Source organism: Desulfovibrio sp. Huiquan2017 (genome assembly GCF_017351175.1).
In the GTDB taxonomy this organism is placed as follows: Bacteria; Desulfobacterota; Desulfovibrionia; order Desulfovibrionales; family Desulfovibrionaceae; genus Pseudodesulfovibrio.
The window spans coordinates 1-57671 of the sequence record NZ_JAFMPN010000008.1; the positions used below are offsets into that span (position 1 = coordinate 1).

Annotated in this window: 51 protein-coding genes and 1 tRNA gene (1 of these 52 running past the window's edge); 26 read left to right on the top strand and 26 right to left on the bottom strand. The window is 57.4% G+C overall.

Annotated elements, in window-relative coordinates; translation table 11 throughout:
- The first annotated feature begins 213 nt into the window (after window positions 1-213).
- Window positions 214-972: a dimethylarginine dimethylaminohydrolase family protein gene (locus tag J0909_RS07725; protein ID WP_207261851.1), complete on the top strand. Its 759-nt coding sequence runs from the start codon at window positions 214-216 to the stop codon at window positions 970-972.
- 124 nt (window positions 973-1096) lie between these two features.
- Here the strand turns inward: J0909_RS07725 and J0909_RS07730 are convergent, their stop codons facing one another.
- The 6 genes from J0909_RS07730 to J0909_RS07755 all read right to left on the bottom strand — a co-directional run bounded on the left by J0909_RS07730 (window position 1097) and on the right by J0909_RS07755 (window position 10231).
- Entirely contained in the window at window positions 1097-2485 is a 1389-nt protein-coding gene (locus J0909_RS07730) for an esterase-like activity of phytase family protein (RefSeq protein WP_207261852.1), read from the bottom strand.
- Between the two features lie 159 nt (window positions 2486-2644).
- The gene (locus J0909_RS07735) at window positions 2645-3103 is read right to left on the bottom strand and encodes a hypothetical protein (RefSeq protein ID WP_207261853.1); all 459 of its coding nucleotides are present in this window, start codon (window positions 3101-3103) and stop codon (window positions 2645-2647) included.
- 87 nt (window positions 3104-3190) lie between these two features.
- The gene (locus J0909_RS07740; protein WP_207261854.1) at window positions 3191-5221 is read right to left on the bottom strand and encodes an AsmA family protein; all 2031 of its coding nucleotides are present in this window, start codon (window positions 5219-5221) and stop codon (window positions 3191-3193) included.
- A 9-nt stretch (window positions 5222-5230) separates the two neighbouring features.
- Entirely contained in the window at window positions 5231-5929 is a 699-nt protein-coding gene (locus tag J0909_RS07745; protein ID WP_207261856.1) for a DUF4197 domain-containing protein, read from the bottom strand.
- A gap of 123 nt (window positions 5930-6052) precedes the next feature.
- Window positions 6053-9124 carry an aryl-sulfate sulfotransferase gene (locus J0909_RS07750; protein WP_207261858.1) on the bottom strand — a complete coding sequence of 1024 codons (3072 nt, stop codon included), beginning with the start codon at window positions 9122-9124 and terminating at the stop codon, window positions 6053-6055.
- 78 nt (window positions 9125-9202) lie between these two features.
- Window positions 9203-10231, bottom strand: coding sequence for a DUF1786 domain-containing protein (locus J0909_RS07755; RefSeq protein ID WP_353616745.1), 1029 nt, complete (start codon window positions 10229-10231; stop codon window positions 9203-9205).
- A 112-nt stretch (window positions 10232-10343) separates the two neighbouring features.
- Between J0909_RS07755 and J0909_RS07760 the strand changes: the two genes are divergently transcribed.
- Entirely contained in the window at window positions 10344-11174 is an 831-nt protein-coding gene (locus J0909_RS07760; RefSeq protein WP_207261861.1) for an esterase/lipase family protein, read from the top strand.
- 128 nt (window positions 11175-11302) lie between these two features.
- Here the strand turns inward: J0909_RS07760 and J0909_RS07765 are convergent, their stop codons facing one another.
- A complete protein-coding gene (locus J0909_RS07765; RefSeq protein WP_207261862.1) occupies window positions 11303-12886 on the bottom strand; it encodes a HEAT repeat domain-containing protein in 1584 nt (527 codons plus the stop codon).
- 33 nt (window positions 12887-12919) lie between these two features.
- Complete coding sequence (locus J0909_RS07770; RefSeq protein WP_207261863.1) at window positions 12920-13378, bottom strand: chemotaxis protein CheX; 459 nt, start codon at window positions 13376-13378, stop codon at window positions 12920-12922.
- Between the two features lie 318 nt (window positions 13379-13696).
- Here J0909_RS07770 and J0909_RS07775 point away from each other — a divergent pair, with 318 nt between their 5' ends.
- Together J0909_RS07775 and J0909_RS07780 are read left to right on the top strand one after the other, a co-directional pair.
- On the top strand, window positions 13697-14446 hold the full coding sequence (locus J0909_RS07775; RefSeq protein ID WP_207261864.1) for an N-acyl homoserine lactonase family protein: 750 nt from the start codon (window positions 13697-13699) through the stop codon (window positions 14444-14446).
- A gap of 78 nt (window positions 14447-14524) precedes the next feature.
- The gene (locus J0909_RS07780) at window positions 14525-15436 is read left to right on the top strand and encodes an AEC family transporter (protein ID WP_207261865.1); all 912 of its coding nucleotides are present in this window, start codon (window positions 14525-14527) and stop codon (window positions 15434-15436) included.
- 33 nt (window positions 15437-15469) lie between these two features.
- Here J0909_RS07780 and J0909_RS07785 read toward each other — a convergent pair whose 3' ends face one another.
- From J0909_RS07785 to J0909_RS07805, 5 genes are all read right to left on the bottom strand, one after another.
- Window positions 15470-16492, bottom strand: coding sequence for a type I glyceraldehyde-3-phosphate dehydrogenase (locus J0909_RS07785; protein WP_207261866.1), 1023 nt, complete (start codon window positions 16490-16492; stop codon window positions 15470-15472).
- A 100-nt stretch (window positions 16493-16592) separates the two neighbouring features.
- The gene (locus tag J0909_RS07790) at window positions 16593-17837 is read right to left on the bottom strand and encodes a dicarboxylate/amino acid:cation symporter (protein WP_207261868.1); all 1245 of its coding nucleotides are present in this window, start codon (window positions 17835-17837) and stop codon (window positions 16593-16595) included.
- Window positions 17838-17909: 72 nt separating this feature from the next.
- Complete coding sequence (locus tag J0909_RS07795) at window positions 17910-19115, bottom strand: threonine synthase (RefSeq protein WP_207261870.1); 1206 nt, start codon at window positions 19113-19115, stop codon at window positions 17910-17912.
- 49 nt (window positions 19116-19164) lie between these two features.
- Window positions 19165-19548, bottom strand: coding sequence for a RidA family protein (locus J0909_RS07800; protein ID WP_207261871.1), 384 nt, complete (start codon window positions 19546-19548; stop codon window positions 19165-19167).
- Window positions 19549-19586: 38 nt separating this feature from the next.
- Window positions 19587-20288, bottom strand: a complete 702-nt coding sequence (locus J0909_RS07805; protein ID WP_207261872.1) for a helix-turn-helix transcriptional regulator — start codon at window positions 20286-20288, stop codon at window positions 19587-19589.
- A 439-nt stretch (window positions 20289-20727) separates the two neighbouring features.
- On the opposite strand from J0909_RS07805, the gene J0909_RS07810 reads away from it, so the two are divergent.
- A complete protein-coding gene (locus J0909_RS07810) occupies window positions 20728-21219 on the top strand; it encodes a hypothetical protein (RefSeq protein ID WP_207261873.1) in 492 nt (163 codons plus the stop codon).
- Window positions 21220-21637: 418 nt separating this feature from the next.
- Here J0909_RS07810 and J0909_RS07815 read toward each other — a convergent pair whose 3' ends face one another.
- Together J0909_RS07815 and aldA are read right to left on the bottom strand one after the other, a co-directional pair.
- Entirely contained in the window at window positions 21638-22321 is a 684-nt protein-coding gene (locus tag J0909_RS07815; protein WP_207261874.1) for a DUF554 domain-containing protein, read from the bottom strand.
- A 166-nt stretch (window positions 22322-22487) separates the two neighbouring features.
- Entirely contained in the window at window positions 22488-23924 is a 1437-nt protein-coding gene (aldA, locus tag J0909_RS07820) for an aldehyde dehydrogenase (RefSeq protein ID WP_207261875.1), read from the bottom strand.
- Between the two features lie 315 nt (window positions 23925-24239).
- On the opposite strand from aldA, the gene J0909_RS07825 reads away from it, so the two are divergent.
- The 6 genes from J0909_RS07825 to J0909_RS07845 all read left to right on the top strand — a co-directional run bounded on the left by J0909_RS07825 (window position 24240) and on the right by J0909_RS07845 (window position 31916).
- Window positions 24240-24326 (top strand) — tRNA-Leu (locus J0909_RS07825).
- A 205-nt stretch (window positions 24327-24531) separates the two neighbouring features.
- Entirely contained in the window at window positions 24532-27105 is a 2574-nt protein-coding gene (locus J0909_RS07830) for a DUF927 domain-containing protein (protein ID WP_207261876.1), read from the top strand.
- Between the two features lie 388 nt (window positions 27106-27493).
- The gene (locus J0909_RS07835) at window positions 27494-27712 is read left to right on the top strand and encodes a hypothetical protein (RefSeq protein ID WP_207261877.1); all 219 of its coding nucleotides are present in this window, start codon (window positions 27494-27496) and stop codon (window positions 27710-27712) included.
- A gap of 162 nt (window positions 27713-27874) precedes the next feature.
- Window positions 27875-30265 carry an AICE element replication initiation protein gene (locus J0909_RS07840; protein ID WP_207261878.1) on the top strand — a complete coding sequence of 797 codons (2391 nt, stop codon included), beginning with the start codon at window positions 27875-27877 and terminating at the stop codon, window positions 30263-30265.
- A gap of 274 nt (window positions 30266-30539) precedes the next feature.
- The gene (locus J0909_RS18375) at window positions 30540-30665 is read left to right on the top strand and encodes a hypothetical protein (protein WP_286181886.1); all 126 of its coding nucleotides are present in this window, start codon (window positions 30540-30542) and stop codon (window positions 30663-30665) included.
- Window positions 30666-30686: 21 nt separating this feature from the next.
- Window positions 30687-31916 (top strand): RHS repeat domain-containing protein, encoded by a 1230-nt coding sequence (locus J0909_RS07845; RefSeq protein WP_502757436.1) that lies wholly within the window; start codon window positions 30687-30689, stop codon window positions 31914-31916.
- Between the two features lie 412 nt (window positions 31917-32328).
- Here J0909_RS07845 and J0909_RS07850 read toward each other — a convergent pair whose 3' ends face one another.
- Together J0909_RS07850 and J0909_RS07855 are read right to left on the bottom strand one after the other, a co-directional pair.
- Complete coding sequence (locus J0909_RS07850) at window positions 32329-32844, bottom strand: hypothetical protein (RefSeq protein WP_207261879.1); 516 nt, start codon at window positions 32842-32844, stop codon at window positions 32329-32331.
- A 9-nt stretch (window positions 32845-32853) separates the two neighbouring features.
- Window positions 32854-33198, bottom strand: coding sequence for a hypothetical protein (locus J0909_RS07855; RefSeq protein ID WP_207261881.1), 345 nt, complete (start codon window positions 33196-33198; stop codon window positions 32854-32856).
- 177 nt (window positions 33199-33375) lie between these two features.
- On the opposite strand from J0909_RS07855, the gene J0909_RS07860 reads away from it, so the two are divergent.
- Entirely contained in the window at window positions 33376-33702 is a 327-nt protein-coding gene (locus J0909_RS07860; RefSeq protein ID WP_207261882.1) for a helix-turn-helix domain-containing protein, read from the top strand.
- Window positions 33703-33778: 76 nt separating this feature from the next.
- Here J0909_RS07860 and J0909_RS07865 read toward each other — a convergent pair whose 3' ends face one another.
- The 6 genes from J0909_RS07865 to J0909_RS07890 all read right to left on the bottom strand — a co-directional run bounded on the left by J0909_RS07865 (window position 33779) and on the right by J0909_RS07890 (window position 43657).
- On the bottom strand, window positions 33779-34177 hold the full coding sequence (locus J0909_RS07865; RefSeq protein WP_286181890.1) for a hypothetical protein: 399 nt from the start codon (window positions 34175-34177) through the stop codon (window positions 33779-33781).
- A 90-nt stretch (window positions 34178-34267) separates the two neighbouring features.
- The gene (locus tag J0909_RS07870; RefSeq protein WP_207261884.1) at window positions 34268-37276 is read right to left on the bottom strand and encodes a type III restriction-modification system endonuclease; all 3009 of its coding nucleotides are present in this window, start codon (window positions 37274-37276) and stop codon (window positions 34268-34270) included.
- A 2-nt stretch (window positions 37277-37278) separates the two neighbouring features.
- Window positions 37279-38136 carry a DNA damage-inducible protein D gene (gene dinD, locus J0909_RS07875; protein ID WP_207261885.1) on the bottom strand — a complete coding sequence of 286 codons (858 nt, stop codon included), beginning with the start codon at window positions 38134-38136 and terminating at the stop codon, window positions 37279-37281.
- Window positions 38137-38147: 11 nt separating this feature from the next.
- Complete coding sequence (locus J0909_RS07880; protein ID WP_207261886.1) at window positions 38148-40049, bottom strand: site-specific DNA-methyltransferase; 1902 nt, start codon at window positions 40047-40049, stop codon at window positions 38148-38150.
- 18 nt (window positions 40050-40067) lie between these two features.
- Complete coding sequence (locus tag J0909_RS07885; RefSeq protein ID WP_207261887.1) at window positions 40068-40823, bottom strand: DUF4391 domain-containing protein; 756 nt, start codon at window positions 40821-40823, stop codon at window positions 40068-40070.
- Window positions 40820-43657, bottom strand: a complete 2838-nt coding sequence (locus tag J0909_RS07890; protein WP_353616746.1) for a helicase-related protein — start codon at window positions 43655-43657, stop codon at window positions 40820-40822. The genes J0909_RS07885 and J0909_RS07890 overlap by 4 nt, the downstream gene beginning before the upstream one ends.
- On the opposite strand from J0909_RS07890, the gene J0909_RS18380 reads away from it, so the two are divergent.
- From J0909_RS18380 to J0909_RS07955, 14 genes are all read left to right on the top strand, one after another.
- Complete coding sequence (locus tag J0909_RS18380; RefSeq protein WP_286181891.1) at window positions 43646-43999, top strand: hypothetical protein; 354 nt, start codon at window positions 43646-43648, stop codon at window positions 43997-43999. The two genes, J0909_RS07890 and J0909_RS18380, sit on opposite strands and share 12 nt — an antisense overlap.
- A gap of 140 nt (window positions 44000-44139) precedes the next feature.
- Window positions 44140-45090 carry a restriction endonuclease gene (locus J0909_RS07895; protein WP_353616747.1) on the top strand — a complete coding sequence of 317 codons (951 nt, stop codon included), beginning with the start codon at window positions 44140-44142 and terminating at the stop codon, window positions 45088-45090.
- Between the two features lie 39 nt (window positions 45091-45129).
- Window positions 45130-46035 (top strand): hypothetical protein, encoded by a 906-nt coding sequence (locus tag J0909_RS07900; protein ID WP_207261890.1) that lies wholly within the window; start codon window positions 45130-45132, stop codon window positions 46033-46035.
- Entirely contained in the window at window positions 46032-47036 is a 1005-nt protein-coding gene (locus J0909_RS07905) for a DUF1848 domain-containing protein (RefSeq protein ID WP_207261892.1), read from the top strand. Before J0909_RS07900 ends, J0909_RS07905 begins: the two co-directional genes overlap by 4 nt.
- Window positions 47037-47238: 202 nt before the next feature.
- Window positions 47239-47916 (top strand): ERF family protein, encoded by a 678-nt coding sequence (locus J0909_RS07910; protein WP_286181892.1) that lies wholly within the window; start codon window positions 47239-47241, stop codon window positions 47914-47916.
- On the top strand, window positions 47906-48835 hold the full coding sequence (locus tag J0909_RS07915) for a hypothetical protein (protein ID WP_207261894.1): 930 nt from the start codon (window positions 47906-47908) through the stop codon (window positions 48833-48835). The genes J0909_RS07910 and J0909_RS07915 overlap by 11 nt, the downstream gene beginning before the upstream one ends.
- A 16-nt stretch (window positions 48836-48851) precedes the next feature.
- On the top strand, window positions 48852-49130 hold the full coding sequence (locus tag J0909_RS07920; protein WP_207261896.1) for a hypothetical protein: 279 nt from the start codon (window positions 48852-48854) through the stop codon (window positions 49128-49130).
- 56 nt (window positions 49131-49186) lie between these two features.
- Window positions 49187-49414 carry a ribbon-helix-helix domain-containing protein gene (locus J0909_RS07925; RefSeq protein WP_207261898.1) on the top strand — a complete coding sequence of 76 codons (228 nt, stop codon included), beginning with the start codon at window positions 49187-49189 and terminating at the stop codon, window positions 49412-49414.
- A gap of 3 nt (window positions 49415-49417) precedes the next feature.
- Entirely contained in the window at window positions 49418-49711 is a 294-nt protein-coding gene (locus J0909_RS07930; RefSeq protein ID WP_207261900.1) for a type II toxin-antitoxin system RelE/ParE family toxin, read from the top strand.
- A 90-nt stretch (window positions 49712-49801) separates the two neighbouring features.
- Window positions 49802-50785 carry an AAA family ATPase gene (locus J0909_RS07935; protein WP_207261903.1) on the top strand — a complete coding sequence of 328 codons (984 nt, stop codon included), beginning with the start codon at window positions 49802-49804 and terminating at the stop codon, window positions 50783-50785.
- 2 nt (window positions 50786-50787) lie between these two features.
- Window positions 50788-51756 (top strand): DUF3150 domain-containing protein, encoded by a 969-nt coding sequence (locus J0909_RS07940; RefSeq protein ID WP_207261905.1) that lies wholly within the window; start codon window positions 50788-50790, stop codon window positions 51754-51756.
- Window positions 51757-51763: 7 nt separating this feature from the next.
- The gene (locus J0909_RS07945; RefSeq protein WP_207261907.1) at window positions 51764-53329 is read left to right on the top strand and encodes a VWA domain-containing protein; all 1566 of its coding nucleotides are present in this window, start codon (window positions 51764-51766) and stop codon (window positions 53327-53329) included.
- Between the two features lie 24 nt (window positions 53330-53353).
- Entirely contained in the window at window positions 53354-53689 is a 336-nt protein-coding gene (locus J0909_RS07950) for a hypothetical protein (RefSeq protein WP_207261909.1), read from the top strand.
- A gap of 15 nt (window positions 53690-53704) precedes the next feature.
- Window positions 53705-53884 carry a hypothetical protein gene (locus J0909_RS07955; protein WP_207261910.1) on the top strand — a complete coding sequence of 60 codons (180 nt, stop codon included), beginning with the start codon at window positions 53705-53707 and terminating at the stop codon, window positions 53882-53884.
- A 58-nt stretch (window positions 53885-53942) separates the two neighbouring features.
- Here J0909_RS07955 and J0909_RS07960 read toward each other — a convergent pair whose 3' ends face one another.
- The 3 genes from J0909_RS07960 to J0909_RS07970 all read right to left on the bottom strand — a co-directional run.
- On the bottom strand, window positions 53943-55883 hold the full coding sequence (locus J0909_RS07960) for a hypothetical protein (protein ID WP_207261912.1): 1941 nt from the start codon (window positions 55881-55883) through the stop codon (window positions 53943-53945).
- Entirely contained in the window at window positions 55876-56742 is an 867-nt protein-coding gene (locus tag J0909_RS07965; RefSeq protein WP_207261914.1) for a viperin family antiviral radical SAM protein, read from the bottom strand. The genes J0909_RS07960 and J0909_RS07965 overlap by 8 nt, the downstream gene beginning before the upstream one ends.
- A 403-nt stretch (window positions 56743-57145) precedes the next feature.
- A protein-coding gene (locus J0909_RS07970) for a tyrosine-type recombinase/integrase (protein ID WP_207261916.1) crosses the window boundary here: on the bottom strand, window positions 57146-57671 show its 3' portion. Its footprint extends 686 nt past the window's final position; 526 of the gene's 1212 nt are visible here — the last part of the coding sequence; its start codon lies off the right edge, out of view — the gene reads right to left on this strand; the stop codon is at window positions 57146-57148.

Below are 57671 nucleotides of genomic sequence, written 5' to 3' on the forward strand. Positions count from 1 at the left end.
GGTCTTGCGGGAGGCACCGGGCTTCCACGCGGGGAACTCGGAAAAAGGCTGGGGCAATGCGGCGTGCTGGGCAGGATGAGTATGTTGTGAGACGGAAATATCCTTGCGGAGCCTGGAGGGCTGATTCGTGGGCGGAGCGATCCCGCGCTTGACGAAAGCGCATTCCGGCTTCAAGCTGCATCAATCCCGAAACGATAAGGAGACGCTATCTGCATGTTCACTCGCGCCATAACCCGCCGTCCCGGTCCCGAGATGGTGGATGGAATCACGACCGCCAACCTTGGAAAGCCGGATTTTACGCTGGCCCTGAAGCAGCATGACGTCTATTGTCGGACCCTGGCCGACCTGGGGCTGGACGTGACCGTGCTGGAGACTGCCCCGGGATTCCCGGACTGCTGTTTCGTGGAAGACACCGCCATCGTCTGTGAAGAGGTGGCCGTGCTCACTCCTCTGGGAGCGCCGTCGCGCCAGGGGGAGCAGCTGACCATCGAGCCGGAGCTGGCCCGGCACAAGCCGGTGGTTCGGATCTCCCCGCCCGCGCTCATCGAGGGCGGCGACGTGCTCCTGGTGGACAAGACCTTTTTCGTCGGGCTGTCCGCACGGACCAATGCCGAGGGCGTGGTCGCCCTGGTCGATGCGGTCCGGCCGCACGGCTACGAAACCGTGGTCATCGCCGGTTGTCCCTCCCTGCATTTCAAGACCGACGTCAACTTCATCGGCAACAATACCCTTCTGGTTTCGCCTTGCTGCGAAAGCCTGCCCGAACTGGCCGGGTTCAAGCGCGTCATCGTCGAGGACGACGAGGCCTATGCCCGCAACTGCCTGTACATCAACGGCACCGTCATCGTGCCCGCCGGATTTCCCAAGACCCTGGCCAAAGTCCAGGCTACCGGCGTGAACACCGTCGTCATCGATGTCTCGGAATTCCGCAAGTTGGACGGCGGGTTGACCTGCCTGTCGCTTCGGTTCTAGCGGGCGCGTCTGGCCCCGCCGTACTCGGAAAAAAGCCCCCGGCTCAAATGAGTCGGGGGCTTTCTGTCTTTTTAGGCGAAGGCGCGGTCCGGAAGTGGCGGAGAGGAGGCGTCCTTCCGGGAGCCTAGTACTGCGTCACGCGCTTGGGCAGGGTGAAGAACCAGAGCTGGGAGGCGGTGTCGGCGGGCGAGAGTTCAATATGGGTGCTCACCGGCTCGCCCTTGTATTTGACCTGGCCTGAAGCGTCCACGGTGTAAGCAGCGGCCTTGGTGACCGGCTTGCCGTCGGCGTCATTGACCGGGCTCACGACCTTGAAGGTGAAGCCGAAGTCGTTGTCCGAGGTCACGGCGATGGTGCGCATGTCCGGGAGCAGGGCTACGCCTTCCGCCTTGCCGGGCTTCCAGCCGTAGTCCTTGATGTCGATCAGCTTGGTTTTTTTCACGTACTTCACGCCCAGGGCTTCGACGGCCGCGCGGTCGGCCAGGGTCTCAAGTTCCTTGCCGTCCCTGGTCTTGACGCCGGTGATATCCGAAGCGCCCGAGATGTCGATGAGATAGATCGGGATGCGGGTCTTGCCGTCGGCGTTCTTGCCCCGCTCGATGAGCAGGAATTGGGTTTCGGAGATTGCGTGCAGGTCGCCGATCTTGGCGTCGGCGGACTTCTTGTAGTTGTCGCGGTCGTGCGGGTAGGCGAATTGTTCGACCTTGCCGGTGCCCGGATCGAGGAAGAGCAGGCGGCAGAAGGTGGCCTTGGATTTCTTGACGTTGCCGTCCACATCGCAGATGGACTGGATGGCGGACAGGACCTTGTCGGACGGGGTCACGGCGATGCCTTCCAGGCCTCGGTTGGGCTGGCGGGAGGCGGCGATCATGGGCAACCCTTTGCCGGGCACGTACTTCTTGATGATCTTGCCGGTGTAACCGTCAACCTTGGCGATGAACGGGCCGTACTCGTCGCAAATCCACAGGAACCGTTTATTCTTGCGGTCGATGGCGATGCCTTCGGTGTCCAATCCCTCGGGATCGAAGGGCAGTTTCTTGAGGGCGTCGTTCAGCGGGATCTCGCCCGTCGCGCCCACGGAACCGAGCGGGATGGCCCGGCCCGAGACGGGGCGCATGCGCGCGTCCTTCAGGCTGATCAGGCTGGCGAGCACGGCGTGTCCGTCCTTGACGCGGATGGCGCCGAAGGCGGGATGGAAATTGGGGACCGGGAACATTTTGGTGGCCGTGGTCTTGCCGGACTCCGTCCATTTGGGGGCATCGGCGTTGGGGCCCCGGTCGGTGATGGCGTAGAACACGCGCGAGCCGTCGGCGGCGCGGCCCACGTAGGTCATGCCCGAGCCGATGCCGATGGTGAACCCGTCGGGGAAGCGGTCGGCGTACAGGCCCGTGTAGGGCACCATGAATTCCTTGGGGATTTCGATGTCGTATTTTTCCACGGAGACGTCCGCGGCCCAGGCGGTCTGGACGGTGGAAGCCACAAGTAAAGCGGTCAGCAAGAGATAGCGCAGCATGAGATGCCTCCTCAGTGAATTTGCCGGTATATACATGGGTGGCGGGGGGCGAAACATGGCGGAGGCATGACACTTCGTGACGGACTCGTGTCGATTGGGACGGCGGCCTGACGGGGGAACGGATGCCCCTGATCGGGGCGGGTTGCGGCCGCAGCGAAGCTAGCGGCTGGCGTATGTGGTGCGGTGTGTGGTGGAATTCCCCTGGCCGACGATGTCGATGACGGCGGTGTTGGTTCCTTCGGGGAATTGGAGTTCGATGGGGCCGATATCGAAATTGCCACCGAGCGCCTCACCGGCCCGCACGTCGCGGAACAGGCCGACCCAATACGTCGGGGCGCCCCGGAGCCGCTGCACGCCGTCAGTGTACACGATGTCCCACTCGTGCGCGAGTTCGTCTAGCAGCGCCTGGCCTACTTCGGCAATGCCTGCTGAAGGGGATTTGGGGCGGGGAGCGCCGACGCCGTGCTCCCAGTCTATGCCGCCGGTGGAGAGCGGGGGGACTTCGGTTCGCTTCCAGGCGATGTTGTCCTGCCCCGTGGCGTTGGGAGTGCCCCGATATATGGCCATGGTCCATGTCCGGTCGGTCGTGTTGTTGAGATCAACGTGATAATTACGCATGGTGTTTTCCTGTTGGCCGTGGCGGCCTTGCCCTATTGGTTGACGGGAGGGGGGCCGTCCCCCCCCCGGTTTGTTTTGGTCGGCGTGTTAGTTGAAAAGCCCCTTGAGCGGGTTTTCCCTTTTGCCCGTGGAGTCCTTGGGCCCGCCCAGGATGCTGTTCTTGAGGGTTTCCTCCAGCCCCTTGGCCCCCTGCTTGAAGGTGCCCTTGAACAGGGCCTCGCCCATGGCCTTGAGGTCCAGGGAGATGGACGGATCGTCCAGACTGCCCTTGACGTTAATGGGCAGGGGCAGTCCCTTGAGATCCTCGATGGACTTGCCGTCCTGGCCTTCCAGGGTGCCGACCACGGTGACCGTGGCGGTGTAATCCGTGGTGTTCTTGGGCAGGTCGGCCCAGCCCTGCCCGGTGACGCGCAGCAGCGGCGACTTCATGAGCAGATCCTTGTTGACGATGTGCCCGTCGGTCAGGGTGGCGGAGCCGAGCAGTTCGGCGAAGTCCGTCTTGGCCGGTTCGTCGCCGCTGACCGGTTGGCCCTTGAGACGGTTCCAGCCGTCGCGCAGCATCTTGGCCACGTTCACGCCGTTGATCGCCCCGTCGGTGAAGGCGAAGGACGCCGTGCCGGTTACGGACTTCTTGATGTTGTCGGGGGTCAGGCCGCTGCCCTTGAGGTCGTATTGGGCGTTGGCGGTGCCGGTCAGGTGTTCTTTGCCGGTCAGGTCCTTGATGAGCGGCCCGGCCTGAACGTCCTTGAGCCGGCCCGTTTCGGTCCAGGCGGCCAGGGGCTTATTCGCGTCCAGGGTGCCCCGGGCGGAATACTCTCCGCCATAGAGCTTGAGCGACGTCGGGTCGGCGGTGATCATGCCGTTTCGCGCGGTGACCACGCCCAGGATGTCGGTGATGGTCAGGTTCATGGCCTTGAGCTTGCCCACGGTCAGCCGGGCCTTGACGTCCAGGTCCTTGAGCGCGCTCAGGTCGGGCTCCTCGGCCGGGGCAGCCGTTCCGGCGGGGGCGGGGCCGCCCTTGGCCGCCGCAGGCTTGTCGGCCGACTTGGGCGGCAGATAGCGGTCCGCGTCGATGTCGTCCACGTTGACGTTGACGGTCACGGCGGGCTTCTTGAAGTTTTTGACCGCGCCATCGGCGGTGATCAGGGTCTGGTCGAGCTTGAGTGTCAAGGATTCCAGGGTGGCCTCGGTGTCCGAGCCGTTGACCTTGAGATCGGCGGTCAAGGCTTCGAGAACCTTGGGGTCGGCCGTCGCGGGCGGGGTCATGCCGAGCTGTTTCATGAGTTCGCGCAGGGAGGCCTGGGCCAGCTTGATCTCGGCGGAGAAGGATGTGTCGCTCCCCGTGCTCTTGGCGAAGAGCAGGCCGGAGAGTTCCAGGTTGAGCAGCGAGAACTTCATGTCGTCCACCTCGATGGAGCCCGCTTCCCGGTCGAACCGGGCGAAGCCGGTCAGCACCGGGCGGGTGTCCACCTTGGGGGCGTCGAGCTGGAGCCGGAACTTGAGCTCGAACGGGAAGCGGATCTTGTCGCCGACCTCGCCGATGGTCAGGCTCAGATCGTTGACGGCGGTCCTGGTGTTCGCCTGCCAGTCGTCGTAGACGATATTGGCGTTGGTTATCTCCACACCCTCCACGGACAGGGCCCCTGTCGAGCGGGGCGCGGCCCCGCCGTCCGGGCCTGGGGCGGTCTGTTCCGGCGCGACATCGGTCTTGCCGGATTTGGCCAGGTCGGCCCAGTTCGTCACGCCCTGTTTGTTTTTGGACAGGTTGAGGGTCAGCCCATCCAGGACCACGGTGCCCACGGCCACGTCGCCCGAGAGCAGGGGCAACAGGCGGATGGAGGCTTCGGCGCGGTTGATGCGGACCATCTCCTCCGGCGCGAAGCCCGGGGCGTTGCCGAGCGCCATGGGCCCGACCTTGAGGCCGAGCCAGGGGAAGAAGTTGAAGCCGATGTCGCCTTCAAATTTCAGTTCACGGCCGGTCTGGTCCTTGACCGCTTTGGATATTTCGGCCTTGTAGGCGTTGGGGTCCACCACGAGCACCAGGACGACGCAAGCCGTGATGAATAGGGCCGCCAGGGCCCCGATGACGATGAGGGAGATTTTGAGGGGCTTGTTCATGATTTGCTCCTAGAAAACTTTTTGCAAGAGTTCGCTGGCCGTTGCGATGTCGCCGGAGCGCACATCCTGTTCGGTCTGTGCCATGTACAGGAACATGGAATCCAGGGTCTTGTTGGTCAGGTAATCCACCGGGTCGAAGGCGGTCCCGGTCAGGGAGGAGAGCTGCTTGACCGCATTGACGGCGTTGCCCGCCCCGGTCTTTTCCAGCGCGGCCCGAATCAGCGGGGCCGCGCCATCGGCCAGGGAGGGCCGGGTGCTCTTCTCGAAATAGTTGGTCACGGCGTCGCTTTTGCCCGAGAGCAGGCCCGAAGGGTTGGCGAACTCCATGGTCTTGATGGTCTTCTGGAACAGTTGGCCGACGGCCGGGACGGCCGCCTCGGCCGCCGAATTGAGGTTGGACAACAGGTCCGGGGCCACGGTTTCGGCAACCTTTTGGTAACTGTCCGGAAGGGACAGGGAAGTGGCCGCCAGCTTGGAGAAGCCGCCGTCCCGGGACAAGGATTCCACAGCGGAATCCGCGCCCATGGAGAGCAGCTCGCGGAAGGCGGCCTCGATCTGGGACGGGGTTACGGACATCCCTGCGGCCTTGGCTCCGGCGTCACCGGCAGCCTTGAGGGCTTCGCCCCACCCCGCTGCGGCGGGGGCTGTCCACAGACATGAGAGCAGGAGCGGCAGGAGAAGGGCGGAGAAGACGTGTTTGACGCGCATGATCGGCTCCGGTTTATTCGGGTAATGGGGCATGCCGAGAGAATAACACTCGGTGACCGTCCTGCCTAGGGGGCAGGATGATTTTTGGCGATGCGCACGTCGCCCGGCGCAGTGGCCCGGGAGCTAGGGCAGGGCGAGGCGCGCCAGGCCGGGATGGTCCGCCGGTACGCGCACGGCCCGGTACAGGGGCTTGGCCGGGCTCGCCTGTTCCCAGACGATCCCGCCCTGCGGCGCGACCTCCAGAAGGCGTCCGCTCGGGCCGTCGCAAATCAGTGTATTGCCGCCCGGCAGCCGCTCGGCACCGGAACCGTCCCCCTCCGACAGGGCGGAGAGGGACCGGTCGGCGTAGGACCAGACTTCCTGCGCGGCCAGGGCCGTGCCTTTGAAATAGTATTGCGGTTTGACTTCCAGGATGTCCGGTCGGCCCGTGGCCCGGTCCTCCCCGTTGTAGACCAGGATGGTTTCGGCTCCGGGCTTGCCGTGATCGACCCAGCGGGCGTCCCGGGGAGCGCGAAGTCGAGCCTCGCCCGCAGCGCCGTACGCCGCCGGATTGCCCCAGCGGAAGAGGATGTCGCCGCCCCGGCGCATGAGCCCGCCCGAGGTGGATGCGGCCTGTTCCGTGTTGGTGGAGTGGTCGATGATCCATATCTCGCCGATGTTGCGCAGGCTGAGGACGATCTGGTCCAGGGCCGGATTGTAGTCCATGGCGTCGGCGTGCAGCCAGTCCGGAGTGCGGCCGGGGTTGTAGTTCACGTCCATGCGACGGGGCAGCCGCACCGGGCTGGCGTAGTTGGGCGCGCCGGAGTTGGTGTTTTGCACCAGATGGTCCCAGACGTGCCACTCCCAGACGATCTGCCCGCTGCGCGGGCCGGATTTGCGTACCTCGACGATGTGTTCTGCCCAGATGCGGCCGTCGGGATGGTTGCGCACGGACGCGCCCGCCGCATCGAGTTGGGAGCCGTTTTTCAGTTCCCAGGCCAGGATCAGGACGTTGCCGTTGGGCAGGGGAGCGATGTCGTGGTGTTGGCGCACATCCTTGGATATATAACTATATTCCCAGACGATTTGTCCACGCGGCGAGACTTCCTGGATGATCCCGCCATTGACGCCACGGCCTTCGAACGGGGTGCGCACCTCGCCCTTGGCCGGGGAGACCGTGCGCAACAGGTTGCCGTTGGGCAGGAGGTGGACCGTGCCGGTGGCCGGGTCTCGTCCCGTCCATGCCCTGACCGTCTTGCCGGTCTTGTCCAAAAGATAGGTTCCGGTCCCGCCCACGGGCGCGAACAGGGTGTAGCCAGCGCCCGGAACGGCGGAAGCCACGACCGGTGCCGCCGTCGCTGCGGCTTTCGGCGGAATGGAGGCCGTTGCGGGCTTGGCGGGTGCCGTCGGCCGGGGCTGCGGGGCCGGGCGGACCGGTTGCGCGGCGGCCGTCGCCTTGGCTTCCATGGGCGGCGCGGGGGGGGCGCTCTGCCTGCCTTCGAAACGGGCCAGTTCGGCCCGGGACACGCAGCCGTCGCCGTTGTGGTCCACGCGCCAGAACTGCTGGCGGACCAGCCCCGAGGTTTCGTTTACGGTCAGGCATCCGTTGCCGTCCAGGTCCTGGGCGGCGATGGGGTCCGGTTCGGGCGCGGGCGACTGGGGCGCGGTGGTTTGAGATTCGGGCACGGGCGTGGGAGCCGGTTCGGGCGGAAGCGGAGGCGTCGCGGCCGGGGGGACGATCATGGCCGTGGATTCAGGTTCGGGCGCGGCGGGCGGCGGCGTGGATTCGGGGACTGCCCGGCGGGGAGTCGGCGCGGGAGGCGCGGGCTCGGACGCCGGAGGCTCGGGAATTGCCGCGATGATCGCTTCCGGCGTCGGCGCGGGCGCGGCGCGGACCGGTTCGACAATGCGGGGCGGAGTGGCCGGGGCCTGGCCAGCCTTGATGAGCGCCTCCGGGGCCATGGCGGCGTAGGCCGGGTCAAAGGCGGGCAGGTCGCCCGTCAGGCCGTACTTGGTCATATCCGCATAGCGCGCGGGCAACTGCTCTTCCACGAATTGATAGCCGTTGGTCTTGTACCCGTTGTTGAGCATGGTCTCGGATTTGCGGTCCAGGGACGGGTTGGCGCGGAATACGTCCTTGCCGTCGAAGCCGTCCTGTATGACCGCAGCCTGGGCGCGGATGACGCTCGGCGGTTCGGAGAAAAATCGGTTGTCCTTCGGGGCCTCGTTGTCCCAGACCACGGTCTTGAGCAGCACGGCTAGGTTGTGCCCGCCCGCCTGGTGGATGGCCGGGCCGTCGTCCTGCGCCCGGTTGCCGGTGAAGGTGCAGTAATAGAGGGTGGCCGAGCTGCCGCCCTCGTTGGCCAGGCCCGCGCCGTGCGGGGCCTCGTTGTTGCGGAACAGGGAGTTGAGCAGGATCGGGCTGGCACCCAATCCGTTGTACATGCCGCCGCCCTTGAAGTCGCTCAGGTTCGAATCGAATAGGCAGGAAACGAACAGAGGCCGGGCGCGCAGCACGTTGGCCGCGCCGCCGCCCCAGGCCAGGGCCGAATTTTGCCAGAAGGCGCATCGGAGGAAGCGGGGCGCGTGTTCCGGCACCGCCGCCGGATCGGTGGAAAGCATGTTGTAGACCGCACCGCCCTCAAGGGCATGGTTGTCCCGGAACACGCAGTTGCGCACCGTGGGGGCCGCGCGGAAGTTGACCATGCCCGCGCCTTGGCCGTCGCCCGGGGCCTGGGCCGCGTCTTCGGCGCTCACGGTCTTGCCGCCGTTCCAGCGGGCGTTCAAGGAGTAGCCCCCGGAGATGGTGAAGCCGTCGAGCACGGCCCGGTCGGCGCCGGTGACCACGTGGAAAACGTTGTCCTCGGGAGCGCCGGGCACGCCGATGTCGCCGGAAAGCACGGTTTGGTGCGCCTCGGGGTCTTGCTGCCGCCGTTCGGTTTCGTTGCCCGCGAATCCGCCCAAGAGAGAAACTCCGGGCACGAGCCGGAAGGTCGCGGTGCGCTCCGATCCGGGCGTATAGGTCCCGGCGGCCACCCATATCTCATCGCCGTCGGCGGCGAGCTTCAAGGCCTCGGCCACGCCCTTGAGGGGCGACGCCCAGGAAGAGCCGTCGCCGGGCTCGGCCGCGCCGTTGACGTAGAGGGTCCGGGCGTGGACGGTGGTTGCGATGAGCAGGGCACAGAACAGGACGGGAAGTATGCGGCGCGCGGTCATGTCTTTATCCTTGAAGAATGTGCCCGTCTCTGCGCGGGAGCGACGACGGGGCGAGTTTGCCCGCCATCATGCCTGATTTCACCCCTGCATGGCTAGCCCCTTCAGCAAGCCAAAGCAGCCGGCCAACATCATGTCGCCGCCCGGGGCGGGGAACTGCACGTCGTATCCGGCGAGCATGGTCCGGCGCGGGCCGATCACGAAGGTGGGGCTGAATCCCTCCGCCTCGGCGGGCAGGTCCATGCACAGGCAGCCATGCCCCTTTGCGTCGAAGACCTGCTCGAAGGACAGGCAGCCGCAACGGAACGCGGCCAGGTCGGCCCACAGCTTTTCGCCGTCCACGCACCCGGTATGCTGCTCGTAGACCCCGTGGATGCGTCCGCCATACAGCAGGAACGCGATCAGGTGGGAGTTGCCGATGTTGACCAGGGTGATGCCGCGCGTGAAGCTCAACCGTTCGATTTCGTCCACGTAGAGTGCGCCGAGCACGGCGGCCGCGCCGGTGTCGGCCACGGGACCGCCGCCGATGTCCCGTTGCAGATCCCGCAATCGGGTGAGCATGGCGGGCGGGGCCTGGTAGACCAGCGCCTCGGGACGGCCTCCCCCGTCATGGAGCAGGTTTCGCCACAGCTTGAAGCGGCCCATGCGGTTGGACTGGCCGGGGTGGAAGCCGTGATCCTGGGCACAGGCCGCGATGCGGTCGGGCCAGGGCAGTTCGACGGTCTCGAAAAATCGGCGCCACCACGCCTCGTCGAAGTCGGTGAAGCGTACCGGGGTGAAACCCTCCGGGCATTCCTCGACCAGCGTGATGCCCATGTCGGTTACCCGGGTCAGGTCGTCGGCCATGGTGTAGGCCGCGCTTTCGGTGGCGGCCACTTTGAGCCCGGCCTTGAGATGGGCGTTGACGAATCGGGTCACGCCGCCGCCCATGTTGCTTCCGTGCAGCCAGATGGGTTCGCCCGCGAGCCGCAGGGGCTCCATGCGGCGGCCGATTTGCAGGGCCGGGGAGGGAATGACGAATTTGGGACAGTTTTCGATTTCCCTGTCCGGGGAGTGGAGCAGCACGTCCTGGGTGCCGCTGCCGATGTCGAGGCAGAGTGTGGTTGTCACGAAAATGCTCCTTTGGGTGTCCGGCCTTGGTACACCGAGCCGGGAGCCGGCGCAAGTGGTGCGCCCCCCGGCGCCGGGTTGACATGCTTCCGGCCGGGCGGCATGGTTCGCCATGCCGGTCAAAGTCTTCTGCTACATCATTCTGGTTCTGACCCTGTTCACTCTGTTGCGCTACGCAATTTTTTTGCTTTCCAACGCCCTGGCCGGGCGGCTCGGATTCATCCGGGAAGAAACCGGCGGCCTGGGCGCGGCCGTTGCGCGCGGCGTGGTCACGGCCATGGCCGCCGACGTGATCGCTCTGCCGAGCATCGTCTTTCTGGCCCTGCCCGAGCGGACCGCATCGCCCTCGGGCACGCCCGTGCTCATGGTCCATGGCCTCTATCACAACCGCACGGCCTGGCTGGTCTTCGCCCGCAGGCTGCGCAAGGCCGGGTTCCGGAACCTGCACACCTACGGCTACAACAGCTTCACCAAGGACTTCGGCCACGCCCTGACCGGCCTCAAGGAGCGGCTCGACGCGCTGTTGGTCGATTCCCCGGACGGCAAGGTCATCCTCATCGGGCACAGTCTGGGCGGGCTGCTCTGCCGTTGCGCCGCCGGTGACGTCCGGTTTCGCGGGCGGACGGCCGCATTGGTCACCCTGGGCTCGCCCCACGGCGGCAGCGCACTGGCCTGGCTGGGGAGCAACCGCATGGCGCGGGGGCTCATACCCGGCCGGACCATCCCCGAGGCCGTGGCCGAAGCCCCCGACCCGGACTGCCCCAAATTGGCCGTCTATACCCTGGCCGACGATTACGTCGTTCCCCTGGACCTGCTGCGCACCGGCCGACCGGGCTGGCTGGAACGCGTCTGCGCGCCCATGGGTCACGTCTGGATGCTCTATTCCCCCGAGGTGGCGGCCATGGTCACCGATTTCTTGCGGCCCTTGCGGGGGCGGGGGTAGGAACCGCAAACCGGGCCGTTATACGCCGCCGGGCGAACCCGCTTCTGGCCTTTCGCTTTGCCACGCCGGGAACGCATGAAAAAAGGGCCTCTTTCGAGGCCCTTTGCAAATCGGTGTTCGCCCGGAGTCTAGGCGGTGATTTCGAGGATCTTGGCCTTGAGGTCGTCGGGCTTGAACGGCTTGGTGATGAAGGCCGTCACACCGGTCTTGGAGGCCAGTCCCTGCTGGGAAGCCTCGGACTCGGTGGTGACCATGATGATAGGCACTTCTTCCATGCCCGGAGTGGAGCGGATCTTGCCGACCAGTTCCATGCCGTCCATGATGGGCATGTTCATGTCGGTGATGACCACTTCGAACTCCTCGCCCTGCTCGATGAACTCGTAGGCCTCTTCGCCGTTGGAGGCCACGAACGGCTCGAAGCCGAGATCCGTGAGGATGGCCCGGTGCATGGCGCACATGGAACGCGAATCGTCCGCGGCCAGGGCCTTGCGCGTGCCCAACGTCAGGCTCGGCAGACGGTCCAGGTCCTGCTCGGCGCGGATGCCGCCGATCGCGGCCAGGGCGTCCCGGAATTCCTCCACGATCTCGGGGTCGTGGGACTCGGCCAGGGCGTCCACGAGGATGTCGCCCGCGCCCTGGTTCTCGTAGAGGTGGTCGAAGATGGTCGTGGCCTTGGAGGCGATGATGGCCTTGGCCAGCCGGAAGGCCTGTTCGTCGGCCATGGAGATAAGATTGGTCAGGGCGGTGATCATGCCCGGGTTGACATGCTGTTCCAGCCCGCCGACGACCGCCATGAGGATCAGTTCGTCGGTTTCGGAGAGACCGTCCACCAGGCAGATGAGGCCTTTCATGGTGCCTATGCGGCCCAGGGCCTCGTAAACGGCGTAGCGGACGTTGAGATCGTCGGCCTGGCCCTTGTCGAAAGCGGCCACCAGTCCGTCCGCGCCCGCCCGGTCGCGCAGGAAGCCGAGCACGTTGGCGGCCAGGATCTTGGTGTCCGTATCGCCGGTCTCGAAGGCGTCCAGGAGCATGGGAATGCAGAACGAGCCCACATTGATCAGCGCGTCGGTAATGATCCGGCGCACCGTGGGATTCTTGTGGTGCAGGGTATTGACCAGGAAGGCGATGGTGTCCTCGGTGGCGTTGCGGGCCAGGGCGTCCACGGCCTTCCATGTGGTGATGTCGCAGACTTCGAAGCGGTCGTCCGCCTCGCTGTCGGTGATGATTTTCTTGAATTCCGCAATGGATTCGGGGTCGCCGAGCTTGCCCAGGGCCTCGATGCATGAGGACTGGATGAACGGGTCCTGATGGTCCAGGAACCGGCGGAACACCGGCAGGGCGTTTTCGTCCCCGATGCGCGCCAGCGAGGTCAGGATTTCCATCAGGCGGTCGAGGTCCTCCTCGGCCAGGGCCAGGTCCACCAGCGGCTGCACGGCATTCTTGAGGCCGTATTCACCGGCCACGCGAATGCACAGTATGTTGAACCCTTCGTGCGGGTCCCTCAGCCCCTCAATGACCTTGTCCTCGTTGCTCGACAAGACCGCATTCAGGGCGTTGACCACCATGTAATCGATGGAGGTGTCGCCTACCGGGGTCTTGAGCAAGTCCACCAGGCCGGGCAGGGCCTCGGAGTCTTTGCTCCCGGAAATTTCATTAAGGATCGTGATCTGATCCAGGAATTCCTTTTCTCTGAAGTTCTCTAGTGGTGACATGGCGTCTCCGCGTGTTGTTGAAGAGGCTGCGACCTACTCGAAGCAGAACTCGATGGTGAAGTCCCCGTCCTTGGTCTTGAAGGGGATGGCCATGATCGGGGCCTTTGCCATGTGGGAGATGGTGTGGTTGTCTCCCATGACCACAGTGGGCGTGGAGCCTTGGAACACGAGTCCCTTTTCCGCCAGCCCGGCACGGGCCTGACCGGAAATCATGTTGGTCAGTTCACCTACGGCGTCCTTGACATCCTGCATGATGTCGTCGATTTCGTCGCCGAGCATGTTCTTGACGATGGCCACGGCACATCCTTTGGAAAAGGAAAGGGAAACGCTACCGTTTTTTTCGCCGGTGACGCCGACCATGCCGGACACGTCGCCGGCTGCGACATTATTTCGCTTCACGTACGGCTTGCCTACCTCGGGCTTGATGAAGGCCATGGTGGACAAGACATCAATGGCGGCTTTGATGAAGGGCTTGGCCAATTCGACATCCATGCTCTCTACTCCTTGGAAAAGAGGGTCTGTGTATTCATCCTCAAGCGTACTCCAATTATCCGCAATAATTGGAGAAGACCTGTGAGTATTTTCCGGCTGTCAATACGACGGCGTATCCTCGCATTACAAGTACCTACCCGAGGATGAGTTAACGGGTCAAGGTGTGTATAATATTAATAATACTTTCTCTGAATATTCCCGGCCCGACCCGCCGGGCCCCCGCGGGCGGCGGCCTGCGCGTTCCGGCCCGCGCCACGTCCTTGACAGGGCCCACGTCCGCTCATACTTAAAGTTGAAATACAACAGGAAGCGGAAAACATGAGCACCTACAAGATTCATCCGATCGTAATGGGCACCAAGGTTTTCGACAAGGGCATGATGACCTACCAGCACGGGTACGGCACCCCCTACACCATCCCGATCTACACCTGGTATATCGAGGGCGGCGACAAAAACATCCTGGTGGATACCGGCGAGATGCAGCCCATCGTCTCCGAGGAGCGCGAAAAGGCCATCGGCGGCAAGATATACACCTTCGAAGAGGGGCTGGCCAAATACGGCCTCAAGCCCGAGGACATCGACATCATCATCCACACCCATCTGCACAACGATCATTGCGAGAACGACTACAAATGTCCCAACGCAACCATCTACGTGCACGAGAAGGAGATGGAGTCGGTCTATAATCCGCATCCCCTCGACTTCCGCTATCTGGAGGACTACGTGGACGATGCCAAGGATAACGGCCAGATCGTCACTCTGGACAAGGACACCGAGGTCCTGCCCGGCATCACCATGATCCACACCCCGGCGCATACCCCGGGCGGCATGTCCGTGAAGGTCGAGACCGACAAGGGCTCGGTGCTCATCTGCGGCTTCTGCACCATTCTCGAAAACCTGGACCCGCCCAAGGACGTCAAGGCCATGGAGATGGAAGTCATCCCCCCGGGCACCAACACCGGCCCCTACGAAGCCTACGACATCCTGCTCAAGGCTCGCGACATGGCCGACTACGTCCTGCCCCTGCACGAACCTAAATGGGCCTCCATGGAAACCATCCCCGAATAGAACGGACGGGGGGCTTCCCGGGTGGAAGCTCCCCGTACTCCTTGCCATACCGCCGTTCGGGGGCGTAGCGTACCGAATATGTCCCCCGTAGTCCTCGCCATTTTGCCCATCTTCGGGCTGATTCTCGTCGGCTTTGTCCTGCATCGCCTCGATTTTCCCGGCGTGGGCTTCTGGCCCGTATCCGAGCGGTTGACCTACTACGTGCTTTTCCCGGCCATGCTCGTCAGCGGCCTGTCCGGCCGGCAATTCGACGCCTCTTCCCTGGGGCTGGTCCTGACCCTGGTTTCGGCCATCTGCCTGGTGGGCGCGTTTCTGGTCTTCACCCGGACCATGTTTCATCTGGACGGCCCTGTCTTCACCTCGGTCTTCCAGGGGGCCATCCGGCCCAATACCTATGTGGGGATGTCCGCCGCCGCCGCGCTCCTCGGGCCGGATTGGATGGCCCTGTCCGCCGTGGCCCTGCTGACCCTCATTCCCCTGGTCAACGTGCTCTGCGTGCTCGTCCTGTCGCGCCACGGCAAGCATGGTGGCGGGCTTGGCCGCGTGGGCCTCGAACTGATCAAGAACCCGCTTATCCTGGCTTGTCTGGTCGGCATGCTTTTCAGCGTTTTCAACCAGCTGCCCCGGCCGCACGTGCTCATGGAGCTGCTGGCCATCCTGGGCAAGGCCGCCCTGCCGCTCGGCCTGCTCGCCGTGGGCGCGGGCTTGCGCTTCGACGGCCTCGGCGCGTCCACTTTGCCCGTGGCCCTGGCCTCCCTGGCCCACCTGGTGGCCTTGCCCCTGGCCGCCTACGGCTGCGCCCGGCTTTTCGGCGTGTCCGGCCCGGCCGTGACCACCGCCCTCATCTACACCGCCATCCCGGTGTCGGTCTCCGCCTTCATCCTTGCCCGCCAGATGGGCGGCGACCATGAGGTCATGGCCCTGATCATCACTGCCCAGACCGTGCTTTCCGCCCTGACCATGCCCTTCGTCCTCGCCCTGTTGGGATAGGCGCGCCTCGCGCATCCGGCTGGGACAAGGGCCCTATTCGGCGGCTGCGGAAGATTTCGCGGTGGGAGCGCCGGCCAGCGTATCCAATTTGTGGAGGAGGCGGAGGATCTGGTTGGAAAAACCGGCCTCGTTGTCGTACCAGGCCAGGAGGCGAAGCAGGGTTCCGTCGGTGACGACCGTCATTTCCTCGTCGACCACGGAGGCGTATGGCGAGCCGGTGAAATCGGAAGACACGAGTGGCTCCGTGCAATAAGCCATGTGTTTGTCGGCCGCGTCGCGCAGGACGGCCCGCACCTCGGCCGTGTCCGTTTTTCGTTTCAGTTCGCAGACGAGGTCAATGAGCGCCACGGAGGCGACCGGGACCCGTAGGGCCGTCCCGAAGAGTTTTCCCCGCAGTTCAGGGATGACCGCGCCGAGGGTTTCGTGCGCGCCCACCGGGGTGGGGACGATGTTTATCGCGCATGCCCGCGCTCGGCGTATGTCGGCATGGCTGCCGTCCAGGACGCGCTGCCGCAGGGTGTAGGGATGGACCGTGGTCATGTTGCCGTGGACGATGCCGAACGCCCGCTGGACCTGCCGGATGGGCAGGGCAAGGCAATTCACCGTGCAGGAGGCGTTGGATATGACGGTGTGCCGGTGTCGCAGGAGGCCGTCGTTGACCCCCATGACCACGGTGATGTCCGCGTCCGGGGAGGGCGCGGCGATGACCACCCGCTTCGCTCCTTTGGCCAGATGGCGTTCGGCCGAGTGGCGGTCCGTGAGCACCCCCGTGCATTCGACCACGGTGTCCACGCCGAGCGCCCCCCAGTCCCACCCGTCGCCGGAGTGCCTTGAATAGGTGACCGGCGAGCCGCTCAGCAGGAACCCCCCGGGGCCATTGGGGGTCGCCTCGGGGAATGGGCCGTGGACGGAATCGTGTCGCAGTAGGTGCACGGCCTCGTTGACCGGCATGATGTCGTTGACGGCGGCCAGGGCGAGAGAGCGGTCCTGCGCGAGCAGGCGGGCTAGGTAACGTCCTATCCGGCCGAATCCGTTGATGGCTATGCGCTGGGGCATGGTTCGCTTCCTCGTTTTGATTCCGGCTCAAGACCGCAGCAGGGAAAGCCCTTGCGGTTGCCCGGGCTTTCCCTGTGTGGTTGGGGGTGGAGGAGATTGATTAAGCTACGGTTTGCGTTTCCTCGACGACTGCTTCGGGGTTCAATTCGCCTTCGGATTTGGCCACCACGATGGCGCCGGTGGCGTCTCCGAGAACATTGAGGGTCGTGCGGCCCATGTCCAGGAGGCGGTCCACGCCAGCCACGAGGGCGATGCCTTCCATGGGCAGGCCGACCTGGGTGAAGACCATGGTCATGACGACCAGGGCCATGGAGGGGACGCCCACGGAGCCGATGGAGGCCAGGACCGCCATGAGCAGGACGGTGAGCTGCTGGTTGAAGCTCAACGGGATGCTGTAGACCTGGGCGACGAACACCGCGGCTATGCCGAGGTAGATGGCCGCGCCGTCCATGTTGACCGTCGTGCCCAGCGGGATGGTGAAGCTGGAGATGTTCTTGGGGACGCCCAACTTACGGGTCGCCTCCATATTGGCCGGCAGCGCGGCGGCGCTCGAGCAGGTCGTGAAGGCGAGCAGCAGCGGCGTGCTGATGATCTTGAAGAAGACCTTCAGGTTGACGCGTCCGTACACCGTGACCAGCGGGAGGTAGACCGCGCAGATGTGGATTATGCAGACCACGTACATCAGCACGATGAGCTTGATGAGGGGCAGCAGGACGGCCAGCCCGTAGGCGCCCACGGTGTAGGCGATCAGAGCGAACACGCCGTAGGGGGCCAGTTCCATGATCATGCCAGTGAGCTTGATCATGACCTGGTTGATCTGGTCGAAGATGTTGAGCAGCGGTTTGACGGGCTCACCGATCGCGCTCATGGCGAAGCCGAGGATGATCGCGAAGAAAATGATTTGCAGCAGATTGCCGTCGGCAAAAGCCGCAGCCGGGTTGAGCGGCACGATATTCAACAGGGTGTCAACCATGTTGGGCGGCGCCACTTCTTTGATTTTTGCGCCGGTGGTCGCCAGATCCAGCCCGATGCCGGGGTTGACCATGTTGGCGAAGAAGAGTCCCAGGGCGACCGCCACGGCGGTTGTCAGCAGATAGTAGGCCAGCGTCTTGGTTGCGATTCTGCCCAGCTTGGCAGCGTCGCCCATGCCCGCCGCACCGGACACGAGGGAGGCAAAAACCAGGGGGACGACGATCATCCGGATACAGCGAATGAACAAGGTTCCAACAGGTTTGAAGATGGTGGCGTCCATTCCGGCAACTTGCCAGATGAAACCGGCGGCTACGCCCAGGATAAGCCCAATGCCCATTTTGGCCGGGAGGCCCATATTCTTCCATCGTGCCATTTTGCTCTCTCTTTGTCTTATCGGGTTGGGGCGGCATCCCGAAGGATGCCGCCGGAATGGTCTACCGCCTGATTATCCTTGGGAGATGTCGTCCGTGGGGGCCAACAGCGGGGGCTCGATGTTCACCGTCTGGGGGTACTTCAGCCCGGTTCCGGTGTTCAGCAGGACCACTTCCTCTTCCGGTTTGATCCAGCCGGAAGCGAGCAGCTGCTTGGCAGCGGCATAGGTCGTCGCGCCTTCGGGGCAGATGAAGTTGCCTTCGGCCCTGGCGATTTCCTGTTGGGCTTTGAGGGTGTCCGCATCGTCGATGGCCACGGCGCAGCCTTTGGTGTCGTAGATGGCTTCGAGGACCAGGAAGTCGCCGAGCGCTTTGGGGACGGTGATGCCGAAAGCGCAGGTCTCGGCGTTATCCCAGAACTCGGAGGAGTCCTTGTGCTCGTCGAAGGCCTTGACGATGGGCGCGCAGCCGGTCGCCTGGACCGCGACGAGGCGGGGCATCTTTTCGCCGATCCAACCCATTTCCTGAAGCTCCTTCAGGGCCTTGTAGATGCCGATGATTCCGACGCCGCCACCGGTGGGGTAGAGGATGACGTCCGGGACGCGCCAGCCCATCTGCTCGGCGATTTCGAGGCCCATGGTCTTCTTTCCCTCGATGCGGTACGGCTCCTTGAGGGTGGAGGCGTCGAACCAGCCGAATTTCTCGACGGCCCGGGCCACGATCTTGCCCGCGTCGCTGATCAGGCCGTCGACGAGGTACAGGTCCGCGCCGGTGATGCCGACCTCTTTGCGATTGATGGCCGGAGCGTCCTTGGGCATGACGATGACCGAGCGGATGCCCGCGGCGGCGCAGTATGCGGCCCAGGAGCCGCCGGCGTTGCCGTTGGTGGGCATGGCCAGGATGTCGATGCCGAGTTCCTTGGCCCGGGAAACGCCCACCGTCGCGCCGCGCGCCTTGAAGGTGCCGGTGGGGATGATGCCTTCGTCCTTGATGAACAGGTTCTTGAACCCGGCCTGCTTGCCCAGATTGTCGAATCTGCACAGCGGGGTCATGCCTTCGCCGAGGCTGACGATGTTCTTCTCATCCTTGACCGGCAGAAGCTCCCGGTAACGCCAGAGGGTGGCGGGCCGTTCGAGCAGGGCTTCCTTGGTCAGCGCCTTCTTGACCTTGTCGAGTTCATAGCGAACGACCAGCGGAGCGCCGCATTCGCAAAGCTGGATGCGTTGTTCGCTGTCATAGGTCTTTGCGCACTTGGGGCATTCGAGGTGTTTTACAAACATGGCTCTACCTTCTCTTTTAGTGTGTTGCGTTGACTGTGTTTGGCTTGAGCTACTTGACCAAAGCGACGGCTTCGATTTCGATTTTGACGTCCTTGGGCAGACGGGCGACCTCGACGCAGCTGCGGGCGGGAGCCTCGGCTCCGGCGTACTCCGCATAGATCTCGTTGACGGTGCCGAATTCGTTCATGTCGGCGATAAAGACCGTGGTCTTGACCATGTCGTTCAAAGAGCTGCCGGCGGCTTCCAGAACGCGTTGGAGGTTCTTCAGCACCTGGTGCGTCTGTTCGCGGATGCCGCCTTCGACGACCGTTGCGGACGCGGGGTCCAGCGGAATCTGGCCGGAAGTGAAAACCAAATCGCCAACCTTGACCGCCTGGGAGTAGGGGCCGATGGCGGCCGGGGCGGCCTCGGTGCTGACAATTTTTTTGCTCATTTCAATATCTCCTGTGATAGTTTTAGGTTATGGTTAATTTAGCGTTTTGATCCCGAGCGGATCCGTTTCAAATAGCTGTACACGGTGTATTTAGAGATACCCATGCTCTCCGCGACGTGATCGACCATGCCCTTGATCATGAATGCGCCGTTGTTTTCCAGGATGGTCAGGCAATGGATCTTTTCGTCCTTGTCCATGGCCGCGGGGTGCTTGCCGACCGTCTGCGCGGCGTTCGCCATCATCGCTTCGTTGGTCTCCAGCACGTTGCTCGCGAAGGTTTCCATCTCCGCATGATCGGGCGGGGCCTCGTGGAACTGGATCATCCGTTGGATGTGGGAAACCGTGTTGGAAAGTTCGGTAATATCGAAATTGATGCACAGCGCTCCGATGATCGTGCCGTTCCCGTCGCGCAGAAAGACGGTGGAGGACTTCAGGTCGTGGCCGTCTCCGGTCTGTGTCCGGTAGTTGGCCAGATCCTCGGTCGCATCCCCGCCTGCCCGCCAGGCCTTGAGGACCAGGTCGGTAATCGGCGCGCCGATTTCCCGCTTGGTGATTTCCCCCTCGAGGTGGATGAGGGAATGCTCTAGGTCCCGGAAATCATGCACCGCTACTTCGGTGTTCGGGCCGAAAGTCTGAGTAAGGACTTTCGCAATGCGCTTGGCATTGTTGAAAACCAGTTCACGGGCGCTGGAATCTTTTGCTTTTTTTTGTGTGGTGCCTTTTGTTTTTTCGCTTGCCATGTACAGTCTCCAGACGTCTGGTTTGTGCGGCGACGCGCGGGCCGCCGCGGATTGTGTTTGCGCAAATCACATTGCCGAAGGTCCGGCCGGATTCCGGGAGGGGAAGCCTCGTCAGAATTCCCCGCGGCATATTGCCGCCCGATTGAACCGATGGTGTCCGTCGGCATCGACGAATTTACCTTCATACAAAAAATTTGATTGTGTCAATAAAATTTTTTGTATTAACAATAAAAAATTGTAATCACCAAAATGGTTGTATTTTGAGACTGAAAAGAGTGGGGCGCTTTACGGGGAAGGTGGAAGCCGAACAGTAGAGCGCCGGGGCCGGACAGGAAAAACAGTCCGGGCGGTTGTGGCGGGGCGGCCCCCCTTGATTTAAGGGGGGAAGTGAGTAAGTATGCCGCTGAGTTCATGCTCACGGCACCATAAGGAGTATATAATGGCTAAAGATTTCAGAGAATATCTTGTCGAGGCTTCCCGGTCCGACGATTTCGGCCGCGTGTTCAAGGAACTGGCCGTAGGCTTCAAGCTGTTCGTCTCGTTCCAGGCCAGCGACGTGCATGCCTGCACTCCGGAAAAGACCCTGGACGACATCCACGAGTATACCCACTGGGAGGTCGCCTTGCGTTCCACCACGCCGCCCATCGATACCCCCGGCATCGGGCCGTGGATGTTCCTGCGCGAAAAGGAATGGGCCGAGCCCTTCGACCGTCCCGAGTTCCAGCGGACCATGATCGGTGAATTCATCCCCACCGAACACTGCCAGCAGATTCTTGAGGATTGTATCGCCTACGCCATGGAAAAGGGCCATATCGAATCCGAGGCCGAGATCCGCACCGTGGAGCCGGACGAGGAAGTCAAGAAGATGGGCTGCGGCGGTTGCGCTGCCAAGAAGAAGCCCGCCGCAAAGACGGAAGCGCCCGCCGAATAGATCCCCCCCTTGGAATGCCAAAAGGCCCGTCTGGTTTCAGGCGGGCCTTTTTTTGGGATTTATACAGCTAACTCCCTTTTCGCAGGCGAAAAGCCGCGTGGTGGAAAAAAGATCGCGCCGAAGGCGCAAAAATGGGATGCAAGGGCGTGAGTCCTTGCCCGCCGGAGGCGAACTCATTTTGATTTTCGCCGCAAAGCGGCTTTCAACACCTGGTTTTTCCCAGGGAGCTAAGGGGATAGCTCCTTTGTTAGGGAGTTATCCCGGTGGCCTCATGAAGGGGAAAATCGGACTATGCAGGTCGCTCCGCAGCGAGAGGTCCCGCGCCCCTGCATCCCGCTCTTGCGTCTTTGGCGCGATCTCCCGGCTCATTCCGATATCCAGTGCCATGACCTGGCGGGTTTTCAGGCCCGGGGAGCGGTCAGCCGAAGAAATAGGTCAGGACGATGACGTAGCCCAGGGCAGGGAGCAGGTTGGCCAGCCGGATCTCGGTCAGTTCCAGGAGGTTGATGGCGATACCGATGATGAGCAGCCCGCCGCAACCGGTGATCTGGGCGATCATCAGGTCCGAGAAATATTGCTGGAAGAAGGAGGCACCCAGGGTGATGGCGCCTTGGTATAGCAGGACCGGGATGAAGGAGAAGATGACCCCGGTGCCGTAAGTGGCCGCAAAGGCGATGGCCGCGAAGCCGTCCAGGATGGATTTGGTGTAGAGGATGGTGGTGTCGCCCCGAATGCCTTCCTCCAGCGAGCCGACGATGGCCATGGCCCCGATGCAGAAGAGCAGGGAGGTGGTCACCAGACCGTCCGTGAAGGAGGCGTTCTTGGAGCGCACCAGCTTTTTGAACCGGTTGCCCATCCGCTCGAGCAGGGTGTCCAGACGCAGCCATTCCCCGGTGATGCCGCCGAGCAGCACCGCGAAGATGACGATCAGGATGTTTTGCACCTTGAGCGCCATCTGGACGCCGATGAGCAGTACGCACAGCCCCAGGCCCTGGAACACGATGGATCGGATGCGTTCCGGGAAACGGGATTGCAGGATGCAGCCGATCAGCGAACCGCCGATGATGGCGCAGGCATTGACGAGGGAACCTGTGGGCAGCATGAACATTTCCTCATTCGTGAATAGACGGGGACCGTATCCGGGGGAGCTACCACCAACCCGCTTCAGTGACAAGAAATATGCGTCCGCTCCGGCGGAGAAGGTATGCCCCGGGACATTCCCGAAGCGGGCCCGTCCGCAGTGCGGCCGGGCCCTTTTGAGTCGGAGGCTAATACTGGATGTAGGCGACGTGGGTCTGGAGGTATTCGTAGAGGCCGTGCTTGCCGTCGGCGCCGCCGATGCCGGACTTGCGCCAGCCTGCGTGGAACCCCTGGATGGATTCGAAGTGCTCGCGGTTGACGTAGGTTTCGCCGAATCGGAGTTCGTTGATGGCCCGCATCATCTTGGTCACGTTGTTGGTGAAGATGGAGGAGGTCAGGCCGTACTCGCAGTCGTTGGCCATCTCGATGGCCTGGTCGAAGTCGTCAACTTTGACCACGGGCAGCACCGGGCCGAAGATTTCCTTGCGGACGATCTCCATGTCCTGCGTGCAACCGGCGAGCAGGGTGGGCTCGTAGAAGTAGCCCGAGGGCTGGTTCTCGGCGCGCTTGCCACCCACCAGGACCTCCACGCCGTCGGCCTTGGCCGTGGAAACCATGTCTTCGATCTTGCCGAGCTGGGCGGCGTTGATCTGGCAGGCCATGTCGGGCGCGGGATCGGCGAAGGGATCGCCGTAGGTCACGGCGGCCATGGCCTTGGTCATGCGCTCCATGAATTCGTCGTAGACCGGTGCCTCGACGTAAACGCGCTCGGCGCAGTTGCAGACCTGGCCGGAGAAGATGACGCGTGAGGCGACCACTGCCTTGACGGTCAGGTCCATGTCGCAGTCGGCGCAGACGATGACCGGGGCCTTGCCGCCCAGTTCAAGCGAGGTCTTGGTGATGTTTTCGGCGGTGGAGGTGATGATCCGTTGGCCGGTCTCCACGCTGCCGGTCAGGGTGACCAGGCCGACCTCGGGGCTGCGCACCAGGGCGTCGCCCAAGGTGGAGCCACCGCCGGACACGAAGTTGAGCACGCCCTTGGGCAGGCCGATGCCGGCGATGAGCTTGGCGAATTCGAAGGTGGTGTTCGGGGTGTCGCTGCTCGGCTTGAGGATGATGGTGCAGCCGGTCAGGATGGACGGAGCGACCTTGCGGGCCATGACGAAGAACGGGAAGTTCCACGGGCAGATGCCGACCACCACGCCGATGGGCTGGCGGTAGAGCAGGATGTTTTCGGTGGGCCGGTCGCTCTGGATGACCTCGCCCTCGTATTTGTTGGACCAACCGGCGTAGTAATCGAAGTACGCCGCAGTGGCGTCGATTTCCACCTGGGCCAGGGGCAGGACCTTGGCCTGTTCCTCGGCCAGGGTGCGGGCGAGCATTTCGCGGTTGGCCCGGATGGCCTCGGCCATCTTGGTCAGGTACGGGGCGCGCTCGGAGCAGGGCCTGGCCCCCCAGGCCTTCTGGGCGGCGGAAGCGGCTTCCAGCGCCAGGGCTGCGTCCTCGGCATTGCCTTTGGGAGCCATGGCCACGACCTGTTCGGTGAAGGGATTGATGACCTCGAACTGCTCTTTGGAGACCGCGTCGCGGAACTCGCCGTTGATGTATTGCTGATATGATTTCATGAAAACCTCCTGGATTCAGGCTGGTTGGTCTGCCACCGGCAGGCCCGACCCCGGGCCGTGCCACCGCCGGGTGACAAAGAAGGATGCCATCCAGACTGACAGAAGCCGAAGCCGGGCACAACCCCCTTTCGGCAGATATTCAGGTTCATTGCCGAAAGGGGATGGCGTTTGAGACGGGCCTATGGGCTGGACGGGCGCATTCCGCCGCCGGGCCCGTCTCCACCCGTTTTGCGAGTTCCTGCCTCGAGGCTCGTCCTTTCTCACAAGGGCATTGACAGAGGCACCGCTGCTGCCCTATGAGATAACCTCTTTCACGCCAGGGTGGCGGAATTGGTAGACGCAGCGGACTCAAAATCCGCCGGTAGCGATACTGTGAGGGTTCGAGTCCCTCCCCTGGTACCAGAATAAAATCAAGGCTTTAGAGGTAAAATAAAAACCTCTGAAGCCTTATTTTTTAGAGGTATTTTCTTCTACGCCACAAATTTGCCACAAAATTTGGGAAAGTGATGCTTGGAGCTTTGCACCATTCAAGTTATGAGTCTATCAAGTAAAATCTGAGCCAAACTAACGTGGAGGGATTCTTCCGCCAATATGTTCGGAGACACCTATGATCGGCCATAAACACTATGCAACACCATCCGGCATGCCACGCCCCCTTTCGAGAGCGTGCGGTCGTGCCAACGGCATGCCGCTACCGGTTACTCTCCCTGTGGGCATTCCCCCTGCGTCCGTTCTGTCATGGTGTACTCGACAGAGGGTGGAGTCGGTCTCCGTTTTTTGCAAGGATGAATTTGGAAACCTCTTTGGTGATTATCTTGTCCGTATCAAGGGGGATTCTTTCGAGCGTGCCGTCTCTGGACTGTTTGAGTACTGGGCAGTTCTTGTGAACGGATTTGCTGTAGCCGAGGACCAATTGACGATCTTCAGGTGTGAGGATGTCCTCTTTCTACAAGTTGATGCTCGTTCCTTTTGCTCCGAGCGAGGGTATGGGCAGCTGGATTTGATATACGAAGGCATGAACCAGAGGCTGCAGGAAGCTTCCATTTCTACCGCGTGCAGCATAGAGGTTGTCAGGTCTATTGACCCGTTCTTGCGTTACCTAACCCTTTTTGATGAAGAATGGCGGACAAAAAAGGATTTGTTGGAGAGTCTTGATCCTGAAAATGATATCTCACATCTGTTTCGAGATCATAATGGCGCAGAGATAAATTGGATTGAATATTATACCCGGCACCGGCCTGACCCGTCAGAAAGGGTGTCCTTGCTTCGGGAAGTTTTTTTGAGGGCCAGGCATGCCGTCGAGAGGAGCAAGCAAGCCATCCCCCAGCATTTCGGCAACCTCAAACGATGTGCTTTGTTACAGGATGTGGCCTCCACGACCGTATGGGAAGATGAAGATGAACTGTCGCTCCTTGGCGGTGTCTGCAATGCGTTGAATATCCGATCATTTCGCCGCCTGTGTGTATGCGCGGGCATTTTCAATCCAAGAATGCGGAAAGCGGATCTCGTTTCTTCATGGCGTGCCCACGACATGCCATGCAGGGCGTGCGCGGCATTGGCGTCGAAGTTCAATTATACGTGCCCGGAAGATTGCGGGGTAACAACACCGTTGGCGTTGCCGTATATGCCGCCGGATGCGCCAGGGCCATCTTCCGTCTTTTTTGAAGATGACAGGTATGTTTACCACTCCGTGGACGGCGATCGAAAGTTCGCAGAGAGGGTCTGTTCTTCCTATGATGTGGTAAGGGCGCTTTGCGACCATCGGGGGGATTATTGGGGCTATGTCGTAACTCCGGATAAAAGAGCGACCTATTATCCGCTGAAAATACGTGGAGAGAGCAAGAAATCAGTACTATCCTCGCTTGAGGAGATCGGGGTAAAGGTTTTCAACAAGAATTTAGCGTATCAGTATGCTCTATCGACAGACAGCCAAGGGAGTATCCCGACAGTGGTTGGTACCTACCATGCCGGTTGGAGTTCACTGTTCGATAGCCCGACATATTCGTTTCCGTATCGGCAGTTGTCAGATGTTCACCCCGTGCCCTTTTTGCCGGAGGCTGGATACAAGACAAAGCATGGCCTTTCCGGGACGCTTGGAGGCTGGCTCGATGGTCTGAAAGGCGATCCTTTCATCGATTGGGAACATTTGGCTCTGGCCGTCGCGTTTGCCGGGCCTTTGCTTCGGTTGGTCCATTGTCCCAGTTTTGTGGTCCACCTCTGGGGGGGGCCCCCTGAGGCCCGAAAGCATCTGCTGCGTCTTGCCTGTTCAGTCTGGGGAAGTCAGTATTTTGCGCATAGTTTCGCTTCCATATCGGATGAACTCGGGCCGATTGCGGCTGCGCACAACGATGGTTTGATCGCCATCAATTTCAGTGAATCCGTAAGTGACACCAAGGCGCGGAATCTTCTGAAGCGGCTGCTGGGCGGGAGCCTCCTGGACGCGCCCTATGGATCGCCTCTCAGGCACGCAATTTTTTCAACGGGAAAAAAGCCGGTCAAAGTGGAGAACGGGGAGTGGCAAATCATTAATCTTGAGTTGCCAGATCCCTGTTGTGTCCCGCGCCGCAACACAGTCCAATTCAGGGCCAATTATGGGCATGCCGGAAAACGTGTTGTTGAGCATTTGTTGCGGGTCATGGGTGGTGATGACCTGAATGCCCAGGTTGAGTATGTCAAACAGGGATCAGTTTTTGCCCGATTGAAAACGATAGCAGAGCCATGCTCGCGTCTTTTAGCCACAATACAAATTGCACTGGGGCGCGGGTATCAAGCACTCGGGTATCCTGTCGGCGAGGCCGGAGCTGAATCCTTTGGAAGGCTATGGCCCTTATGGCTGCAGGGGAGAACCGAAGTTGAGAGAGAAGCGATTCTCCTGGTTATGGATTCCATCCGGACGGGGGCTTATCCTGAGCGGTTGGGGGATGCGGCCAAATGCCTAACCCATGTTGATTACGATGGGTATCGTTTCACCGAGGGGAAGATGAGAGGTGTGCTTTTCCCCACAAAGAAATTTAAAGAACTGTTTTGCGCCACCGTCACCCCAAAGCGATTGGCCGAGTTGCTATACGTCGATGGATTGCTGGTCAAAGGAGAAGGGGGTGGCTTCACGAGTCCTCGCTGGATTCCCGGCTTGAGACGAGCGCTTCGTGGCTACTTTTTACGACTGCCGAGACGCGCGTAACCAACATCACTCCCGGTTTTATCGTTTTTCTCTGTCTGCCGTGCCCGTGTCTGTTGGGCTATTGGATAACACTTTGTAATAATTGTCATTACAAAATACATATTTTTATTCAAATACAAAATACATTTTTTATAATTACTTAATACAAAATTTAACAATCTAAAATACAAATTAAAAAATCACAATTTTTAAGAAATTTTTACTGTATAATTAATGTATTAGATCATATTCACATAGAGAGTTTTGGGTGATAGTAAGCATTACATTAAAGACGAATATAGTCATGCTTTCCAGCCTGCCTCGCTGCCCTATAGCAAATTGCCAGGCGTGTATTTTTTTATTCACCGGTGACATCCTATGAAGTTGAAGTAAGATTAGGAGGTTACACGTGGAAAATCTTAAAAAGCAACTGGCAGATCATTTGCCACCGGTTTTTGCCGGAACTTCACTCGACAGTCTGACTGGTGACGCCGTCCGATGGCGAACGGTCCAGAACCTGAAATCGTTGAAAAAAATCCCAGAGGACTGCTTCAAGCGCCAGGGGACACGCAAGATGTTGATCATCCGCGATCCGTTTTTAGATTGGTGGATGCAACAGCTCGACTAGGGTTTTTGCCTTGATCGTAAGGCGAAAAAGGCCGGGAGAACGACTCTCCCGGCCTTTTCACGTTTAATAAGGAAAAGAACTATGAAACCTATACGTTTTTGTGCCCCGCTGAACGGGGACAGGCCAGGCCCTTGGAGGATGATCGAGGACTCTCATGAAGCCATGGAACAGGCCAAGCGAGAAGGAGCTGCATTCCTGTCGACCATGGCTTTCGAATATGAGCCCCAGGAGGGCAAGGATGAACCCCGCCGTCATGGTGATCTCGTTTTTGATTTTGACCACAAGGAGGATCCCGAAATTGCCCGGAATGATTGCATCCTTCTTGTGCAATATCTGAGACGAAATGGTGTGGACCCGCACCTGCTCGGCCTTTTCGTTTCAGGGCGGAAGGGCTTCCATATAATAGTCCCCACTTATTTGTTCGGGGCCACAGAAGGCGATCCGTTGCTGCCCATGATCTACCTGCGGATGGCACAGTATATCTCGGTCCGACTTTGGCGCGGCGGAACGACTAGCCTCGATTTCAGCATGTATGCGATGGGCAAAGGGAAGCTCCTCCGGTTGGAGAACGTGCGTCGTGGCATTGGCACGTATAAGGTTCCGATCACCTGGGAAGAATTGTCCGGAATGTCATATTCAGAGTTGGCCGAATTGACGGTTGCTCCTCGACAAATCGAACAGAGACCGCCTTCATTGAAGGTCGTTGAACCGCTTGCGGCGATGTTTGCATATAACCGAAAGATGGTTCATTGCCCACCTAGCAGCGAATTGGTCGATACGACGAAATTCATCATGCAATGCAAGTTCGTCCAGCATTGTACACGGAATGCCGCGTCGTTGAGTGAGCCGGAATGGCACGCGATGCTTTCCGTACTGAAGGGATTGGGACAAGAAGGCCGTTGGCTCGCTCACGACCTGAGTTGCGAATATCCTGGATACAGTCGCGCCCAGACCGATAAGAAATTCGATCGGGCCGTACCCAACATGAGCTGCGAGAAGATCAAAAAGCTCTTCGACTGCGATTGTGAATGCGGTGTGCATACGCCATCCATGCTGTGGGCGACTGCCAACTCGGGAGAGTCCGCCAATGCGGCCAAGTCCTCCGAGGCGGAAAAGCTCATCAAGCTGGCTGACACATTCGATCTGTATCCGTCCGAAAATGGGTTGGCGTACGCCGATGTGATGGTCGATGGGCATCGCAAAACATTCCGGGTGGAAAGTCGGGACTTCCGGGAAATCTTGAGGTTTTTGCACTATAAGCAGACCGGAAAGGCGCTCAAGGCTCTCGCCGCGAACGACCTGATTGGGTACATGGAGGCCAAAGCGCTCCACGGCGGTGCGAAAGCGAAGGCGGTGTACACGCGCGTTGCGCATTGCGGCGACGTGGTCTTCATCGACCTTTGCGACGAGAAGTGGCGTGCCGTCGAAATCACGGCAGAGGGATGGAAGGTCGTGGACAAGCCTCCTGTCCGGTTCAGGCGAGTTATGGGAATGCAGCCCTTGGTCGCGCCTGCCGCAGGTGGTTCCGTCCATGAACTCGGGAAGCTGTTGAATGTCGATGAAGGCGCGGCGATCCTGCTTGAGGCGTGGTTGCTTGGTGCTTTGTCGCCCGGCCCGTATCCGGTCCTTGTCCTCGAAGGCGAGCAGGGAACGGCCAAGAGTACGACGACGGAGATCCTACGGCAGTTGATCGATCCCTCGATAGCCCCCACTCGCTCGGCTCCGCGCTGCGAGCAGGATCTGGTTATCGCGGCGCACAACTCGCATGTGATCGCCTTGGACAACTTGTCTGGCTTGTCCCCGTGGATATCGGACGCGCTATGCAGGATCGCCACCGGCGGCAGCTTCTCGATGCGAAAGCTGTACACGAACGAGGACGAGGTATTGTTCACCGTCATGAAGCCCATCATCCTCAACGGGATTGATCAGCTTGCGGAACGGCACGACCTGGCCGACAGGTGCCTCAGGGTAACGCTGCCGGTCATACCGCCAAGTCAGCGTTTGACCGAGACGCAACTCAAAGCGGCATTTGACGAAGCCGCTCCCAAGATACTCGCCGGACTTTGCGATGGCGTGTCTTGCGCCTTACGGAATCGCACCCGTGTCGAGGTCGAAAATCCGCCCAGGATGGCCGACTTCACGAAATGGTGCGTGGCTGGGGAAGACGCGATGTCCTGGGAACCGGGTGCCTTTCTGCAAGCCTACCGGGCGAACCAGAGCGAGTCTGTCGAGAAAGCGCTCACTGCGGATCACGTCGCCAACGCGATCATAACGCTGATGCGGAATCGTTCCGCCTGGGAAGGGACTCCCTCCGAACTCCTTCAGGTGTTGGAAGAGGTCGTCGGAGAGCGGGTGGCTCGGCTTCATGTATGGCCGAAGACCGCGACTTCGTTTGGCAAGAATCTGACCCGAGTCCAGGCTTTCCTCCGCAAGTTCGGCATAGACGTCAACCGTCAGAGTGGGGGGAACCGAACCATAACCATGACGAACGAACAGGCCGAGTCTGCCGTAAATGTCCATGTGGGCATGAGCGTCGGCGAGGTCTTCGAATAGATCGAAATCAGGGCCGCCAGGGGTACTCCCTTGGCGGCCCTCTTTTCTGCTGCAGGTCGGGCGGTTGGGGCGGAGGAATACATGTTTGAAAAACCTGTCAAGCACGATCAATCGACACAAACCTGTTTTTTAGCGACGGCTGCGTGCATTTTGCCGACATGAAGTCGTTGTTGACCGACAACGCCGTGTTTCGCTCATTTGGGCCGAAAAAACCATGGTACGCTTTCCGCAAACAAAGACAGGGCCGTCAGCTCAGTGGCCCGGAGGAGATCATATGAGCGTATTTGAAATGAGGCTGAAGCATGACCCAAGCGGTCGAATCGCGGAGATTTCCGAAACCGTGGCCGGTCGGCGCATTGTCTGGAAGTATGCCTACGAGAAGGCCGGGAGGCTCTTTTAGGCGCATCTGGACAACCGGCTTATCTGCCAGTGCTATTACGACAGAGACGGCCGCCGCCAGCGGGACTATTTCCCGGCCACCGTGGGGTCCAGCTACCGCGACTACCGGTACAATCTGGACAATCGGCTGATGAGCGCGGGTAACAATGGGTTCACGCACGACGAAAATGGGTTCCGGTCCATCTGGTCGAACGGCGGCACGTACCACCTGTACGAGTACGCGCCGGACTACCGGCTGCTCAAGATGGAAGTGGAGAACCAAGGCCGCGTCTACGCCTACCGCCACGACGAGGACGGCAGGCGGGCCGCCAAGTATTGCAACGGCCAACTCGTCGAGGCCTACCAATGGCTCGACTTCGTCCGGCTCGGCGCGTTCCACGACGGGCGCATGGGTTACGAATTCGGCTACGCGGACAACGAACGGCTGCCCTCGGCCATGCGGCGCGAGGACGGGGCCGTATTTACTCTGCACTTTGATCAGGTCGGCTCCCTGCGCGTGGTTGCCGACGCGGACGGCGACATGATAAAGGAAGTTCTCTACGATCCCTTCGGCAGGATCATCGAGGACAGCAATCCGGGCCTGCGCGTGCCCATAGGCTTTGCAGGCGGCCTGCATGACCGGGACCTGGGTTTTGTCCGCTTCGGCTGGCGGGACTACGACCCCTTCACCGGCAGGTGGACCGCGCCCGATCCCATCGGGGACAGGGGCGGCGATCCGGACTGGTATGGGTATTGTTTGGATGATCCGGTGAACATGCACGACCCCATGGGGCTGTTCGCTTGGGTCCCGGTTGCAGGAGCCGCGATCGGCGCGGGCTCCAATGCCTACGACAATTGGGATGATTGGAGAAGCGGCAAGATGAGCACAGGGGACTATACCAAATCGGTCGGCTTGGGCGCTGCAACCGGCGCGGTGAGCACCATGGGAGGAGGCATTGGTTCAACCCTTCTGTTTGGTGGCGGTGCAGCTGCCTTGAATGAAGCCGGGAGTCAGTATATCAAGAAAGGCAAAGTCGATGATGTCGGGAAAGTTGCTGCATCTGGAGTAAGTGGTGCTGTCGGTGGTGCGATCGGAAAGACAGGTAAGGCTGTCGGCAAAAATTTCGGCAGAATTACACCGCCTAAAACCATACCTCCCAAGCCGCTGAAAGATGCAAGTAACCTTGGAGGTGTTGTCGGCTCAACCGTTGGCAGTGAATATACCGATTCTTGGCTGAGTAAAGCCCTGGAAACCGGGAAGAGGCAAAAGTGATAGCAGGTCTCGTCTTTTGGATTATTGCAAGCATTGTTTGCTCTGTTGGTGGAGTCGTCTTCATACGAGAGTGGTATTACTCTCGGCATACAGACCTCCGCCCGTTTTCATGGAAACGGTGGTTCAACAAAGATGAAGGCCTGAACCCGCGTGAGAAGCTTATCAACGGGATCATATGTATCATCATTGTTGCGTTTGCGACATTGGTCTTCCTGTCTTCCCTTTAGATTCACCGATACGCCCGAGGCAAAAGCCTCGGGCGTGTTTGATTTGTTATGGTGAGTGCTGGGCGGCATCATCATCTGGCGGACTGATTTTCGTAAGGCGATTATAGCCGCCCGTGTCGCCCTAGCTTATCAGGAAAGCAGTCAAATTTGAAAAAGGAGGGAGCAGCCATGTCTCTCCTTTTCGTTTACAACAGTTTGTAGACCTGTTTCACCTTGGGCGTCCCCTCATCGTAGGCAAAGACGATCTCGGCGAAACGGATAAACGTCCCGTCGATGGACGCGCCCATGCCGCAGACGTCGCAGTGGGCCATGCCTTTGAGGGTCAGTTCGGGGCCGTCCAGGTTGGCCGAAGCGCCGCACTTCATGTTGGGGAAAGCTATATCTTCGCCGTTGATGCTGACCACTTCATAAAGCGAACATGTGGTCATCCGGTCCACGTTCATGCTGTTTCCGGCGAGGAATCCGCGATTCCCCCTGGCGGAAAGCCCCACGACATTCCCGTCCCCGTCCTGGAACAGGATCATCGAGTCGTAATCGAAATCGCCGGGCAGGAACATCAGGATGTTTTCTGCAGCCTGATACATGGCGGATTTGGCCTCGCCCGTAAATTCCTCCCTGGTGATGTCGTCGGATTGGCCGCAACCGGACAGTAAAAGCCCGGTGAGCAACAGGCACAGTCCTATCCATTTAGTTTTGCTCATGATCGGAACCTACTTCATTTCGACGATCATGCTTATGAACAGAATGCCGCCAACGGCGATGCCGATCAACTGCGGGCCGCACATCCAGAAAAACCGCGCCTTGAGCAGGCCGAGAAACCCGCCGGTGGTGAAGATCATGTCCGGAATGATCAGCTTGCGGATGAAATCGGCAATCAGAAACCCCAGAAATCCGCCCACGCTGCCGCCGATGGCCCCGGCCAGTTTCATCAGGAAACCTGACGCGATCTGGGTGTTGACGAACGTTGCCCAAAATCCCCAAGCGATGCTGAGGATCAGATAGAAGATGTAGTAGGCGTTCTTGCCGTTATTGCTGCTGATCTCTTTAGCTTCCATCGGTACTGCTCCATGTTGAGATTGAAAGGGGAAATGAGACTCCGGTCACCAAAAGAAGGCCATTTTTGATGACGTTTAACACCTACAAGTGTTAAACGTCCAGTATTTATGAAACGTGCACCGGGTTTTTCTTTGTCCGGCTCTCACCCATTGTAGAACGCAATCGGAGGAGCAAGGATGAATGAGGCTTTTGAAAAAATCGGATCCAGGATCAGAGAACTGCGGAAGGCGTGCGGCCTCAGCCAACAGTCCTTGGCCGAGAAGGCGGGTATCAGCTACAAATACCTCGGCGAAGTGGAGCGCGGCGTCGGCAAATTATCGGTCAGGGTGCTGTTGCAGATAGCCGGAGCACTCCGGGCAGACGCCAGCGAACTGCTTGATGTCGAAAAAGCAGAGTCGGCGAATTTGTCCAAAGCCAAGTATTTCCTGTCTGAACTTCCCGAGAAGGAACTCGCCGTGGTCCTAGATATGATGGAGTCGTTGAAGCGACATTCCGGGGAATAGCGTCCAGCCGTGGAGTATCCGTTCTAAAGCGGGAAAGGGCTTTGAGTCTTTTGGAGGCTGACAAGAGCCTAACTAATCAAAATTGTACGAGTAATCTCTTTTCGACATGGTCCACACGCCACTTCTTGCCTTGGTCATCAGTCAAAATGACGGAGAAAATGGATTCCCCAATTGAGGCGGTATGGTTGTCTTCGGAATAATCATCGATGCCGAATTGGGCGGATAGAACGGCTGAGCTGACAGAGCCGGGAGGTGTCAGCTTTTGGGTATTCCGGAGGAGCGTCCGCTGGCACATCTCGGCAAGGACTCGGTTTCTGTCCGTGTTGAATTCGGCAGGCTCGATCCGTAGCTCAATAAGGTTAATGGTCACCGTCGGAATCCCGAGCTTGTGCGCCAGCCATGCGTAATGCTGGGCTGAGCTGGCAAACATATGGGCGAGGCCGCTTGCGAAGCTCTTGATGTGCTTTCGGCCCAAATGGCCGGTTCCCGAGGTCTCCCTAGAGGGTGTCATCTACTGATGGTCCTAGGACTATGTGCCCGATTCCCCGTGTCCTCCTCAGGGAAATCAGTCCTGCGATACAATTTCCGAAAACCGCTCATAGTTGTTCGCTAGGGCAAACTCCACCTCATTGCCAATGGCATCAAAATGGGCCTGGCCGCACTTGATCTTGGCCTGCTCGGCGGTGCGAAGGGCTCCGAGCAAGGGGGTACCCTTGGTCTCGACGACGAAGTAGAGGCGATCCTGACCGTCGATTTCGACGAGGACGGCCCAGTCGGGGTTGTAGGAGCCGAGAGGCGTATCGATCTTGAACCAGCCGGGGAGCTTGGCGTAGACCTTGATGTCGTCGCTGCTCTCGAACTGTTTGGCGAATTCGGCTTCCACCGCCGAGTCGTAGACCACGTGGTCGTACACCGACTTGGTGCTCTCCAGCATGTTCTTGTGCAGGTAGCCGTAGAGTTCCTCGGTCTCGAACAGTTCCTGGGCATAGACGTGGGAGTCGCCGAGCTTTTGGTATTTGATGCCGTCGACGACGAACTCCCGCATTTGCTGCTTGATGATGGCCGCCACCTGCTCGATGTACTTCTGCGGGTTGTTCTTGAACTTGGGCAGGGAGCCGCTCTGCTTCAGGATCGCCACCAGGGTCCTGCGGGTGAGGTTGGTCTCGTTCTGGAGATACGTCAGCAGGTCCGGCAGCTCGAAGTCCCGTGCGTCGTACACGTGAGTACTCTGCTTGGCCTCGGACATGGTGACGCCGCCCCGTGTGATGTCGGCCTGGCTCTTGCGGTAGACAAACCTGGCCTTGCCTACGACCAGCCCCTTGTCGATCTCCTCAGCGCATTTCTGGATAAGCTTCTCGGGGTCGAAGTCCACACGGAAAGTCGTCCTGTATTTGATCCGGTCCCAGAGAGCCTTGAACTCCTCGCCTTCGAGGATCGCCCGCTTGACTGAGACCTGCGTGCGCTTGTCCGCATCATTGATGTTGAGTTTGCCCGCCACCTTTTTCAACATATTGGCGATTTGTTTTCGCTGTTCAGCATAGCCCGCCGGGACATCGAGGGTCTTGTTCTTGAGCGCGATGCGCAGAGTGTCCTGTACCTTGCCCCTGGCGTCGATATAGCCCAGTCCCTTGAAGTGGTTGAACAGCTCGGCGGACGCCTCGGTGCCAAGGTGGCTTGTGGTTCCGTCATCTCCGAGGACCAAGACGTTGGCGAAGAGGTGCTTCTCGACCACGCCGAACTTGATGCCCTCGTCCTTCTCGATTTCCTTCTGGAGTTGGGAGGCGAAATCCTCGTAGGACTCGTTGGCCATGACCGTGAGGGTGTTCACGTCGAAGCCGTGGACGCGTTCTCCTTTCTGGTTGACCGCGATACGCAGCCCCCGGCCAATCTCCTGGCGCTTCTTCATGGTCGAGGCGGTCTCGTTCAGCGTGCAGATCTGAAAGACATTGGGGTTGTCCCAGCCTTCCTTGAGGGCGGAGTGGGAAAAAATGAATTTGAGCTTGGAGTCGAAGCTGAGGAGCTTTTCCTTGTCCCGCATGATGAGCTGATAGGCGCTCTCGTCGGCAACAGTCTTGCCTTCGCCGCTGGATTCCTTGAATCGCTCCGCTCCGGTGGCGTCCTTTTTCTTGTCGATGGCGAAGTACCCGTTGTGAACGCCTTCCGCCGCCGTTTCCCGATCAACACCCTCGAACAGGGTGTTGTACTTGGGTTTGCGGATCGCCTTCCGGTACTCCTCCTCGAACATGACGGCGTATTTGCCCTTAATCGGGTTCCCGTCCTCGTCGTAATCCCGGTAGTTGGCCACGCGGTCGATGAAGAAGAGACTCAGCACCTTGATGCCCCTGGGGCGCAGACGCAGCTCCTTGTTCAGGTGCTCTTCGATGGTCTTCTGGATTTGCAGCCGCTTGTATTGGTCCACGTCGACCTCGCCGATGGCCTGGCCCAGAGGGACAATCTCGTCCTGACTGGTGAAATCGATGTATTCGTTGCCCTGCTCGCAATAGATGTCGTTGATGATGTAGCCGTCGTAGACGTCGCGCCCATTGGACAGATCGAGCAGGTCGTCGCCGCTTCTGACGGTTTTGACCGTGCGTTTGACTTCACCGCTTCGTTGGCGGACGTCGAGTTCGATCCTGGCCGTGATCGGGCTCTTCTTGTTGTCTACGCCGAGCAACTTGACGTAGGCGCGGTTGTGGCCGTCCTGAACCTGAATCCCGGCCACCTCGATCCGCTTGACCAGTTTCTGTTCGTAGGCGTCCACGGAATCCAGCTTGTAGAGCATGTGATGCTTGTCGATATGGGTGGCGGAGTAGCCGATGGTGCAGAGCGGATTGAGGGAGGCGATGGCCTTCTTGCTCTTGGGCGTGGTGGCCACGCTCTGGGGTTCGTCGATGATGACGATGGGGTTGGTCTCCTGGATGAACTCGATGGGCCTGGAGCCGGTCATCCGGTCGTGGGGACGGTGGATGATGTTGGCCTTGTCCTCCTTGGTCGGGTCGGTGAAGCTTTTCCGGAACGCATCGATGTTGATGACCATGATCTGGATGGCGTCCGTGGTGGCGAAGTTGCGGACCTGGCCGAGCTTTTGCGAGTCGTAGACAAAGTAGTCGAAGGGCACATTCTCGTACAGGGACCGAAAGTGGTCCTCCATCATCTGGAGCGACTTGTAGACGCCTTCCTTGATGGCCACGGAAGGGACGACGATGATGAACTTGGTCAGTCCGTAAAGCTGATTCATCTCAAAGATGCTGCGCAGGTAGACGTAAGTTTTCCCCGTTCCCGTTTCCATCTCCACGGTGAAGTTGAGGGCGTCGAGGTCCTCGGAAGGGGCGAGGCCGTTGTTGAGCTGTGTCTTCCTGACGTTGGCGAGGATGTCCTCGTCGAGCAGGCGGAGGCGGTTGCCGATACCCAGCGTATTCATGTCCGCATGGGACAGGAGCGCTCCCTCGCCAAAGGACTTCAGGGGTGCGACGGTGAAATTGGTACGGCAGATCTCCTGTCCTTCGAAAATGGAGGTGATCGAGGATATGGCTTCCTGCTGGTAGGCGAGGTCGGGATTGAATTGGATTTTCATGTCTAGTCTTGCCCCTCAGGCAGTTTGGGGCATTCCTTCATCAGCTTTTTCTCCGTGGAGTTCACGCGCCGTTCTAGCTTTTTCAAATCTTCTTCAGGGGGCAGGTCTTCCGGGACGATGCCACGATCCCCAAGCATATTCCGTACGCTGGTATTATTTTGGACGTGTTCATCCGTAATGGCCTTTTCTCCGTGGAGGTTGTTACTCTGGACGTTGTGGTTCGTAATCTCGGTGGCCAGGTTCTTGGCTGCGATGGTCACCGTGGGCAAGAAGTCCGCCAGGGGACGGGATTTGGTAATCCCATATCGATCCTTCATGGCCTGTGTCGTATATCCCCCAAAGAGGGCTGCATCGCCTTTGGAACGAATTCTTCCGAATCCTCTATTGTCCACACCCCGCTCATAGATATTTCGGGAGAGTTCAGTTTCGGATTCCGTGAGTTTTTGGCGGGCATGAATACGGTCATGAAGCCGTATCCGTTCTTCGATGAGTTCCTGTTTGCGGGTCTGGATGGCGAAATAGCTCTGAGCGAACGCGATCGGTTCTTTGCGGGGATCTCCGTTTTGGGCGATGAGGTAGCAGGCGTAGCGAGTGAGCATAAGGTCGATAACTTCTCGTTCAGACCCACTGCCAAGCTGGACCATTTTCGTGACGCCACGAAAATGGTCGTCAGGGTTGGAACCGGCTGTTGCGCAAGAATCAATCGCTTTTTGGATGACATTCATGAAGTTTTCCCACCGAGCATACCCCAGTGGCTCCTGAATATCCCTGGCTAACCAGAATTCGACATTTTCTTCAGTGGTGCCATGAATCAGGGAGTCAAACTGATTCTTCAACCGCACAATGAATTGCTTATCCATTTGTCGTCTCCCTACAGGCTCTTCACGTCCGTAATGTCGTGCTGGCGCAGAATCTGAATGGCGTTGGTCTTGATCACGTCGCCATTAGTGCCGCTGAAGCCGTTGTCCTTGAACACCACGCGCATGACTTCGGGCTTGAGCTCCTCCTTGAGGTCTGCAATGCCCTCGACCACATCTAGGGTGATGCCGTCCGCCAGGCACAGGACGAGCGCGCCCAGCCCCACGATGAAGACCTTCTTGTCGGCGATGATACGTGTCTCGATGGGCAAGGTCAGGTCCAGACCGTACTTGAGCAGGATCTCGTAGAGCACGTCTTCTTCGGAGCGTCCCGGCTTGATGTTGGAGATATAGTCGTCCAGGGAGCTCTCGTAGCTGTCGAAATCGGCATCCCACGGTTTGATGTTCGTTGAGTCGAGTTTGAGGACTTTGAAGCCGAGGTCGAGCTTATGCGGTTCTTCTGCCAGACCAGGGAGCTTCTCTTTTGCTCCTGCGCCAATCGTTTCTTGTTTGGATTTGATCTTTGCGATAACGCGACGGATTCGTTCTTTTCCGATGTCGGCAATGGTTTTATAACCAGATTTAAATGCCTCGGAGCTTTCAGCACAAACTTCAGGAAGCTGTACCATGATGAACTTGCGATTCCCGTCGTCTTCGGCGTTAAGCTGCATAACCGCGTGGGCGGCTGTGGCAGAGCCCGAGAAGAAATCTAAAATTATTTCATCCTGTTTTAAGTCTGCTTGATTAATGAGTCCCTTTATGAGGCCGACAGGCTTTGGAAAATCCATGACCCTTGTTTCAAATAACTTGCCAATGTCGGCAGTGCCGTTTCTTGTGTAAATATCAGTGCCTACGATAGATGAATAACCTGTTCTTTCAGACGACAACTCGCTTAGAAATGACTTTCTTCTTGGTCGTCCATCAGGACTTGCAGGCCAAAGAATTCTTTTTTCTGAAATCAGCTTGGCCATGGTGTTCGTATCGTATCGCCATCCCATTTCCGGGCAACCGTAATCGATACCTGTTGCGGGATCGATTAAATTGTAATGAAGATTCGGACGGCGATCAGCGGTAGCGAGACCAACCATGTTCGCACTTGTCCAGTCACCACGCGAATCGTTGTCGGGGTTTGAGTACCCTTGTAAATTCCTATCATCTCCTCTGAGGGTCTTCCCATAAGTAACTATATACTCATGGTCGACTGATGTTCCATTCTTTGTCCTATTATCCTTGTTTTGTCTGCTTTTCCAAATGAGTTGAGCTATGAATCTCTCATCGCCAAAAATTTCATCGCATATTCTACGCAGATTTGAGACTTCACAATCATCTATTGAAATAAAGATTACGCCATCGTCCCTGAGTAGGTTTCTTGCAAGGCGTAAGCGAGGATACATCATGTTCAACCAATCGGTATGATACCTTCCACTTGTTTCATAATTGGTCGAAGATTTTTTCCCATCAGAGTTAACTTGTCCTGTTAGCTCCATATAGTTTTTGATACTCTCCCGAAAGTTGTCTGGATAGATAAAATCTCCGCCAGTATTATATGGCGGGTCAATATAAATCATTTTAATCTTGCCATAATAGCTCTTCTGCAAGAGCTTCAAAACTTCCAAATTATCGCCTTCAATGAACAAGTTCTGGGTCGAGTCAAAATCCACCGACTCCTCAGGACAAGGCCGCAACGTTCCATTGCTCGGCGTCTGCGCCAACATCCGCGCCTTGGACTTGCCGTTCCAGGTGAAGCTGTAGCGTTCCTCGCGGTCCTCCACGTATTCACCGAGGACTCCCTTCAGCGCTTCGAAGTCCACTTTGCCTTCGGTGACGATCTCTGGGAACAGCTCTTTGAGCTTGGCAATGTTGTCGGCCACGATGTCCATGGTCTTGCCATCGGTATTCGGATCAAGCTTCTGCATATGTATTCATCCTGTGCATCAGAGGGTGGCTGCGAGTTGTCGCAGCTGCTTCTCCGTGTTTTTGATCTTGGTGTTCAGCTCCACCTGGCGGTTGAACTGGGTTTCCTTTTTGAGGGCGGCCCGGAATTCGGCAATCCGCAATTCCAGTGTGTGGCACGCCGCCAATCGTTCCCGGCGCTCCGCCGGATCGGCGGCCTTGCCCCTCACCTGGAAGACGCCGGACAGCCGGGCACAATCATAGGCGATGAACCGATCGACCCAAGCCGAATAGAACGCCAGAAAGTGTGTATGCGGTAACCCGCCGAGCGCCAGACTGTCCAGATAGGCCTGGTCGATTTCAGTCGGCGCGGTCAGATCAATCCATCCGGTGGTGAGGAATTCTTCCGCGATGATCACGCCTTGCTCCGCCTGGCTGAACCGCTTCGGGGCCACACTCAGGCAGCATTCGTTTTCAAAGGAAAAGACGATCAAAAGCGGATACGGGATAGCGCGGTGGATGACCTCGGCCAGCCGGGTGCAGGACTTGCTGGTACGCATGACCACTTCCAGTACGGCCACCTCCAGGTATTCCCGCTCCGCATCCTCGTAGGATTTGATCGGAATGGTCTCCGGCTTGAGCGTGTATTGCCAGGTCACACCCTCCACATCATCCTGAAGCGCCTTCTTGTCGGAAGCCGTCAGCGACCCGGTCTCCACGAAAAGCTTCTTGAACACCCGCTTCCCGAGACGGCTTGCTCCCGGGAATCCCAGGCTCTCCAGGAGTTGCCCTGTCATGCGGCCTCCCCGTCGAGGACAATCAGGTAGGCGACCACTTCAAAGTCCTCGATGCCCCGGAAGGTGCCTTTGGAGATGGCGGTGCCGCCACGGGCGAACAAGCTGGCCGTCCCGTGCTCTTCGGCCTTGCCGGAAATGGTGGCCACGGCCTTGCCGAGAAGTCCCTGATATTCGCTCACATCCCGCCCCTGGCGCGTCAGGCGGTTCAACGTCCCCACCATGTCCGCATCAACGGCTTTGGACTTTCCGGCGGCTTTTCGCAAAAGGTCGAGGACCTTCTTGGCCTGGGTGTAATTCAACGTCACCGCGCCGGAGTCCGAGACATGGACCAGATAGTGCGGTGCAAGGGCATAGGTCTTGTCCGTGTCCATCTTCGGGTTCTCGCTCCGCAGGCAGAAGATGACGCCCGGCTGCAAGTCCTCATCGGCCCCGGCAACGGCAAAGGCCCCGATGGACTTGTGCTCCAATTCTTCCCGGTGTTCCTTGAGGTAGCCCGCAAGGTCCATCCTGAAATCGTTGAGGGTCAGGTCGGTGATGGAAATGTTCTCGCCCAGGTCCTCGATGTCCACGACCTCGTTTTGGAGCCGCTCCAACTGCTTGCGGCGATACTCCAGGTCGTTCATTTCATCGCCCGCGTTCTGCTCAATAAGATTCTCCTCGCCGGTGGCGGAGATATCCAGGAGCACCATGCGGCCCGAGACCCGCGCCTGCAGGTTGATGTACTCGTCCAGCTCCAGATTCGGCCAGAAGTTGACGAGCTGAATGACAGCGTTCTTCGAGCCGAGCCGATCTACACGCCCAAACCGCTGGATGATCCGGACCGGGTTCCAGTGGATGTCGTAGTTGATCAGGTAGTCGCAGTCCTGCAGGTTCTGGCCCTCGGAAATGCAGTCCGTGGCAATGAGCAGGTCGATCTCCTCGGTAAGCGTGGCATCCACCATGCTTCGTTCCTTGGAGACGGGAGAAAACGAAGTCAGAATTGAGGGCAGGTCCTTGCGGATGGTGTGCAGCGTTGTTCTATTGCCGCCCGTCCCGCCGGTCACCAATGCCGAATGGATGCCATGCTTGCTCTTGGCCCAGTCCGAAAGGTTGGCATAGAGGTAATTGGCCGTGTCGGCAAAGGCCGTGAAAATGATGACCTTCAGATTGCCCGGATTGACGGGCGTAGCGATTTTCTCCGAGATGGCCTTCTTGAGCTCCAGGAGCTTGGCGTCGGTCTCAGGCTCGACCCGTTCCGTGTCCCCGAGGAGCTGCACGAGCAACGCCTCGTCCTCTTCCAGTTCCTGCTTCCAGCGGATGCGGTCGATATCCTGAATGAGCACCTTGACCTTGTTGCCGATCAGGTGCTCGTCGAACTCCAGGGAGTCGACCTCGATGTCCTCGATGGAGATTTCCTCGATGCCCGACGGATCGTGCCCGTCAATGCGCCGGATAATCTCCCGCACATGGTTGAGCAGCTTCTCCAGGGTCAGCCCGAAAGAGTTGATGGAGCTCTCCATGCGCTTGAAGAGGTTGACGCGCATCAGGTGGATCAAGCTGGCTTCACGGTCGATCTGTTTGAATACGGAACCGCCGGAAAGCTGCATGTCGTATTTGCGGCCGTACTCCTCCCGCTTGTCGGCCAGGACGTACTTCAGGGGCGAATAGGCGCTGAGGTTCAGCTTGCGGATGCTCCGGTTGATCTCTTTGAGTTCCGGGAACCGCCCGTCAGTGTCGATGTCGGCGTAGATGTTGATCGGCTTGGCCCGTTCGGGGAATTGCCCGATCTCCGCGATGTCGTAGTACTTCTCAATGTGCTTGCGGGACCGGGCTATGGTCAGGAGGTCCAGGAGCTTGAAATAATCGAAGTTGAGCGCTTCCAGGAGGGCCTCCGTGGTGCGCTCCGACTCCTCCAGCTTCAGCCACTGGTTGAACCGGACCTGGGCGCGTCGCAGCGACTCCTCGATGCTCGTGATGCCGTGTTCCTTCAAGGCCAGGTCGTCGCCCTCGGTGATGAAGGCAACCTGGTTCTTGAGGTCGGTCATGCGGTTGTTGACTGGGGTGGCCGAGAGCATCAGGACCTTGGTCTTCACGCCCGACTTGATGATCTCGCTCATGAGCCGGGAGTACCGGGTGATGGTCCCCTTCTTAGGCGGATTGTTGCGGAAGTTGTGCGACTCGTCGATGACCACGAGGTCGTAGTTGCCCCAGTTCAGCGTGGAGAGGTTGATTTCGCCGGAAAAGCCCTGGACGCGGGAGAGATCCGTGTGGTTCAGCACATCGTAATTGAAGCGGTCGGAAGCCAGGATGTTCCGCTTGTCATTGATGGTGTAGAGCGTCCAGTTCTCGCGCAGTTTCTTGGGACACAGGACGAGCACCCTGTCGTTACGGAGTTCGTAGTATTTGATGACGGCCAAGGCCTCGAAGGTCTTGCCCAGACCGACACTGTCCGCGATGATGCAGCCGTTGTACTTTTCGATCTTGTCGATTGCGCCCAGCACTCCGTCCCGCTGGAATTTGTAGAGCTTATTCCAGACTGTCGTATCCTTGATGCCAGTCCGGGTCTTGATGATGCTTTCCTCATCGAGCTCCTCCAGGAACTCGCTGAAGATATTGTACAAGACAAAGAAATAGAGAAAGCTGGGGGAATTGTCGGCATAGATGGCCTCTATGTCGGCAAGGAGCTGTTTCTTGATGTCGCGGGATTCTTCGGGGTTCTCCCAAATCGAATCGAACCACTCCAACAGGCTTTGCGCCTCCCGAGGGGCAGTGACCAGCGTGTTGATCGCAAAACCCGAGGCAGGGTTAACCCCCAACCCATCCGTGGTGAAGGGGGAGCTTCCATGGATGGCCACGGACTGACCATCCGCATTCTGTACATGAAAAAGGTTGCTGCCGATGGGCGCGCGCGGCGATCGGACTTCCACCTTTTTTCTCACCCAATCCGCGCACTCTCGGGCCACACTGGCCATGTTGAGCTGATTCCGGAATCGCCTGTCGTTTACGCCGCCGATGAGCCCGGCTTCATCCGCTTCGGGCAAAAGAAGACGCACGGAGTCAATCTTACCGAGAGCGTCTTTCAATTCCGAGAAACCGTAGAGCGAAAACAGGCCGGACAAAACAGAGAGCTTGGCGTTGCGGCTAACCGCCTTTCGCAGCTCCGCTCCGACTTGGCCGTTTGTCTTATTGTCTATTAGCATATTCTATGAAGGGGCTCGATTCTTTGGGTTGCAGCCACAGGTAACAATGCCAGCCGCATAATAAAGTCCATATTATTCAATGCAAAATAGACATACTCTGGACCTGGAGGCAAGACAACCTATGGTTGGAGGAATTCGTGAATTCCAGCCCCAACCACAGGCAAGATGTTCAGTCATCTCTGCATCCGGCCTTGGCAAAGCATAGGCGGAAGGGTATATCGGCAACAAATACCAACAGAAAGGGCCACATGAATATACCTCAATACCACGAAATGATGCTCCCAACGGTCAAGGTAATCGACGAGCTCGGAGGGTCGGGAACAATCCAGGAAATCGCTGAGGGAGTAATCCAACTCCTCAGCCTTCCCGAAGACGTCACTTCGCTGCCGCATAACCCGGAGAAGTCCAGCCAAACCGAAGTTGAGTATCGTCTTGCTTGGGCCAGGACGTACCTCAAAAAGGTCGGATTGATCGACAACTCGGAGCGAGGGGTATGGTCATTCACGGAGAAGTATCATCGCGGCATGAAACTCGACGCGGAAGAGATCGTACAAGAAGTCCGTGGGTTGGCCAAAAATTCGAAGAAAAAGGCGATCGACGAGACCCCTGAAGCTATCCCCGAGGCTGGAGATTGGCGGGAAGTCATACATCAAACCATCCTCGCCCTTGACCCGAGTGCGTTTGAACGCCTGACAAAGCGCATCCTCAGGGAGATAGGTTTCGTCCAGGTGGAAGTAACCGGGAAATCCGGCGACGGTGGCATCGACGGGAAAGGGATCGTGAAGATCCAAGATGTCCTGAGCTATCACGTTGTCTTTCAGTGCAAACGCTACAAAGGCTCCGTTGGGCCAGGAGCGATTCGAGATTTCAGAGGTGCCATGGTCGGCAGAGCGGACAAAGGGCTTTTTATCACCACCGGAACCTTTACCCGCGAAGCAACCAAGGAAGCGACAAGAGACGGGGCCTCACCGATTGATTTGATCGACGGTGATGACCTCGTTGAAATACTCAAGAAGCTTCGGCTTGGCGTGAACGTTCGGATGGTTGAGGAAGTTGAAGTCGATTGTGGGTGGTTTGAAAAAATTTAAGATTCAAGACAGCTAGCAAGGCAGGAGCTGAGGCGAAAGATGAGAGACTTTATCAAAGACAAGCTCGATACTGTTTATAATGATTTTTGTGAGGCTGCCAAAGTTTCTGATGGATTATGCCCATTGAAAGATTTTTCTTTCGCTGGTGGAGAAAGCCCTGACTACTCAGATCCTTTAGTCAGGAAGTACTATATGTTGAAATATTTCCCCGGCTACATGGCTGAGTACTACCTGATGTACGAACACCTTTTCGATGAAAAATTCTTATCCAATACCGTAATCAACATCCTCTCACTTGGATGCGGCTGCGGCGTAGACTATTGGGGTTTCCACTTCGCAGCGACAAAAAAAGTCAAAAATCACCAAAAATCGTCTTCATATACCGGCTACGACATCATTGACTGGGAGTACCGTGACTCAATGGGGCACGATAAGCATGTCTTCTTCGAAACCGAAGACATCGGAAACCTAAAAAAACTGGATTACGACAAATACAACATCATCGTTTTTCCAAAATCCATTAGCGATTTTCCTGATGAAGTATTCGCAACCTTGCTGAAAGCAATCGAAAACACAAAATTCAAAAAGAAAAAGATTGCCATTCTGTGCTCATTTATGACCAATGACTCCAAAAAATACGACTTTAATCGCCTCACACGACTTGTTAAAGTCTTTGAAGAACAACATGGGTATAAATGCCTCGACAAAGCCAACGAATATTTCCATATGAAGGACAAAGATGTTGGACTAAACACAGTTGTACCGGGGTTCGACTACACCCTACCCATCAAAAAGACCATTTTCAAGACACTCGAAAATTGCCCCAATTTCATCGAAAATGGAAAAAGCTGTGACCAAGAATGCTCCAATATGAACCAATACCCGATTCTTAAGACAAAATATGTCAACTACGCGATTAGACGATTAAAGAAGGATCAAAAATGAAATGGCGAAAAGTTCAGCATAAAAGTCATGGGGCATCAGTAGACGCCATTGCCCCAGAAATAATCTCAGCAAGTCGATCAACAGATATCCCTGCGTTCTACTCTAAGTGGTTTTTTAATCGTCTTGAAGCTGGCTATTCGAAATGGATCAACCCTTTTAACCGAAGAGCGCAATTTATCTCGTTTGAGAACACGCGAGCTATAATTTTCTGGAGTAAGAATCCTAAGCCTTTGCTGCCACATCTCCACATCCTCGATAAAAAACAAATTGGGTACTACATCCAATTCACAATGAACGATTACGAGGAAGAAGGGTTAGAACCTAGTGTCCCTTCACTAGCTTCAAGGATTGAGACATTTAAAGCACTATCTGATCGAATTGGCCCGGACAGAGTTATATGGCGATTTGACCCGCTAATTTTTACTGATTCGATCAATCCAACGAAACTTCTCAGCAAAATAAAAAAGGTTGGCGACCTTTTGTCTGGGTATACTTCAAAACTCGTTTTCAGCTTTGCAGATATTTGCAACTATAAGAAAGTCCAGAACAATTTAAAACGGCAAAATATCACTCACAGGGACTTCACTCTTTCTGAAATTGAACTTCTGTCATCAGAGATATCTAATTTATGCTCTCAATGGGGAATACCGGCATTTACTTGCGGCGAAAGTGTCGATCTTTCCGAATTCGGCATTCATCACAACAAGTGCATTGACGACAAACTTATTTTGAAGATCACAAACAATCACCCTGACATCCTCAGGTTGTTCGGTCTTGATTCCCCTGAACAGTTAAGCTTGCTCGCGCCTAAGCCAAAACAAAAAAACTTGAAAGACACCGGACAAAGAAATGAGTGCGGCTGTATTCTTAGTAAAGATGTTGGGCAATACAACACATGTCCACATAGATGCGTATATTGCTACGCAAACACATCAGACAACGTTGTAGCCAAGAACGTCAGAGCTTTTAGGCCTGACGGTGAATCAATCATTCCGGAATAAAGCCTGACATATCCAGCTTTCCATGCAAATCCAAAAGGATAGGTGCGCATGATCGAAAGCTGCGGACTGCTTCTCAAACCAATTCAGGTATATATTATCTCATTGGAATCGATTCGTTTTTAGCTTCTAATCACAACTCACAAAGCAAAGCCCCAGCTCCGCACCTCGCGGAGCTGGGGCTTTCTTCTCTCAGGGGGTAATTATGGAACCGCAAATGAGTTCGCCGGAAATCATAGAATTGGCGAAAGCAATGATCCAAGTGCAGCAGTCCCTTTCTCCTGCCCTTAAGGATGCCGAAAATACTTTTACTAACAGCCGGTATGCGACGCTTCACTCGGTCATGAGCGCGTGCCGAGATGCCTTGCTTGCACATGGAATTTGGCTCACCCAATACCCTGTCTCGGTTGAGGCGAACCAACTCGGTCTAGTCACCAAGATCGTCCATGCAGAAACCGGTCAGTGGCAGGCGTCGCTTTTGACCATGCCCCTGCCCAAAAATGACCCGCAGGGCTATGGCTCTGCCATGACGTATGCTCGCCGATATGGTTTATCGGCTCTAATCGGGATCGTGACGGAAAACGACGATGACGGCGAAATGGCCTCGCATCAAGGACCGCACAACACCGGTCTTTCGTCCTGCAACCACGGGAGGAACCCCGACCGTTCGCAGCCGAAAACGCCACCCGAGGGCAATGGTACAGGCCCGGCGAATCTGCCCCGTCTGGATGGCGTCCAGTATCGCAATGGCACGGCCAACGACGGAAAGCAGTGCGTGCTGGCGATCGGGGACACCCATTCCAAGAAGGAGTTCCTGCGCAAGGCTGGATTCCAGTGGGACGGCACCCGAAAGATATGGTGGAGGTATGCAGATGCAGCATGATGACACGAAAGCGCAAGGCCTGCTTCGTCTCCTGACTCAAGGACTTCTGGCTCACGCCGAGCAGAAAACGGCCAGTGAGCTTGGGGACCGCAGCCAGTATATCGGCATGTCCGACATCGGCAAGGGGATGGAGTGCATGCGGGCAGCAGTAGCAAGTAAGCTGGGAATGTCCGCCATACCCGCCGCAACCGCCGTAGATGGATTTGCCCCGGATGACGTGGCCTGTGTCCTCGGACGGCAGATCATCCTACAGCGTGGGCATTGGCAGGAGTACGGTATTGAGAAGGCGCTCGCGGCCACCGGCGTGAAGCTGGTGCCGCAGCTTGAGATCAGCATCGAGCACAACGGGGTGCTGATCAAGGCTCATCTGGACTTCACCCTGGTCTGGGGTGGGCAGCGGCCTGCCGTGCGGATTCTGGAACTCAAGAGCAACGAGCGTATCCCGGACTCGCTGTACTCCTCATACGAAGCACAACTCTATGGCCAGGTCGGGCTGCTCAAGTCCTGCTGGGCTGAGCCGTGCTTTTCGGTTCCACAAACTGAAGTACATTCGACGACGTTCCCTCAAGCCGTGGAGGATTTATTCGGCGTTATGCTCCCCTTGGCTCCGGACACCGTGGACATAGAGGCCTGGGTACTTTCCATCTCCATGTCCGAGGTAAAACCGTTTGGCCCTTATCTACCTGACCAGGTCATGGGTCATGTTGGAGGCATGTCTGCAAACTGCTGTGGGCATCTGGCGAACAGCGGAAGACGTGCGATCTGGCAACCTGGAGTTGAACGACCTCGACTACTGCCGGGGCTTCCACCCTCTGTGCGACTGGTGCGATGTCAACGCGGACTGCCCAAAGTTTCAGGCCGTGAGCATCCCCTCGGATTCCGCCTGCGGTCTGGAGCTCGAAGAACTCGCCATGCTTAAGGAGCGAAAGACCGTCTTGGAAGAACGCATCGCAGATGCTGAAGAACGTATCCGGCAGACATACAGTTTGATCGGGACACAGGACTGGATCTCAACCGGAGACCACCGTTTCCGGGTCGCAACCGTAGCAGGCCGGAGGACGCTTGACCGCTCCTTGTTGGTGGACAAGTTGACCTCATTAACCGGCGATGAACTCAAGGCCCAAGCCGCTTTGGAGCAGTGCGAGAAGACTGGCAAACCACACGACCGGCTGTATGTCGGCAAAATCAACAAAGCGTTGAAGACAGCGGCCTGACCGGGAGAGCATTGACGAAAGTATGAATAAATCCTACTTTTGCACTGGAGGCCATCATGGAAAAAATCAGCATATCCCTGACGAGCGATCAAGCCCGTCTGATTGAACAGGCCGTCGGCAGTGGCGACTACGCCTCTTCCAGTGAAGTTGTGCGCGAAGCGTTACGCGAATGGAAAGCCAAGCGACTGCTTGGCCGGTTTTGGGACGAGGGTGTTATGAGCGGTGACGCTGCTCCGGAGTCCATCGAAGACATCAAGGCCGAAGCGCGTAAGGGTGTCGTGTAGCCGATGCTGCCCGTCATACGCCTTAAAAAGGCGCGACAGGATTTGATCGACATTTGGCGGCATATCGCCATGGACGACCCGCAGTCGGCGGATACTGTCCTCGACGCCATTGACGCCAAGTGCCAACGGCTGTCGCGCCATCCTCAACTCGGCCCGGCGCGTGAAGATATTCGCCCCGGCTTGCGGTACCTCGTCATCGGTTCCTACCTGGCATTGTATAAAGTCGATGAGGACGCGGTCCGCGTTGTGCGCGTCCTGCATGGTCATCGCGACCTGGGCGGGCTGTTTGTTGAATAAAATTAGCATGTAAAAAATAATCAGAGACTGCTGAAAGGCCCTGTCCCGTATTCGGGATGGGGCCTTTTCTGTTTTCCAAAGGAGAAGAGTATGAGTGAAATTCTGAAAGAATTACAAGCCATCCATCCTGTCGAGCATGACGCTGGAGAGATTTTCAGCGGCAAAAAGTCCAAGCGGAAAGTGCGCGGATTCGCGGCACCGTCTTCGTTCACTCCCGATCTAAATCCTGAATACCTGTTCCACGATTCAAGCCGGGACGCGGTCGTCTGGTTCATGGATTCATCCGATCCACTGTACGTGTTCGGGCCAGCCGGTTCCGGCAAAACAAGCTTGATCAAGCAGCTTGCCGCCAAGCTGAATTACCCGGTTTTCGAGATTACCGGGCATGGGCGTTTGGAGTTCCCCGACATGGTCGGACATCTGACCGTTGAGGATTCCAACATGTCGTTCCAGTACGGTCCGCTTGCGCTGGCCATGAAGTTCGGCGGGCTCTTCTTGCTCAATGAGATTGACCTGCTTGATCCGGCGACAGCTGCTGGTCTGAACGGCATCCTGGACGGCGATCCCCTCTGCATTCCCGAGAACGGAGGAGAGGTCATCAAGCCTCACCCCCTGTTTCGGTTCGCGGCCACGGCCAACACCAATGGTGGGACCGATGAGACCGGGCTCTATCAGGGGACTCTTCGGCAGAATCTGGCGTTTATGGATCGCTTCTGGCTGTGCGAGATCGGCTACCCGAGCCCCAAGGCGGAGCGAGAGCTGCTGCATCGCAAAGCTCCGGAGCTTCCCAATGATGTGCGGACCAAGATGGTGGAATACGCCAACGAGGTCCGCAAATTGTTTATGGGCGAGGCCGATGGCAGCTTCCGCGACACCATCGAAGTGACCTTCTCGACCCGCACCCTCATTCGCTGGGCAAACCTGACCGTTCGCTTCCAACCGCTTGCCCGCCAAGGCATCCAACCCGTGACCTATGCGCTCGATCGCGCTCTGGGCTATCGCGCCACTCCGGAGACCCGGACCGTGCTGCATGAGCTGGCGCAACGCATCTTCCCCCAAGAAACAAAGGAGTAACCATGGACACTCAGACTGATATCACCGTGCTCGACAATTTGATGGCCATTAATCTGGACGTGAGCATCTGGACCGCCCGAAAGAAGTTGACGCCCGCTGATTTCGGTGGCGCTGCATTGCCGCCCGATGACCTGGCATCGCTGGGCAGCAAAAAGGTTTGCGACCCCACAGAGCTGCGCATCTTCGGCACACTCAAGGCACGCGCCGTGAATCTCCTGGACAGGACCGGCGTCCGCTTCCTTGGCGGCTGGGCCATCCCTGAGGACAAGGCCGACGACATTGTGGCCGAACTGAGCGTGATCCGAGACGATTTTCTCGCCGCCAAGGATCAGTTTCTCAATCGCTACGACGAAGCCGTGCGCGACTGGATATCTCTGCATCCGGGCTGGGAACGGCTGATCGGAGCCTCGACGGTCAGTGCGGATTATGTCCGCAGTCACATCGGGTTCAAGTGGCAGATGTTCAAGCTGCTGCCCCCGGCGGACGACGCCGTTCATCAGGGACTGCATGAGGAGGTCCAGGACCTGGGCGGCACGCTGTTCGGCGAAGTCGCCAAGGCTGCCACGGATACCTGGAAGCGCTGTTTCGAGGGCAAGGACAAGGTGACGCACAAGGCGCTTTCGCCCCTGCGCTCCATCCATGCCAAGCTGGCCGGGCTGAGCTTCGTGGAGCCCCGCGTCGTGTCGATAGTCGATCTGCTGGATACGGCGTTCAACCGTGTGTCCAAGCGCGGACACATTGAGGGAAGTGAACTGGTCATGCTTCAGGGCGTGGTTTCGCTCCTGCGCGATCCCGCGACACTCGTTGCGCATGGTCAGAAGATCATCGAGGGCCAGGATGCCAGCGATATCCTGGCCGGGCTGGTGTCGGGAACGCTTCCGGTTCCGCCGGAGGAGAAGCCTTCAGTCAAGACCCGGCTTGTTCCCGAGGTGGTGCATCAGCACGCTATCGATAGCCAGGGGCTCTGGTGAGGTGATTATGACCAATAATCTCATCATGAAATCCCTGCCCATGGTGGCATCGGTCCTTGGGAGCAAGTACGGCGTGAAGGTCGCCATCGGCGGCAAGGACGCGTACACGGACGGCAATACCATCCACTTGCCTGCGTTGCCCTTGGAATGCAGCGAGACGCTCATAGGCTTAGCTCGCGGGTACATCGATCACGAGGCCGCCCACATCCGAGAAACGAGGTTCGATTGGCTGCGTCTAGCCAACCTGACCCCGCTTGAGATGCACGTATGGAACACCTTTGAAGACTGGCGCGTGGAGCATCGGCTGGCCCGGCTGTTCCCCGGTTGCAGGTCGAACTTCACCTGGCTCATCCGGCATCTCTTCGGGGATACGTCGGAGAAGGTGGCCGATCCGGCCATGGCCATACTCAACTGGCTGTTGTTGTCGGTCCGGGCGTGGGACGTGCCGTCTCTGAACGGGCAACGGGACGATGTTGGTAACTTCGTTGAATCCCATTATCCCGGTCTCACCGGACGGTTGAACCATGTCCTGGAAAAGGTGCACGCCTACTGCGATTCCACTCAGGATTGCATCCTCTATGCGCGGGAAGTCGTTTCGCTTCTCAAAGAGAAAGTGGCTTCTTTGCCCCGACAAAATGGGGAATCGAAAACGGGTAAATCGGGTAAAAATGGAGTGTCTGATGAACTCCCTTTGGACGCTTTGAATCGACTGATTCAAGCGGATGACATCGACTTGCCCGAGGGCCTTGGCGAAGCCCTGGCGGCAAGCCTGCGCAAGGAATCGCCCAAGGAATTGGACGAATCCCTGCGCGTGGCGCGTCTTGGCACTAAGACCACGAAACCGCTCGACCCCGAAGATGTGACCGCAACTAGGCGGGCATCGATCGCCCTGCGGACACAGCTTCAGGGGCTGCTGCAATCGTCCGTACTGACGCGGAGCATGGTTGGCCGTCATGGCAGGCTGGACGCCCGGCAACTGCATAAAGTCTCGGTGGCTGATGCTCGCGTCTTCAAGCGGACTGGTCGCAAGGTCGGCATCAACACCGCCGTGCACATCCTCCTGGACTGCTCGGGCTCCATGCGAAAGCGGATCAAGCTGACGACGCAGGTCTGTCATGCCGTAGCCAAGGCCCTGGACGCCATCGACGGCATCAACGTGGCCGTAACGGCCTTCCCGGCGGGTGCTCCGAGTAATGGTGGCAACGGAAACGATCGCGCCCCCACAGTTTGCCCGATTCTGGCCCATGGTGAACGAATGCACGACAAGTTCGTCGTGAGCGCCACCGGCTGCACCCCGCTTGGCGAGGCGATCTGGTGGACATTGCAGCAAATGCAGCCACTAACCGAATCCAGGAAGATCGCCCTCATCCTGACGGACGGCGATCCTGATTCCTTCCCTGCCGCCCGCAATGCCATTGAAGATGGCAGACGCTTTGGCGTCGAGATATATGGCCTTGGCATCACTTCCGAGACTATCACCAAGCTGCTCCCCAATCACAGTCGCACCATCAACGACTTGTCAGAACTGGCTCCGGTCATATTCGGCATGCTTCGCGGTGCGCTCGTCAAATAACCGCAAATAATCCCGAGGAAAAAAATGGATAACGAGATCCCTAAATGCCCGAACTGCGACAGCTCGGAGCACGTCGTATTGGTCAATACAACCCAGAAAATCGGAACGGCAGTCGGCGGAGTAGCCGGTGGTGCAGCCGGATACTGGGGTGCGTCCTCCGGTGCGGTGACAGGTGCCACCATCGGCTCGATCGTTCCGGTCGTAGGTACAGGCATCGGCATCCTCGCCGGTGGCCTGGCCGGAGCGCTTGCAGGCTTCTTCGCCGGATCAGCCGTTGGCAACCAGGTCGGCGAGCACATCGACCGGCACATCATCAGCGAGTGGCGCTGCAATTATTGCGGTACAGAATTCGAAATATAAACCAAGGAGAAGATCATGCGTGATTTTTGGACTTTTATAGGCGGCGTCGCTGTCGGCATCCTAGCCGCGACCGGAGTCTTTGCCATGGAAGAAGATAGCGAGCCTCTTTCTGCCCAGGGAGACAGAGAAGGGCTGGATGATGAAAACGAAGAAGAGGCGGATGACGACGATAGACTGATTGTGCGTCCCTCATAAAAAAGAGAGCCGCCTGCTTCTGCAGGTGGCTCTCAAACAACATACTGCTAATCAATTTTTAGGAGTTTTTTTCTTCAATCCCTATGCGAATAGCTTCAAAAAAAGCAGACGGTTTACCTGCTTTTGGATGAGTTCTGGGATGAGCCCAAAACTCATCGAATAGGTCAATCATGGTGATGTCTTCACTATAGAAGCAATTACGCAGAATGCTGGGAGTGGCGGTGAGGGTATCAAGTGTTTCTTTCGCCTTTTGACTCCCGGACAGGTTATACTCAAGTAACGCAAGTAGCGGAATCACCTGGCGATATGACACAGGTAAATCGGCAACTTGGGCCGTGCTGAACAAAAGAGCGCTATTCAACACGGATTCCAATGCTTCCTTCTTCGAATAGGCTTCAACCACACCCTCGGCAAAAGCGGTGCCGACTTGTTCTGCCGTATGGTCTGGGAACTTTGGCCTTAAATTTGCTGGCCAGTATTTCAATAAAAACTTGTTTTTATACTGGCTGTATATCTTAATTGGCTTTCGCAAAGGAGTGAGCACGCTTTGCCAAGCATTGCTTGATAGAGAAATAAACTGATCATCAAGCTCTTGCTGTTTCAAAAAATGCCACAATAGTTTGTGTAATTCAGAGTACTCTTTCGGCCCGAGAAATTGCCAGAAGTCATGAGAAAGGCAAGATTCCGCCAACATTTCCAAGTTGTGACCTGCATGCCTTTTATCTTCTTTGAAATCCTGAATAAATGAGTCAAGAAGCAACTCATATTCTTCGAGAGAAGTTTCCTTCAGCAATTGTGTAAGCATGACCAAAAACGGAATCCTTCTTTTGTATTCAGGGGAATCCTGTTTGAAGCGCACCAAGGGAAACGAGTTGACTTCATTTCTTGATTTAAATTCATTGTGCAAATCAAGAAAAATCACTGAGCGTTCTGTGGTAAAATCACTCTTTCTCATATTTGAAACAAGATGAAAGAAAAGGAAGTCACGTGTCATGCTGAAGTCGCAATTAGGCGCATCCTTCATATCATGCAGATGCTCTTGCTGATATCGTTCACAGCCTTCGCAGACCTGCTCACAATAATCCTCAATACCGCACTCATAATATGGCCAGAATTGAAGAGATTTAAAGGCAGATTCTACAAAATTCATGCGCAATTCTTCGTCAACTTCGATTTTGAAGAACCCCTCTGGGTAAATCCGATCAATGGCAGAGCGACGTATTGATGCAGAGTAGGGAGAATCCTCACAATCGTAGGAGTATAGAGCTCGTTCGTTCTGTTTTTCTTCAAGTTGGTCTAGCAAAATTTTCGCACGGATTGCCCAAGCTACGCCATCTTCCGGGGAACGCTCCAGACATTCAGTTATGTGATCAAGCCCCTCATCAAGCTGACCAAGGCTATACCATATCTCAGCCAATTTCCTGTGCAACACCGGATCGTTGGGTGTCTCATCAAGTTCTGCTTGTAATTCGAGAATATCCCCCCAACAGGCCAGTTCATGCGGATTGCGCTCGTAGATTTCCGTCCCAGAATGATATTTACCCATCATCTCTTCTAATGATTCTTTCTCAATATCGATTGCATCGACTTCTTTGAGGGCGGCATAGAAAGGCTCTAGGTTTGCAAGTGCATTGTTGTTAAACTCTTTGTATGCGACCAATTTATTTTTAAGTTTTACAACATTTCTATCGATATATCTCTTAAAACTTCCGTCGCGTAAATCCTGATACATTTTGAGTTCGGAATCACTTGGGTTCTGCGGGAATAATTTTGTGTAAGGTTTTAGAACGCAGAGATTGTTTATCAATATTCTAGCATCCTCGTGGATCAGTGTTTCGGGGGCTCGGCCAGTTCCTCTCTCTTTGCGCGGCGTAAGTACATATTTCAATTTAAAATCTTCCCGCTCTTGAAGGATATTCTGTATCCACTGAGAAATTTCTTTAGGATTATAATTTAACTCTATCAATATTTCATTGATGCTCTTTCCATTATTAAACATTTGGACACACTCCATAACGTTTGGAAAATTTTGCATGATTAAATTTTATTTCAGCCAACGATCTTCTTAATCCGACGGAGTATATAGGGTGGCTGTATTTGTATATGTTCAATTTTCCATTTTGAAAGAAACGCCCTAAGGGGTCAATCATCAAGTAGCTTTCAGTCATGTCTTCATTGTTTTCAACATGAAGACCATGCCACGATATTGAATTCAGTTTTAGAAACTCTGTAAATTCGAGCTCTGAAATCCCATTGTTGGATCCAAACGGGATTTGCTTGAATATCTTGATCTTGTCAGGATTGTATTGGATGAGTTTTTCAACAATTCGCTCATTCCAATTGTAGGCATTCACAACAGTATTGAACTTAATTTTAAGATCAGGCTTTATCTTCTTTATACGCGTTATGAGCGTTTCTAAATCAGACTCAAGTAAAGTTTTGCCAACATGAGAGTGACGTCCAATTTTGAGATTGGTTTCATGCGACAAGGAATCAACGGAGATCCCAACCACCTCAAGATAATCAACTATATCGATGTTTTTTTCTAGAAGCGAGGCGTTCGTAACGATAGACGCTTCGAAACCGAATTTTTCAACAGCCTTCTTTACAATCCCAACCGTTTTATAGCCGAAAATCAAAGGTTCTCCGCCAACAAAATTAATACGTATTGGGGAAGTTGAATTTAGTGAGACCGACTGCAGCATCGGTGCACTAGAAGCCTGAGCCAGTTCTGTAAAAAGAGTTTCTGTGGTCTTCGGGTTATGGCATATCTCATCACCGGCTTCCCATGATGCGAAACAATAATGGCAAGAGTAATTGCACCGATCCGTCATGTGCCAATTAAACACTAGCTGCATTTCTGACCTTCTTTGTGCGGCTAGAGTTTATTCTTCTTTCGTATGAATCATGATTGCAAATTACAATCTGCTCTCCATTGAGCCACAGTATTCTGAACTTCTGGTTCAGTCTTAAAGAATACCCATCATGAAGACGACTAAGTTTCTTCCACCCTGCCCCAGGCTTCCTTCCAAGCTGTGTCAACGCTTTTCGCGCTCTAGCTTTTATGTGAGTGGGAATTGAGCCAATCCAATGTTCTGTCATTAGCACCTCCTATGATTTCAAATCACAGTGCGGGTACCAATTTGGTAGGCAAGTGGATTTTTTAAATTGGTTAAAAAAGAATGGCCAGTGGAAGAAGTAGCTTGTGCTTACGAGGCACCGCTTCTAAGTATGAATGCTAGGTTTCATCCAAACTATGAGCTACTTGGCCTTCCTATTGAAAGGTATAACCTTCCCGCCGGACTTCGTCTCCAAAGCCTTTTCCAGCGAATCCACAGCCGCACGTTTCGACTCATCCAGGGCATGGGTGTATCGCTGGAGCATGGCGAGGGTAGACCAGCCGAAGTGGGATTGGATGGTGCGGATATCCACTCCGGCAGCGAGCATCATGGATGCCGCTGTATGACGCAGACTGTGGAAACATATCCATTCCCGCTTGTCCGTGCGGCCGTCGTTAAACTTGAGGTCTTTGATGGCTTGACGGAAGCCCCAGGGGGCTTCACCCCAGGCATTCCCATCCGAATTGGTGAAGACAAGCTCTTCAGGCGAGCCTTTTGAGGCCTTTCTGAGGATTTCATGGAGCGGCTTGGCCATGGGTAAGATGCGTGGCTTGCCCGTTTTCGTGTGGAGGAGGGTGATCGACTTTTCCTGCAGGTCGATACCACTCCATGTGAGGCCAGTAAGTTCACCAAGCCTTGCGCCGGTGTAGAGGGCCGCCAAAGTTAGT

What these genes read in the sequence shown, in the direction of transcription:
- J0909_RS07725 (WP_207261851.1), top strand. Translation starts at nt 214, where the DNA reads ATGTTCACTCGCGCCATAACCCGCCGTCCCGGTCCCGAGATGGTGGAT.
- J0909_RS07730 (WP_207261852.1), bottom strand. Translation starts at nt 2,485, where the DNA reads ATGCTGCGCTATCTCTTGCTGACCGCTTTACTTGTGGCTTCCACCGTC.
- J0909_RS07735 (WP_207261853.1), bottom strand. Translation starts at nt 3,103, where the DNA reads ATGCGTAATTATCACGTTGATCTCAACAACACGACCGACCGGACATGG.
- J0909_RS07740 (WP_207261854.1), bottom strand. Translation starts at nt 5,221, where the DNA reads ATGAACAAGCCCCTCAAAATCTCCCTCATCGTCATCGGGGCCCTGGCG.
- J0909_RS07745 (WP_207261856.1), bottom strand. Translation starts at nt 5,929, where the DNA reads ATGCGCGTCAAACACGTCTTCTCCGCCCTTCTCCTGCCGCTCCTGCTC.
- J0909_RS07750 (WP_207261858.1), bottom strand. Translation starts at nt 9,124, where the DNA reads ATGACCGCGCGCCGCATACTTCCCGTCCTGTTCTGTGCCCTGCTCATC.
- J0909_RS07760 (WP_207261861.1), top strand. Translation starts at nt 10,344, where the DNA reads ATGCCGGTCAAAGTCTTCTGCTACATCATTCTGGTTCTGACCCTGTTC.
- J0909_RS07765 (WP_207261862.1), bottom strand. Translation starts at nt 12,886, where the DNA reads ATGTCACCACTAGAGAACTTCAGAGAAAAGGAATTCCTGGATCAGATC.
- J0909_RS07770 (WP_207261863.1), bottom strand. Translation starts at nt 13,378, where the DNA reads ATGGATGTCGAATTGGCCAAGCCCTTCATCAAAGCCGCCATTGATGTC.
- J0909_RS07775 (WP_207261864.1), top strand. Translation starts at nt 13,697, where the DNA reads ATGAGCACCTACAAGATTCATCCGATCGTAATGGGCACCAAGGTTTTC.
- J0909_RS07780 (WP_207261865.1), top strand. Translation starts at nt 14,525, where the DNA reads ATGTCCCCCGTAGTCCTCGCCATTTTGCCCATCTTCGGGCTGATTCTC.
- J0909_RS07785 (WP_207261866.1), bottom strand. Translation starts at nt 16,492, where the DNA reads ATGCCCCAGCGCATAGCCATCAACGGATTCGGCCGGATAGGACGTTAC.
- J0909_RS07790 (WP_207261868.1), bottom strand. Translation starts at nt 17,837, where the DNA reads ATGGCACGATGGAAGAATATGGGCCTCCCGGCCAAAATGGGCATTGGG.
- J0909_RS07795 (WP_207261870.1), bottom strand. Translation starts at nt 19,115, where the DNA reads ATGTTTGTAAAACACCTCGAATGCCCCAAGTGCGCAAAGACCTATGAC.
- J0909_RS07800 (WP_207261871.1), bottom strand. Translation starts at nt 19,548, where the DNA reads ATGAGCAAAAAAATTGTCAGCACCGAGGCCGCCCCGGCCGCCATCGGC.
- J0909_RS07805 (WP_207261872.1), bottom strand. Translation starts at nt 20,288, where the DNA reads ATGGCAAGCGAAAAAACAAAAGGCACCACACAAAAAAAAGCAAAAGAT.
- J0909_RS07810 (WP_207261873.1), top strand. Translation starts at nt 20,728, where the DNA reads ATGGCTAAAGATTTCAGAGAATATCTTGTCGAGGCTTCCCGGTCCGAC.
- J0909_RS07815 (WP_207261874.1), bottom strand. Translation starts at nt 22,321, where the DNA reads ATGCTGCCCACAGGTTCCCTCGTCAATGCCTGCGCCATCATCGGCGGT.
- aldA (WP_207261875.1), bottom strand. Translation starts at nt 23,924, where the DNA reads ATGAAATCATATCAGCAATACATCAACGGCGAGTTCCGCGACGCGGTC.
- J0909_RS07830 (WP_207261876.1), top strand. Translation starts at nt 24,532, where the DNA reads ATGATCGGCCATAAACACTATGCAACACCATCCGGCATGCCACGCCCC.
- J0909_RS07840 (WP_207261878.1), top strand. Translation starts at nt 27,875, where the DNA reads ATGGAACAGGCCAAGCGAGAAGGAGCTGCATTCCTGTCGACCATGGCT.
- J0909_RS18375 (WP_286181886.1), top strand. Translation starts at nt 30,540, where the DNA reads ATGAGCGTATTTGAAATGAGGCTGAAGCATGACCCAAGCGGTCGAATC.
- J0909_RS07850 (WP_207261879.1), bottom strand. Translation starts at nt 32,844, where the DNA reads ATGAGCAAAACTAAATGGATAGGACTGTGCCTGTTGCTCACCGGGCTT.
- J0909_RS07855 (WP_207261881.1), bottom strand. Translation starts at nt 33,198, where the DNA reads ATGGAAGCTAAAGAGATCAGCAGCAATAACGGCAAGAACGCCTACTAC.
- J0909_RS07860 (WP_207261882.1), top strand. Translation starts at nt 33,376, where the DNA reads ATGAATGAGGCTTTTGAAAAAATCGGATCCAGGATCAGAGAACTGCGG.
- J0909_RS07870 (WP_207261884.1), bottom strand. Translation starts at nt 37,276, where the DNA reads ATGAAAATCCAATTCAATCCCGACCTCGCCTACCAGCAGGAAGCCATA.
- dinD (WP_207261885.1), bottom strand. Translation starts at nt 38,136, where the DNA reads ATGGATAAGCAATTCATTGTGCGGTTGAAGAATCAGTTTGACTCCCTG.
- J0909_RS07880 (WP_207261886.1), bottom strand. Translation starts at nt 40,049, where the DNA reads ATGCAGAAGCTTGATCCGAATACCGATGGCAAGACCATGGACATCGTG.
- J0909_RS07885 (WP_207261887.1), bottom strand. Translation starts at nt 40,823, where the DNA reads ATGACAGGGCAACTCCTGGAGAGCCTGGGATTCCCGGGAGCAAGCCGT.
- J0909_RS18380 (WP_286181891.1), top strand. Translation starts at nt 43,646, where the DNA reads ATGGATGGCCACGGACTGACCATCCGCATTCTGTACATGAAAAAGGTT.
- J0909_RS07900 (WP_207261890.1), top strand. Translation starts at nt 45,130, where the DNA reads ATGAGAGACTTTATCAAAGACAAGCTCGATACTGTTTATAATGATTTT.
- J0909_RS07905 (WP_207261892.1), top strand. Translation starts at nt 46,032, where the DNA reads ATGAAATGGCGAAAAGTTCAGCATAAAAGTCATGGGGCATCAGTAGAC.
- J0909_RS07910 (WP_286181892.1), top strand. Translation starts at nt 47,239, where the DNA reads ATGGAACCGCAAATGAGTTCGCCGGAAATCATAGAATTGGCGAAAGCA.
- J0909_RS07915 (WP_207261894.1), top strand. Translation starts at nt 47,906, where the DNA reads ATGCAGCATGATGACACGAAAGCGCAAGGCCTGCTTCGTCTCCTGACT.
- J0909_RS07925 (WP_207261898.1), top strand. Translation starts at nt 49,187, where the DNA reads ATGGAAAAAATCAGCATATCCCTGACGAGCGATCAAGCCCGTCTGATT.
- J0909_RS07930 (WP_207261900.1), top strand. Translation starts at nt 49,418, where the DNA reads ATGCTGCCCGTCATACGCCTTAAAAAGGCGCGACAGGATTTGATCGAC.
- J0909_RS07935 (WP_207261903.1), top strand. Translation starts at nt 49,802, where the DNA reads ATGAGTGAAATTCTGAAAGAATTACAAGCCATCCATCCTGTCGAGCAT.
- J0909_RS07940 (WP_207261905.1), top strand. Translation starts at nt 50,788, where the DNA reads ATGGACACTCAGACTGATATCACCGTGCTCGACAATTTGATGGCCATT.
- J0909_RS07945 (WP_207261907.1), top strand. Translation starts at nt 51,764, where the DNA reads ATGACCAATAATCTCATCATGAAATCCCTGCCCATGGTGGCATCGGTC.
- J0909_RS07950 (WP_207261909.1), top strand. Translation starts at nt 53,354, where the DNA reads ATGGATAACGAGATCCCTAAATGCCCGAACTGCGACAGCTCGGAGCAC.
- J0909_RS07955 (WP_207261910.1), top strand. Translation starts at nt 53,705, where the DNA reads ATGCGTGATTTTTGGACTTTTATAGGCGGCGTCGCTGTCGGCATCCTA.
- J0909_RS07960 (WP_207261912.1), bottom strand. Translation starts at nt 55,883, where the DNA reads ATGTTTAATAATGGAAAGAGCATCAATGAAATATTGATAGAGTTAAAT.
- J0909_RS07965 (WP_207261914.1), bottom strand. Translation starts at nt 56,742, where the DNA reads ATGCAGCTAGTGTTTAATTGGCACATGACGGATCGGTGCAATTACTCT.